The sequence below is a fragment of the Massilia consociata genome, assembly GCF_042432755.1.
GTDB lineage: Bacteria > Pseudomonadota > Gammaproteobacteria > Burkholderiales > Burkholderiaceae_D > Telluria > Telluria consociata.
The window spans coordinates 286372-342873 of record NZ_JBHLWP010000006.1 but is presented as its reverse complement, the minus strand read 5'-3'; the positions used below and the strand labels follow the sequence as shown (position 1 = coordinate 342873).

General features: G+C 65.5%; 50 protein-coding genes (1 of these 50 only partly in view). 26 read left to right on the top strand and 24 right to left on the bottom strand.

What is annotated here, in order from left to right; genetic code table 11:
• Window positions 1–337: 337 nt before the first annotated feature.
• Complete coding sequence (locus tag ACFFJK_RS05660) at window positions 338–1444, top strand: S-(hydroxymethyl)glutathione dehydrogenase/class III alcohol dehydrogenase (RefSeq protein ID WP_379678178.1); 1107 nt, start codon at window positions 338–340, stop codon at window positions 1442–1444.
• A 90-nt stretch (window positions 1445–1534) separates the two neighbouring features.
• Here the strand turns inward: ACFFJK_RS05660 and ACFFJK_RS05655 are convergent, their stop codons facing one another.
• Window positions 1535–2083 carry an SRPBCC family protein gene (locus tag ACFFJK_RS05655; RefSeq protein WP_379678176.1) on the bottom strand — a complete coding sequence of 183 codons (549 nt, stop codon included), beginning with the start codon at window positions 2081–2083 and terminating at the stop codon, window positions 1535–1537.
• A gap of 219 nt (window positions 2084–2302) precedes the next feature.
• Here ACFFJK_RS05655 and ACFFJK_RS05650 point away from each other — a divergent pair, with 219 nt between their 5' ends.
• A complete protein-coding gene (locus ACFFJK_RS05650; protein ID WP_446686047.1) occupies window positions 2303–2743 on the top strand; it encodes a GFA family protein in 441 nt (146 codons plus the stop codon).
• A gap of 40 nt (window positions 2744–2783) precedes the next feature.
• Here the strand turns inward: ACFFJK_RS05650 and ACFFJK_RS05645 are convergent, their stop codons facing one another.
• Complete coding sequence (locus ACFFJK_RS05645; RefSeq protein WP_379678174.1) at window positions 2784–3296, bottom strand: hemerythrin domain-containing protein; 513 nt, start codon at window positions 3294–3296, stop codon at window positions 2784–2786.
• A 300-nt stretch (window positions 3297–3596) separates the two neighbouring features.
• Between ACFFJK_RS05645 and ACFFJK_RS05640 the strand changes: the two genes are divergently transcribed.
• The gene (locus tag ACFFJK_RS05640) at window positions 3597–5915 is read left to right on the top strand and encodes a UvrD-helicase domain-containing protein (RefSeq protein WP_379678173.1); all 2319 of its coding nucleotides are present in this window, start codon (window positions 3597–3599) and stop codon (window positions 5913–5915) included.
• Window positions 5916–6079: 164 nt separating this feature from the next.
• Here ACFFJK_RS05640 and ACFFJK_RS05635 read toward each other — a convergent pair whose 3' ends face one another.
• From ACFFJK_RS05635 to ACFFJK_RS05625, 3 genes are read right to left on the bottom strand one after another with little or no spacing between them, the layout of a single operon-like run.
• On the bottom strand, window positions 6080–6865 hold the full coding sequence (locus tag ACFFJK_RS05635; protein ID WP_379678172.1) for a BPSS1780 family membrane protein: 786 nt from the start codon (window positions 6863–6865) through the stop codon (window positions 6080–6082).
• On the bottom strand, window positions 6862–7821 hold the full coding sequence (locus ACFFJK_RS05630) for a homoserine kinase (RefSeq protein WP_379678171.1): 960 nt from the start codon (window positions 7819–7821) through the stop codon (window positions 6862–6864). Before ACFFJK_RS05630 ends, ACFFJK_RS05635 begins: the two co-directional genes overlap by 4 nt.
• A 58-nt stretch (window positions 7822–7879) precedes the next feature.
• Window positions 7880–8392 carry a hypothetical protein gene (locus ACFFJK_RS05625; RefSeq protein WP_379678170.1) on the bottom strand — a complete coding sequence of 171 codons (513 nt, stop codon included), beginning with the start codon at window positions 8390–8392 and terminating at the stop codon, window positions 7880–7882.
• Window positions 8393–8631: 239 nt separating this feature from the next.
• On the opposite strand from ACFFJK_RS05625, the gene polA reads away from it, so the two are divergent.
• The 4 genes from polA to ACFFJK_RS05605 all read left to right on the top strand — a co-directional run bounded on the left by polA (window position 8632) and on the right by ACFFJK_RS05605 (window position 17863).
• Window positions 8632–11409: a DNA polymerase I gene (gene polA, locus ACFFJK_RS05620; RefSeq protein WP_379678169.1), complete on the top strand. Its 2778-nt coding sequence runs from the start codon at window positions 8632–8634 to the stop codon at window positions 11407–11409.
• A 551-nt stretch (window positions 11410–11960) separates the two neighbouring features.
• On the top strand, window positions 11961–12569 hold the full coding sequence (locus ACFFJK_RS05615; RefSeq protein ID WP_379678168.1) for a PEP-CTERM sorting domain-containing protein: 609 nt from the start codon (window positions 11961–11963) through the stop codon (window positions 12567–12569).
• A gap of 29 nt (window positions 12570–12598) precedes the next feature.
• A complete protein-coding gene (locus ACFFJK_RS05610) occupies window positions 12599–16153 on the top strand; it encodes a pectinesterase family protein (RefSeq protein WP_379678167.1) in 3555 nt (1184 codons plus the stop codon).
• A 495-nt stretch (window positions 16154–16648) separates the two neighbouring features.
• A complete protein-coding gene (locus tag ACFFJK_RS05605) occupies window positions 16649–17863 on the top strand; it encodes a DUF4382 domain-containing protein (RefSeq protein WP_379678166.1) in 1215 nt (404 codons plus the stop codon).
• On the opposite strand, the gene ACFFJK_RS05600 is transcribed toward ACFFJK_RS05605, so the two are convergent.
• A complete protein-coding gene (locus ACFFJK_RS05600) occupies window positions 17860–18621 on the bottom strand; it encodes a PEP-CTERM sorting domain-containing protein (RefSeq protein WP_379678165.1) in 762 nt (253 codons plus the stop codon). The two genes, ACFFJK_RS05605 and ACFFJK_RS05600, sit on opposite strands and share 4 nt — an antisense overlap.
• Window positions 18622–18786: 165 nt before the next feature.
• Here ACFFJK_RS05600 and ACFFJK_RS05595 point away from each other — a divergent pair, with 165 nt between their 5' ends.
• A complete protein-coding gene (locus tag ACFFJK_RS05595) occupies window positions 18787–19668 on the top strand; it encodes a dienelactone hydrolase family protein (protein ID WP_379678164.1) in 882 nt (293 codons plus the stop codon).
• An 87-nt stretch (window positions 19669–19755) separates the two neighbouring features.
• On the opposite strand, the gene ACFFJK_RS05590 is transcribed toward ACFFJK_RS05595, so the two are convergent.
• Window positions 19756–19896, bottom strand: coding sequence for a hypothetical protein (locus ACFFJK_RS05590; RefSeq protein ID WP_379678163.1), 141 nt, complete (start codon window positions 19894–19896; stop codon window positions 19756–19758).
• On the opposite strand from ACFFJK_RS05590, the gene ACFFJK_RS05585 reads away from it, so the two are divergent.
• The 3 genes from ACFFJK_RS05585 (at window position 19871) to ACFFJK_RS05575 (ending at window position 23182) form a co-directional block, all read left to right on the top strand.
• The gene (locus ACFFJK_RS05585; protein WP_379678162.1) at window positions 19871–20533 is read left to right on the top strand and encodes a ZIP family metal transporter; all 663 of its coding nucleotides are present in this window, start codon (window positions 19871–19873) and stop codon (window positions 20531–20533) included. The two genes, ACFFJK_RS05590 and ACFFJK_RS05585, sit on opposite strands and share 26 nt — an antisense overlap.
• Window positions 20534–20678: 145 nt before the next feature.
• Complete coding sequence (locus tag ACFFJK_RS05580) at window positions 20679–22799, top strand: TonB-dependent receptor domain-containing protein (protein WP_379678161.1); 2121 nt, start codon at window positions 20679–20681, stop codon at window positions 22797–22799.
• The gene (locus ACFFJK_RS05575; RefSeq protein WP_379678160.1) at window positions 22799–23182 is read left to right on the top strand and encodes a MerC domain-containing protein; all 384 of its coding nucleotides are present in this window, start codon (window positions 22799–22801) and stop codon (window positions 23180–23182) included. The genes ACFFJK_RS05580 and ACFFJK_RS05575 overlap by 1 nt, the downstream gene beginning before the upstream one ends.
• Before the next feature lie 87 nt (window positions 23183–23269).
• Here ACFFJK_RS05575 and ACFFJK_RS05570 read toward each other — a convergent pair whose 3' ends face one another.
• The 5 genes from ACFFJK_RS05570 to ACFFJK_RS05550 are packed head-to-tail and all read right to left on the bottom strand — an operon-like array spanning window position 23270 to window position 27157.
• Window positions 23270–23647 (bottom strand): Fur family transcriptional regulator, encoded by a 378-nt coding sequence (locus ACFFJK_RS05570; protein WP_379678159.1) that lies wholly within the window; start codon window positions 23645–23647, stop codon window positions 23270–23272.
• A 10-nt stretch (window positions 23648–23657) separates the two neighbouring features.
• Window positions 23658–24230, bottom strand: coding sequence for a hypothetical protein (locus tag ACFFJK_RS05565; protein WP_379678158.1), 573 nt, complete (start codon window positions 24228–24230; stop codon window positions 23658–23660).
• Window positions 24231–24246: 16 nt separating this feature from the next.
• Window positions 24247–25107 (bottom strand): sulfurtransferase, encoded by an 861-nt coding sequence (locus ACFFJK_RS05560; RefSeq protein ID WP_379678157.1) that lies wholly within the window; start codon window positions 25105–25107, stop codon window positions 24247–24249.
• A gap of 13 nt (window positions 25108–25120) precedes the next feature.
• Window positions 25121–26041: a DMT family transporter gene (locus ACFFJK_RS05555; protein WP_379678156.1), complete on the bottom strand. Its 921-nt coding sequence runs from the start codon at window positions 26039–26041 to the stop codon at window positions 25121–25123.
• Window positions 26042–26056: 15 nt separating this feature from the next.
• Window positions 26057–27157 carry an aromatic ring-hydroxylating oxygenase subunit alpha gene (locus tag ACFFJK_RS05550; RefSeq protein WP_379678154.1) on the bottom strand — a complete coding sequence of 367 codons (1101 nt, stop codon included), beginning with the start codon at window positions 27155–27157 and terminating at the stop codon, window positions 26057–26059.
• 336 nt (window positions 27158–27493) lie between these two features.
• On the opposite strand from ACFFJK_RS05550, the gene ACFFJK_RS05545 reads away from it, so the two are divergent.
• The 3 genes from ACFFJK_RS05545 to dxs are packed head-to-tail and all read left to right on the top strand — an operon-like array spanning window position 27494 to window position 30528.
• Entirely contained in the window at window positions 27494–27757 is a 264-nt protein-coding gene (locus tag ACFFJK_RS05545; RefSeq protein ID WP_379678153.1) for an exodeoxyribonuclease VII small subunit, read from the top strand.
• Window positions 27754–28656: a polyprenyl synthetase family protein gene (locus ACFFJK_RS05540; RefSeq protein WP_379678152.1), complete on the top strand. Its 903-nt coding sequence runs from the start codon at window positions 27754–27756 to the stop codon at window positions 28654–28656. Before ACFFJK_RS05545 ends, ACFFJK_RS05540 begins: the two co-directional genes overlap by 4 nt.
• A complete protein-coding gene (gene dxs / locus ACFFJK_RS05535) occupies window positions 28657–30528 on the top strand; it encodes a 1-deoxy-D-xylulose-5-phosphate synthase (protein ID WP_379678151.1) in 1872 nt (623 codons plus the stop codon).
• A 169-nt stretch (window positions 30529–30697) separates the two neighbouring features.
• Here dxs and ACFFJK_RS05530 read toward each other — a convergent pair whose 3' ends face one another.
• Both ACFFJK_RS05530 and ACFFJK_RS05525 read right to left on the bottom strand, forming a co-directional pair.
• Window positions 30698–31399, bottom strand: a complete 702-nt coding sequence (locus ACFFJK_RS05530; protein WP_379678150.1) for a 2OG-Fe(II) oxygenase — start codon at window positions 31397–31399, stop codon at window positions 30698–30700.
• 28 nt (window positions 31400–31427) lie between these two features.
• A complete protein-coding gene (locus ACFFJK_RS05525; protein WP_379678149.1) occupies window positions 31428–31985 on the bottom strand; it encodes a cob(I)yrinic acid a,c-diamide adenosyltransferase in 558 nt (185 codons plus the stop codon).
• 102 nt (window positions 31986–32087) lie between these two features.
• Between ACFFJK_RS05525 and ACFFJK_RS05520 the strand changes: the two genes are divergently transcribed.
• The 5 genes from ACFFJK_RS05520 to ACFFJK_RS05500 all read left to right on the top strand — a co-directional run bounded on the left by ACFFJK_RS05520 (window position 32088) and on the right by ACFFJK_RS05500 (window position 38391).
• Window positions 32088–33581, top strand: coding sequence for an FAD-linked oxidase C-terminal domain-containing protein (locus ACFFJK_RS05520; RefSeq protein ID WP_379678148.1), 1494 nt, complete (start codon window positions 32088–32090; stop codon window positions 33579–33581).
• 4 nt (window positions 33582–33585) lie between these two features.
• Window positions 33586–34632 (top strand): glycolate oxidase subunit GlcE, encoded by a 1047-nt coding sequence (gene glcE, locus ACFFJK_RS05515; RefSeq protein ID WP_379678147.1) that lies wholly within the window; start codon window positions 33586–33588, stop codon window positions 34630–34632.
• A 9-nt stretch (window positions 34633–34641) separates the two neighbouring features.
• Window positions 34642–35868, top strand: coding sequence for a glycolate oxidase subunit GlcF (glcF, locus tag ACFFJK_RS05510; protein WP_379678146.1), 1227 nt, complete (start codon window positions 34642–34644; stop codon window positions 35866–35868).
• 48 nt (window positions 35869–35916) lie between these two features.
• Entirely contained in the window at window positions 35917–36231 is a 315-nt protein-coding gene (locus tag ACFFJK_RS05505) for a hypothetical protein (protein ID WP_379678145.1), read from the top strand.
• Window positions 36232–36342: 111 nt separating this feature from the next.
• On the top strand, window positions 36343–38391 hold the full coding sequence (locus tag ACFFJK_RS05500; protein WP_379678144.1) for a glycoside hydrolase family 97 protein: 2049 nt from the start codon (window positions 36343–36345) through the stop codon (window positions 38389–38391).
• A gap of 12 nt (window positions 38392–38403) precedes the next feature.
• On the opposite strand, the gene ACFFJK_RS05495 is transcribed toward ACFFJK_RS05500, so the two are convergent.
• Window positions 38404–38883 (bottom strand): glutathione peroxidase, encoded by a 480-nt coding sequence (locus ACFFJK_RS05495; RefSeq protein WP_379678143.1) that lies wholly within the window; start codon window positions 38881–38883, stop codon window positions 38404–38406.
• Between the two features lie 181 nt (window positions 38884–39064).
• On the opposite strand from ACFFJK_RS05495, the gene ACFFJK_RS05490 reads away from it, so the two are divergent.
• Window positions 39065–41368 carry a TonB-dependent receptor domain-containing protein gene (locus tag ACFFJK_RS05490; protein WP_379678142.1) on the top strand — a complete coding sequence of 768 codons (2304 nt, stop codon included), beginning with the start codon at window positions 39065–39067 and terminating at the stop codon, window positions 41366–41368.
• A 79-nt stretch (window positions 41369–41447) separates the two neighbouring features.
• Here the strand turns inward: ACFFJK_RS05490 and ACFFJK_RS05485 are convergent, their stop codons facing one another.
• Together ACFFJK_RS05485 and ACFFJK_RS05480 are read right to left on the bottom strand one after the other, a co-directional pair.
• A complete protein-coding gene (locus ACFFJK_RS05485; protein ID WP_379678141.1) occupies window positions 41448–42584 on the bottom strand; it encodes a PilT/PilU family type 4a pilus ATPase in 1137 nt (378 codons plus the stop codon).
• Between the two features lie 9 nt (window positions 42585–42593).
• Window positions 42594–43643 (bottom strand): type IV pilus twitching motility protein PilT, encoded by a 1050-nt coding sequence (locus ACFFJK_RS05480; protein ID WP_446686046.1) that lies wholly within the window; start codon window positions 43641–43643, stop codon window positions 42594–42596.
• A gap of 74 nt (window positions 43644–43717) precedes the next feature.
• Here ACFFJK_RS05480 and ACFFJK_RS05475 point away from each other — a divergent pair, with 74 nt between their 5' ends.
• Both ACFFJK_RS05475 and proC read left to right on the top strand, forming a co-directional pair.
• Entirely contained in the window at window positions 43718–44419 is a 702-nt protein-coding gene (locus tag ACFFJK_RS05475) for a YggS family pyridoxal phosphate-dependent enzyme (protein WP_379678139.1), read from the top strand.
• 56 nt (window positions 44420–44475) lie between these two features.
• The gene (gene proC / locus ACFFJK_RS05470; protein WP_379678138.1) at window positions 44476–45294 is read left to right on the top strand and encodes a pyrroline-5-carboxylate reductase; all 819 of its coding nucleotides are present in this window, start codon (window positions 44476–44478) and stop codon (window positions 45292–45294) included.
• Window positions 45295–45430: 136 nt separating this feature from the next.
• Here proC and ACFFJK_RS05465 read toward each other — a convergent pair whose 3' ends face one another.
• From ACFFJK_RS05465 to ubiA, 5 genes are all read right to left on the bottom strand, one after another.
• Window positions 45431–47638: a S8 family serine peptidase gene (locus ACFFJK_RS05465; RefSeq protein ID WP_379678137.1), complete on the bottom strand. Its 2208-nt coding sequence runs from the start codon at window positions 47636–47638 to the stop codon at window positions 45431–45433.
• Between the two features lie 325 nt (window positions 47639–47963).
• Window positions 47964–48266, bottom strand: a complete 303-nt coding sequence (locus ACFFJK_RS05460) for a hypothetical protein (protein ID WP_379678136.1) — start codon at window positions 48264–48266, stop codon at window positions 47964–47966.
• Window positions 48256–48660, bottom strand: a complete 405-nt coding sequence (locus ACFFJK_RS05455) for a phage holin family protein (RefSeq protein ID WP_379678134.1) — start codon at window positions 48658–48660, stop codon at window positions 48256–48258. The genes ACFFJK_RS05460 and ACFFJK_RS05455 overlap by 11 nt, the downstream gene beginning before the upstream one ends.
• 3 nt (window positions 48661–48663) lie before the next feature.
• The gene (locus ACFFJK_RS05450; protein WP_379678132.1) at window positions 48664–48984 is read right to left on the bottom strand and encodes an ElaB/YgaM/YqjD family protein; all 321 of its coding nucleotides are present in this window, start codon (window positions 48982–48984) and stop codon (window positions 48664–48666) included.
• Between the two features lie 42 nt (window positions 48985–49026).
• Window positions 49027–49881 (bottom strand): 4-hydroxybenzoate octaprenyltransferase, encoded by an 855-nt coding sequence (gene ubiA, locus ACFFJK_RS05445; protein ID WP_379678130.1) that lies wholly within the window; start codon window positions 49879–49881, stop codon window positions 49027–49029.
• A 302-nt stretch (window positions 49882–50183) separates the two neighbouring features.
• Between ubiA and ACFFJK_RS05440 the strand changes: the two genes are divergently transcribed.
• From ACFFJK_RS05440 to ACFFJK_RS05430, 3 genes are all read left to right on the top strand, one after another.
• On the top strand, window positions 50184–51701 hold the full coding sequence (locus ACFFJK_RS05440) for a PhoX family protein (protein WP_379678128.1): 1518 nt from the start codon (window positions 50184–50186) through the stop codon (window positions 51699–51701).
• 29 nt (window positions 51702–51730) lie between these two features.
• Window positions 51731–52297: a PEP-CTERM sorting domain-containing protein gene (locus tag ACFFJK_RS05435; protein WP_379678127.1), complete on the top strand. Its 567-nt coding sequence runs from the start codon at window positions 51731–51733 to the stop codon at window positions 52295–52297.
• A gap of 225 nt (window positions 52298–52522) precedes the next feature.
• Entirely contained in the window at window positions 52523–52978 is a 456-nt protein-coding gene (locus ACFFJK_RS05430) for a YaiI/YqxD family protein (RefSeq protein ID WP_379678125.1), read from the top strand.
• Window positions 52979–53038: 60 nt separating this feature from the next.
• On the opposite strand, the gene ACFFJK_RS05425 is transcribed toward ACFFJK_RS05430, so the two are convergent.
• Window positions 53039–54028 (bottom strand): PEP-CTERM sorting domain-containing protein, encoded by a 990-nt coding sequence (locus ACFFJK_RS05425; protein WP_512700275.1) that lies wholly within the window; start codon window positions 54026–54028, stop codon window positions 53039–53041.
• Window positions 54029–54336: 308 nt separating this feature from the next.
• Window positions 54337–55278, bottom strand: coding sequence for a hydrogen peroxide-inducible genes activator (locus tag ACFFJK_RS05420; protein ID WP_379678123.1), 942 nt, complete (start codon window positions 55276–55278; stop codon window positions 54337–54339).
• Between the two features lie 189 nt (window positions 55279–55467).
• Between ACFFJK_RS05420 and ACFFJK_RS05415 the strand changes: the two genes are divergently transcribed.
• Window positions 55468–56502 carry the 5' portion of a PilT/PilU family type 4a pilus ATPase gene (locus ACFFJK_RS05415; protein ID WP_379678122.1) on the top strand. Its footprint extends 150 nt past the window's final position, so 1035 of the gene's 1185 nt are visible here — the first part of the coding sequence; it begins with the start codon at window positions 55468–55470; its stop codon lies off the right edge, out of view.

The following is a 56502-nucleotide window of genomic DNA, read 5'->3' as shown; positions in this document are numbered from 1 at the left end:
CTAACGCATTGCAGCATGAGTTTATGCATGAGACATATCAAAGCTTGTGTTATCGTTGATTCCAAACAGCCGTCATAACGCGCTCCGGTTTCGCCGCGGGGCCAGCTGGTTTCGCCTGTACGGAGCATCGCCTGCCCCTGTATTTGCGCGTCCCCCCAAACTTTCCCGCGCCGCTTTTCCCTTTCTTTTTTTCCGATTTTTTCCGCTTGAGCGCAGCGTCCGGCGCCGCCGAAAACAGGCTTTGCGCACGCGGATGCGCGCAGCTTGTTATCATTGCCAGGCTCATGCCACCGCTGGTGCGGGGGCTCCCACGATGCACATGGATTAGGAAGGAAACATGAAAACAAAGGCTGCAGTTGCATGGAAGGCGGGCCATCCGCTCACGATCGAAGAAGTCGAGCTCGAAGGCCCGAAGGCCGGCGAGGTGCTGGTCGAGGTCAAGGCGACCGGGATCTGCCACACCGACTACTACACGCTGTCGGGCGCCGACCCTGAAGGTCTGTTCCCGGCCATCCTGGGCCATGAGGGCGCCGGCGTGGTGGTGGATGTCGGCCCGGGCGTGACCAGCCTGCGCAAGGACGACCACGTGATTCCGCTGTACACGCCGGAATGCCGCCAGTGCAAGTTCTGCCTGTCGCAGAAGACCAACCTGTGCCAGGCGATCCGCTCCACGCAAGGCCGCGGCCTGATGCCTGACGCGACGTCCCGCTTTTCGCTCGACGGCAAGCCGCTCTACCACTACATGGGCACGTCGACCTTCTCGAACTACATCGTGGTGCCGGAAATTGCGCTGGCCAAGGTGCGCCCGGACGCGCCCTTCGACAAGATCTGTTACATCGGCTGCGGCGTCACCACCGGCATCGGCGCCGTGATCTTCACCGCCAAGGTGGAGGCGGGCGCCAACGTCGTCGTGTTCGGCCTGGGCGGCATCGGCCTGAACGTGATCCAGGCGGCCAAGATGGTCGGCGCCGACAAGATCATCGGCGTGGACCTGAACCCGGAGCGCGAAGCGATGGCGCGCAAGTTCGGCATGACCCACTTCATCAACCCGACCCAGGTCGAGAACGTGGTCGACACCATCGTCCAGCTGACCGACGGCGGCGCCGACTACAGCTTCGAATGCGTTGGCAACGTCACCACCATGCGCCAGGCGCTGGAGTGCTGCCACAAGGGCTGGGGCCAGTCGATCATCATCGGCGTGGCCGCGGCCGGCCAGGAAATCTCGACCCGTCCGTTCCAGCTGGTGACCGGGCGCGTGTGGAAGGGCTCGGCCTTCGGCGGCGCGCGCGGCCGCACCGACGTGCCGAAGATCGTCGACTGGTACATGGAAAACAAGATCAACATCGACGACCTGATCACCCATCACCTGCCGCTCGAGCGCATCAACGAAGGCTTCGACCTGATGAAGTCGGGCGAGTCGATCCGCTCGGTCGTCGTTTTCTAAGTCTGTCCGCAGGCGGGCCGTCCGGCTCGTCAGTGCCCTGGGCGAAAAAAAACGCCGCGCAAGGCGGCGTTTGCTGTCTTTATGCAGCGATCAGTGCTGTTCGATCTTGCCGCGCCATCCGCCGGTTTCCGAACCGCGCTTCTCGAGCATTTCCTTGAAGTTCTGCAGGTTGCCGCGCAGTTCCATGCGGACGGCGCCCAGGGCGTCGCCGACGGATTCGGCGGCGTTTTCCGGCTCATAGTCCATCTGGACCATGACGCGGCAGCAGGTGTCCGAGATCTTGTGGAAGGTTGCGACGCCGCCGTTCTTCACGCCGGTGACGCTGCGCCATGCGATGCGCTTGTCCGGGATCTGCTCGGTGATTTCGACATCCCATTCTTTCTCTTCGCCGGCCACGTTGGCGCGCCAGTGCAGGTGCTTGTCGTCGAGCTGGCGGATTTCCTTCACGCTCTTCATGAACTGTGGGAAATCTTCGAACTGGGTCCACTGGTTGTAGGCGGTCCTGACCGGGACGTTGATCTCGATCGATTCCGAGACCGACGAGCTGGCGCCATAGCCGCTACGGTTCTGCTTGAGTTTTTTCGACAGCATCATGCCGCCGACGGCGAGCGCGGCAACAGTAACAACACGATTCAGCATTTGTATTCTCCTTTGGGCTGGGAAGCCTTTCCGCATGGGTGATGACACTGGCCCGTACCGAGGACATGCGGACGACTTGGCTTCATGAATTACCTGGTGCTTGGTCCGACGGGCCCTGCGAATCTGTCGCGAATGTGTCGCGAATCTGTTGATAAGATAAGCGAAAAGATAATGATGCGGCGCGCGAAAGGATGGGGCATCGTAATCGCGCCGATACTGATGAGCACGTTGTTTCCGCGCGAAAAGGAGACGGGTATGCGCTTGGAGGGCGGTTGTTTCTGCGGAGCAGTTCGCTACGAGGTAAGGGGCAGGATTTTCAACAGTACATTGTGCCACTGCACGGATTGTCGCAAGGCGTCCGGCGCGCCGGCAGTCGCCTGGTTCAGCGCGCGGCGGGCCGATTTCCGCATCACGCAGGGACAGCCTGCGCGCTTCGCATCGAGCGAGCCGGTGCTGCGCAGTTTCTGTCCGCAATGCGGCACCACGCTCACTTTCGAGGACAGCCGCTGGCCCGAGGAACTCGACATCGCCACCGGTTCGCTCGACGATCCGGAGCAGGCCCCGCCGGGCGACCACACCTACGTGCGCAGTCGGCTCAGCTGGATGAAGCTGCACGACGGCCTGCCCGAATACGCCACCACGAGGTCGGCGGGACGCTAGCGTCCCGCCGGCCCGGCAGGTTCAGGCAGCGCCGCCTCCGTCAGCGCCGCATCGCGCCCTGGTCGCTCAGTTGGGCCTGCATGTGCACCATGTTGGCTTCAAAGGCCTGCATCTGCAGCCCGACCGGTGTCATGTCCACGCCCGACCCTTCGATACGCGGGAACAGGTCGTTTTCTTCTTCCTGGATATGGGTCGTGATGGCGCTGATGAGCTCGCGCATCAGCGGCTCGCTTTGGGCATTGTCGAGCGACATGCCGTCCAGCGTCGCCAGCAGGTCGTCCACGTGCTGGTGGTCCTGCTCGAAGTGGCCGATCAGCGACTCGTCGATGCAGCGCACCGCGGGGTAGAACACCGACTCCTCCAGCCGGGAATGCATGTGCAATGCCTGGAGGATCTGTTTCCCGGCCTGCATCTTCACTTCCTGGCTGTCGCTGTTGAGATATTTTTCAGACAGCTTGCGTACCATGTTGTGGTCGCGCAGCAGGGCCTCGGTCGGGCGATCGATCGGGAATGCGCCCGCTTCCTTCATGCCTGGGTCGTTTTCGGTTGCCATACCATCCTCCGTTCTGGAATTGTTTGGGTGGAAACGACAGTGTTGTCGTCACCATGGTCTTACAGGCTAGCCCAGATCGGGTGAAGGTCAATGGCGCATGGCACGCCGTCTTTTGCCTTTGCAAGGTATGCGGGTGCGCTCCAGAGGGGCCGGGCACCGGCTAGGAGTTGGCTGACAAAACCGGAAGCCCAAGCCTGATATCGACGCCGCTGCCGGCATCGGGGGAATGGCCGTGGTGATCGCGACAACTGTTGCGAAGCTGGATGGGCATACAGTAGATCACGGCGGTATAATGGCCGGATGCAGAATCTCCTCCATAACCTGAACCCCGAACAACTTGCCGCCGTTACCTTGCCGTCGCAGAGTGCGCTTATCCTCGCGGGCGCCGGCTCGGGCAAGACCCGCGTCCTGACCACGCGCATCGCCTGGCTGATCCAGACCGGCCAGGTGTCCCCGGCCGGCATCATGGCGGTGACGTTCACCAACAAGGCGGCAAAGGAGATGCTGACCCGCCTGTCCTCCATGCTGCCGATTAATACGCGCGGCATGTGGATCGGCACCTTCCACGGCCTATGCAACCGCCTGCTGCGCACGCACTTCAAGGATGCGGCGCTGCCGCAGGCGTTCCAGATCCTCGATTCGCAGGACCAGCTCTCGCTCATCAAGCGCATGCTGAAAGCGCACAACGTGGACGACGAGAAGTACCCGGCCAAGAACCTGATGTACTTCATCAACAACTCGAAAGAGCAGGGCCTGCGTGCCGGCCAGCTCGACGCCAACGACCCGATCGAGCGCCGCATGATCGAGCTGTACGAGCTGTACGACCAGCAGTGCCAGCGCGAAGGGGTGGTCGACTTCGCCGAGCTGCTGCTGCGCTCGTACGAACTGCTGTATCGCAACCAGCCGCTGCGCCACCACTACCAGATGCGCTTCCGCCACATCCTGGTGGACGAGTTCCAGGATACCAATGACCTGCAGTACAACCTGCTGAAACTGCTGGCCGGCCACGACGAGCACGGCGGCGGCGCCATCTTCGCCGTGGGCGACGACGACCAGAGCATCTACGCCTTCCGTGGCGCCAATGTCGGCAACATGCAGGCCTTCGAGCACGACTTCCGTGTGAAGAACCTGATCAAGCTGGAGCAGAATTACCGCTCCTTCGGCCACATCCTCGACAGCGCCAACTACCTGATCGCCAACAATGCCAAGCGGCTCGGCAAGAACCTGCGCACGGATGCGGGGCAGGGCGAGCCGGTGCGCGTGTACGAAGCCTCCTCCGACCTGGAGGAAGCGCAGTGGATCATCGAGGAAGCCAAGAGCCTGATGGCCGAGGGCGTGCCGCGCAGCGAGATCGCGGTCCTGTACCGTTCCAATGCGCAAAGCCGCGTCATCGAGCACGCGCTGTTCGCGGCCGGCCTGCCCTATACCGTGTACGGCGGCCTGCGCTACTTCCAGCGCGCCGAGGTCAAGCACGCCATCGCCTACCTGCAGCTGATGGACAACCCGCACAACGATTCGGCCTTCCTGCGGGTGGTGAATTTTCCCACGCGCGGCATCGGCGTGCGCTCGATCGAGCAGCTGCAGATGGCGGCGGACACCTACGGCATCTCGCTGTTCGCGGCGGTGCCCTACATGACCGGCAAGGCCGGCTCCTCGCTCGGCAACTTCGTCAAGATCATCGAGTCGGCGCGTTTCGAAACCCAGCAGCTGCCGCTGCCGGAGATGGTGCGCGTGGTGCTGGAACGCAGCGGCCTGCTGCAGCACTACCAGAACGAAAAGGAAGGCGCCGACCGCATCGAGAACCTCGAGCAGATGGTCAACGCGGCCACCCAGTTCGTGCAGGAAGAAGGCTTCGGCCAGGGCGCCCCGGCCCACCTGGGACCGAAGGCGCTGCCGCAGGCCGGCGATGCCATCCTGAACCAGGACGGCATCGAGCTGCTCGAGGCCGACGCGCCGCTGCCCTCCGTGATGTCGCCCCTGTCCGCCTTCCTCGCCCACGCGTCGCTGGAAGCGGGCGACGCCCAGGCCCAAGCCGGGCAGGACGCCATGCAGCTCATGACCGTGCACTCGGCCAAGGGCCTGGAATTCGACGCCGTGTTCATCACCGGCCTGGAAGAAGGCCTGTTCCCGCACGAGAGCAGCGCGCGCGAAGCCGAGGGCGTGGACGAAGAGCGCCGCCTGATGTATGTGGCGATCACGCGCGCGCGCCGCCGCCTGTACATGAGCTTTACCCAGCAGCGCATGCTGCACGGCCAGACCCGCTTCAACATGAAGTCGCGCTTCTTCGACGAACTGCCGGAAGAATCGCTCAAGTGGCTGTCGCCGCGCGTGCAGACCGCCTGGTTCGGCAACCGCAAGTCGCAGACGGCCTGGGACGATGCCGAGTTCCGTAACGGCACCGACAACCGCATCGCGCAGCAGATCACGCAGAAGTCGGCCGCCGGCAACGGCACCGGCTGGCGCGTGGGCGAGACGGTGGCGCACGCCAAGTTCGGCGAGGGCGTGATCGTGAATATCGAGGGCGGGGCGGGGGCGGCGCGCGCGCAGATCAATTTCGGCGCGGCGGGGATGAAGGTGCTGGACCTGTCGGTGGCGAAGCTGGAGCGGGTGGGGCGCTGATCCGCTGATTCGTTGATCGGTTGATTCTCCGCGTTTGCTTATGAACCGTCATGCGCGCCACCGGCGCCATGGCTTCCCGCGCAGGCGGGAATCCAAGTTTGTAAGCGCATCGATAGCGCCAGCAGAAATTGGGTTCCCGCCTTCGCGGGAACGACGTTTACACGTTATTTGCTGAGATTGACGCCGCCGGTCTGCGAACCTGCATCCGCCGGCTTCCCAAAGATCTGCCGGTACCCCACGAACATCGCGCACTGCAGCAGCAGGATGAACAGGAAGATCAGCCACATGATCACCACCCGCGTCATGTTCGAGGCGCCCAGCAGCAGCGTGACGACCATGCAGATCCCGAAGAAGATCGCGAACCACGCCATCAGGAGCACGACGAACACGCGCGCGCTGCGCACCACGGCGAAGAAGCTATAGAAGGTCGCCTTGCCTGGCGTCATCTTCTGCCAGTAGGTGAGCGGGGCGGCGAAGCACAGGGCCATCAGCGCGGCCACGTCCAGGCCGAAGATCGCGAACATGGCCAGGATGTCCGAGCCCGCCACCTGCGGCTGGCCGCCCTCGCGTCCCTGGCGCGCCACCTGCTCCCAGAAGCCCGGGTCGACCGCGAAGCGCGTGACCAGGGCCATCACCAGCGACACGCCCAGGTAGACCAGGCCTACCTTGCACAGCTCCTTGACCACCGGCTGGCGGAACCCCGTCAGCAGCACGGCCGGGGTGACGCGCTCGCCGTTCTCGATCATCAGGCAGGCCTTCATGAAGGCCATCGAGAACGATGGAATGAGGACGACCGCGATCATCGGCCCGAGCAGCGGCACGGCGCTGATGCCGATGCTGATCAGGATGTTTGCGAAGAGCAGGGTGGTCAGCGCGGCAGGCTGTTGGCGGAACAGGCCGGCGCCTTGCTTGAGCCAGTGCCAGCCGGTGATTGCAGGAATGTTGTTCATACGGGCAGCTCCGGCGCGGCAACGGCGATGCGTTCGCGCAGGATGCGTTCAAAATGGGTGGGGTCGTGGGGCGTGAGCAGTTCTGCCGCACGCGGTATGTGAAGGTCGTACAGGCGCGAGAGCCAGAAGCGCAGGGCGCCGGCGCGCAGCATCGGCTGCCACGCGCTGTGTTCTTCCTGCGTGAACGGCCGCGCCGCATGGTAGGCGTCGAGCAGGGCGCGCACGCGCGCCGTATCGAGCCTGCCGCTGGCCAGGTCCACGCACCAGTCGTTCACGGTGACGGCGACATCGAATAGCCAGGTGTCGACGCCGGCGAAGTAGAAGTCGAAGCAGCCGGTGAGCTTGTCGCCTTCGAACATCACGTTGTTGCGGAACAAATCCGCATGGACCGGGCCGCGGGACAGCGCCGCGTAGGTGGCGCCGGCGGCAAATTGCGCCTGGTAGGCCACCTCGGTGCGCAGCAGCGCGGCTTCGTCTTCGTGGAGGTGCGGCGCCACCACCGGCGCGGTGGCGGTGATCCAGTCGAGTCCGCGCAGGTTGGGCTGCGCCAGCGGGAAGTCGCGTCCGGCCAGGTGCATGCGCGCCAGCATCGCGCCGACTTCGGCGCAGTGCACCGGCTGCGGGTCCATCTGCGAGGCGCCGTTCAGGCGGCTGACGATGATGGCCGGCTTGCCATGCAGCGTGACGACCAGTTCTCCGTTTTCCGCCGGCACCGGCGCCGGCACAGGGATGCCGCGCTCGGCCAGGTGACGCATCAGCTGGACGTAGAACGGCAACTGCTCGAAGCGCAGGTTCTCGAAGATCGTCAGGACGTATTCCCCGCGCTCGGTAGTGAGGAAGAAATTGCTGTTGTCGATGCCGGAAGAAATGCCCTGGAGCGCGAGCGCGCGGCCGAGGGGGAACTGCTTGATCCACTGGGTAAGGTCATCCAGCGAGACCGCGGTAAAAACTGCCATGTGCTAGCGAGGAGGTAGAGGTCGGACGCCGCCATGTCGATCATGGCGGCATCAAGGATTATTTTTTCTCGACGGGTTCCAGCGCAGGAGGCGGCGGCGCATCGGCGCGCGCCGGCGTGCCCGGCTTGGCCGGAGCCGGCGACGGCGCCGCATTGGCCGACTGGCCGGCGGCGTCCTGCTTTTTCGGGTTGCCCCAGTCGAATTCCATGACCTGCCATTGTGGGGCGCGGATCGAATTGCTCTGGGCGTCGCCGGGTTGGGCGTTTCCTGGTGCAACGTTGGGCTTCATGATGTAGCGGCTGCGGCCGCTTTGCACTTCGACTTCGGTGACCGAGCCGTCGTTGCCCCGCTTTTCGGTAATGCGGGTGCGCTGGCGCGGCGGGATGGTGGTGGTCGGCTCATCGCTGCCCGGCTCGATACGCTCGAGCTGCGGCGGCGCGTCGGCCGGCCGCTGCTGCGCCGGGCGCTGTTGCTGTTGCTGCGGCTGCGCCTGCGCCTGGGCCGACGCCAGTCCGGCGGGGGCGAGGAGCAGCAGCGACAGGAGTTTCAGGCGGGAAGATGTGCGCAACATGATGGTCACCTTGTGTCGTTTGGTTCATTGTAACAAACCGACACGCTTCCCTGTGAAAAGCGTACGCATTTTCACGGCAGCGCCCGCCATCCCCCCGGGCACGGCGGTGAACGCGATTCTGCGATAATGCTCGACACGCCGGCGCGCTCCTGTCGCCCCTGACAAAACCTCCATGGCCGCGTTGTATCCCTTGCCCTGAAGATTTTGTCAGACGCTCTTACTCTTTTATTTGTCGCCCTATGGAAAATACCCTGCTGCTCGTTGACGGTTCCAGCTATCTCTACCGTGCCTATCATGCGCTGCCCGACCTGCGCAGCCCCGACGGCTTCCCGACCGGCGCCATGCACGGGATGGTCAACATGCTGCGCCGCCTGCGCGCCGATTATCCGGCGGCCTACATCGCCTGCGTGTTCGACGCCAAGGGCAAGACCTTCCGCGACGACCTCTACCCGGAATACAAGGCCACGCGCGCCTCGATGCCGGAAGACCTGGGCAAGCAGATCGAACCGATCCACGAAGTGGTGCGCCACCTCGGCTGGCCGATCCTGACGGTCGAAGGCGTCGAAGCCGACGACGTGATCGGCACCCTGGCGGTGCAGGCGGCCGCGCGCGGCATGAAGACCATCATCTCGACCGGCGACAAGGACCTGGCCCAGTTGGTCAACGACAAGGTCATGCTCGTCAATACGATGAGCAACGAGAAGCTGGATGAGGCCGGCGTGATCGCCAAGTTCGGCGTGCCGCCGAACCGCATCATCGACTACCTGACCCTGATCGGCGACACCGTCGACAACGTCCCCGGCGTGACCAAGTGCGGCCCGAAGACGGCCGTCAAGTGGCTGACGCTGCACGGCTCGCTCGACGGCGTGATCGAGAACGCCCACGGCATCACCGGCGCGGTCGGCGAGAACCTGCGCAAGGCCCTCGAATGGCTGCCGAAAGGCCGCGAACTCATTACCGTAAAGACCGACTGCGACCTGGTCAAGCACGTGGTCTCGTTCGAGGAAACCCTGGTCGGCCGGCCGGAAGACGCCGAGGCGCTGCGCGACTTCTTCCAGCGCTACGGCTTCAAGACCATGCTGCGCGAACTGGGTGGCGGCAATGGCCGCCAGGACGGTGCGGTAGCCCCGGCCCGCGGCCTTGGCGCCGGCGGCGCGCCCCTTAATTCCCCCGAAGGCGCGTCGGGCACGCTGCCCGGCATGGCCATCATCAAGGGCGAGTACGAGACGGTGCTCACCGACGAGCAGCTGGACAAGTGGCTGGCGCTGATCGACGCGGCCGAGCTGACCTCGGTCGACACCGAGACCACCTCGCTCGACCCATTGAGCGCGGAGATGGTGGGCATCTCGCTGTCGGTGGAGGCGGGCAAGGGCGCCTACATCCCGGTAGCGCATCGCTACGCCGGCGCGCCCGACCAGCTCGCGCGCGAGCACGTCCTCGAGCGCATGCGCCCCTGGCTGGAAAACCCGGCCAAGCCGAAACTCGGCCAGAACCTGAAGTACGACATGCACATCTTCGAGAACCACGGCATCAAGCTTGCCGGGATCGTGCACGACACCCTGCTGCAGTCCTACGTGTTCGAATCGCACAAGCCGCATGACATGGACACCATGGCGATGCGCCACCTCGGCTATACCACGATCCCGTTCGTGGATGTATGCGGCAAGGGTGCGAACATGATCTGCTTCGACCAGGTAGAACTGGGCCGCGCCACCGAGTACGCCGGCGAGGATTCGGACATCACCCTGCGCCTGCACCAGACCATGCTGCCGCACGTCGAATCCGACAAGGGCCTGACCTATATCTACCGGAACATCGAGATGCCGACCATGGAGGTGCTGCAGAAGATCGAGCGCAACGGCGTGCTGATCGACGCCGCGCTGCTGCAGGTGCAGTCGGGCGAGCTGGGCGCGCGCATGCAGGAGCTGGAGCAGCAGGCCTACGAGCTGGCCGGCGGCCCGTTCAACCTCGGTTCGCCCAAGCAGATCGGCGAGATCTTCTTCGGCAAGCTGCAGTTGCCGGTGATTAAGAAAACCGCTACCGGCGCCCCGTCCACCGACGAGGAGGTGCTGCAGAAGCTGGCCGAGGACTATCCGCTGCCGAAGATCCTGCTCGAGTACCGCGGCATGTCCAAGCTGAAGTCCACCTATACCGACAAGCTGCCGAAGATGGTCAACCCGAAGACCGGCCGCGTGCACACCAATTATGCGCAGGCAGTCGCCATCACCGGCCGCCTGTCGTCGAACGAGCCGAACCTGCAGAACATCCCGGTGCGCACCGCCGAGGGCCGCCGCATCCGCGAAGCCTTCGTCGCGCCGGCGGGAAGCGTGATCGTCTCGGCCGACTATTCGCAGATCGAACTGCGCATCATGGCGCACATCTCGGGCGACCCGGCCATGCTGAAAGCCTTTGCGGAAGGGGAGGACATCCACCGCGCCACCGCCGCCGAAATCTTCGGGATCTCTCCGGAAGAAGTGCAGAGCGAGCAGCGCCGCTATGCGAAGGTGATCAACTTCGGCCTGATCTACGGCATGAGCGCCTTCGGCCTGGCCCAGAACCTCGGCATCGAGCGCGGGGCCGCGGCGAATTACATCGACCGTTACTTTGCCCGCTTCGCCGGCGTGAAGCAGTACATGGACGAGACTAGATTGCAGGCCAAGGCGCGCGGCTACGTGGAAACCGTGTTCGGGCGCCGCCTGTGGCTGCCCGAGATCAACTCCGGCAACGGCCCGCGCCGCGCCGGCGCCGAACGCGCGGCGATCAACGCGCCGATGCAGGGCACGGCGGCGGACCTGATCAAGCTGGCCATGATCGCGGTGCAGGACTGGATCGAGACCGACAAGCTGGGCACCCGCATGATCATGCAGGTGCACGACGAACTGGTGCTCGAGGTGCCGGAAGCGGAACTGGAGCTGGTGCGCGTGAAGCTGCCGGAACTGATGGCGGGCGTGGCCAAGCTCAATGTGCCGCTGGTGGCCGAGACCGGCGTGGGTCCGAACTGGGAAAAAGCGCACTAATTGCCTTCAGGAACCAGCGACAGTTCCTTTATTTCCTTGACGCCGGTCGGCCACCATGTGCCACCGGCTTTTTTCTTGCCCCGCACAGGCGGGAGTGTGTATATCTACAACAAATTCGGTCAGACCAAATTCAAAATGGTCTGACCAAATTCGATTCATTTATGCTAACCTGACTGCTCCACTGCCGAGTTCGGCAGGTGGAGCTGAAGCGCTACCATCACGATCGCTCGATGTACGACACCCGAGACTGGGCGATGCCTTGCATCGCCTGTCGGGACGGCGCAGGGCAGGCATTTGCCCTGCCCAGGCCAGTCCACGAGGCCGGCAAGACCGTGCAACGGGCATTCTCCAGGCGAGGGCTTCACGCGTACGAAACACCGACGCTCCGGCACTGGCAAAGGCCATGCACGGGCCGGAGGCGGTGTCGATTCTCCAAGCGACAGGCAATAGCGAACAGTGCGCGCCAGGCAAGGGCAGGCCATGCTCCCAGCGAGGCGCCGGGCTGGCGCTCGCCTGTCCACACCATCACATCGACCAATCAGGACCAAGAAATGAAAACAACAATCATATTGGAGCCACTGGTATTGGCTGCAGCGCTCACGGCAACCCAGGTTGGCGCCGCACCGATTTCCCTGCAAGGCAGCACGATTACCGGCACCTACAACGATTCCGCCGATGGCATGCTGGGGCTGGACCACCTGTTTGAGGCGGTGCCGGGCAGCAACACCACCGCCATCGATCCGGACGACCAACTGTTCAACAACGAATTCCTGACCGGCGACTACCGGTTCGCCTTCGACTTCACGACCACCGGCCAACTGGTCGTCACCCTCAACCTCGACCCGGCGGACCTCCCCGCCGGCGACTACCGCATGCGCTTCGATTTCGGCACCAGCCTCTCGCAGCGGATCGGCAGCTTCACGCTGCTGGACACCAGCGGCATCGGCAGCCTGCCTGCCTTGTCCGTGGTGAATGACCACACCATTGCGATCGACCTTTCGTCCGTTACCTGGAACAGCGAGTACAGCCAGTTTTCCACGCAGATCGGCGCCGCTACCGCAGCGGTGCCCGAGCCGGGAAGCATCGGCCTGGCGCTGGCCGGCATGGCCGGCCTCGCCCTGACCCGGCGCCGCAGCGGCACTCCGGGCGCACAACGCTAAAACCATCCATCCTGTTCCAGGAGAATTCCATGAACCATCCAGGTTTCAAGGCATCGGCATGCGCCGCCGTCCTGCTGGCGAGCGTGTTCGGCCTGCCCGCCACCGCGGCCGCCGAGCCGGCACGGCAGACGGCCCCGGCGGACGGCTGGGCCAGCCAGGCCGGCGGCACCAGCGGCGGCGCCGCCGCCAGCACCGAACATATCTACACCGTCACCAAGCGCGCCGAACTGCTGGCGGCGCTCGCCAATGGCGGCGACAACCCGAAGATCATCAAGCTGGTCGGCACCATCGACATGAGCGAGGGCAAGCCCTACACCTCGACCGCCGACCAGGCCGCGCGCGGGGCGATCCGCCTGAAGAGCAATACCACGCTGATCGGCGCCGACGCCAACGCCGGCATCGTCAACGGCACCGTGCTGGTGTCGAACATTGCGCAGGTCATCATTCGCAACCTCAAGATCGTCGCGCCCTGCGACGTCGAGCCGGTCTGGGACCCGACGGACGGCGCCACCGGCAACTGGAATGCGGCCTACGACGCCATCGGCGTCTCCGGTTCGCACCACGTCTGGATCGATCGCGTGACCTTCACCGACGTGCCGCTGACCGACGACTTCCTGCCGGTCGAGAACGGCAAGAAGAAGCAATGCCACGACGGTGCGCTCGACATCACCAATGGCTCGGACTACGTGACGGTGTCGTACAACGTCTTCGGCCAGCACGACAAGAACACGCTCGTCGGCGGCAGCGATTCGGCGACAAGCGACGAAGGCAAGCTGCGCGTCACGTTCAGCAACAACGTGTACCGCGACATCGCCCAGCGCGCTCCGCGCGTGCGCTTCGGCCAGGTTCACCTGTTCAATAACTATTTTGTCGGCAGCAAGTCCGCCTCGCCGTATGCGCACAGCTACAGTATCGGCGCCGGCAAGAACGCCAAGATCTTATCGAACAACAACGTGTTCGAGATCGCCGGCGCGCAGCGGTGCGACCAGGTCGTCACCAACATGAGCAGCGCCAATCCCGGGGCCGTCAAGGACAGCGGTTCGCTGCTCAATGGCAAAGCGCTGGGCGACTGCTCGGTCTCGAACGCGGTGACCTGGACCCCGCCGTATGCCTTCTCCCCGCGTCCGGTATCGCTGGTGAAGACCAACGCCCTGGCCCAGGCGGGCGTGGGCAAGATCACGACGGCGATCAGCGGCAGCGGCAAGGTCACCGTGGACCAGAGCGCGACCCTGGCGTGCCCGGCCACCGGGCTGTACTTCTGCGACGACTTCCAGGACGGCACCAGCGCCAAATGGGACCTGCTGCCGCTGGCGGGCCCCAACGGCAGCTTCAGCGTCCGGTCCGAAATCGACGGCGGCACCAACAAGGTGTTGCAGTACACGGCCGCGAGCACCGGCGGCGTGCTCGCGCTGGTCAAGCCCAGTGCCTTCAGCGGCGTGCCGTCGGGCGATTATTTTGTCGAAGCGCGCATCCGTCCGATGACGAACGGCACGACCGGCAACAAATTCCTGTATCTCATCACGCGCTACGTGAATCCGTCCAACTGGTACGCCGCCGGCCTGAACGTGCAGAACAGCACTACCAGCACGCAGGTGGAAATCGCCAGGATGCTGAACAATTCGCTGAGCCGGCCGCGCCAGGTGCGGGCACCGATCGCGATGGACGCGCAGTTCTACACGGTGCGCTTCGAGATGATCGGCAGCACGCTGACGGTGTACCTCGACGGCAGGAACCTCGGCTCGGTCACGGACACCTCGTTCGCGGCGCGCGGCCTGATCGGCCTGTACACGGCCAACAAGTCGTTCATGATCGATGACGTGCGCGTCGGCGATCCGCGCCTGAAGCCGGTCCAGCTGAATGTCGATCCCGCCGGCCTGGCCTGGTCTGCGGAAGTCGGCGACGCGCCCTACCAGGTGACGGTCAGTGCCGTTGCCAGCGACAACCAGCCGGACAGCTTCGATGTCGAATCGAGCAACCCGGCCGTGGTGACGGTGGCCACCGGCGGCAACAAGGTGACCTTGATGCCGGTGGGCGCGGGCAGGGCGGACATCGTGTTCCGCAGCGGCTCCGAACCATCGATCACCCGCACGATCGCCGCCACCATCGCACCGCAGTTCGTGCAGCCGACCCAGGTGTACGCGATGCACGGGGCCAGCTACCCGGCGCCGTTGGCGCCGGCAGCGAACGTCGATACCCCGCTCCGGCTGGTGTTCGACAAGCCGCCGCTCCTCGGCACCGGCGGCAGCATCCGCATCTTCCGCAAGGTCGACGATGCGCTGGTCGACGTCATCCGCATCAAGGATGAAACCGACACGCTGGGCTACGAGGGCCAGGCGCTGGTGCGCAAGGTCAGGACGGCGCCGATCAAGATTGTCGGCAACACCGTGACGATCAGGCCGCACACCGGCAAGCTGGCCTATGGCACCGAGTACTACGTGGCGATTGCCGATGGCGTCTTCACCAATACCAGCCTGGGCGGCACGCCGTTTGTCGGCCTGGGCAAGGCGGCGGGCTGGACGTTCAGCACCAAGGCCAGCATGCCGGCAGGTAGCAGCCTGACGGTGGACGACGACGGCGATGCCGACTTCCGCACCGTGCAGGGCGCGCTCAACCATGCGATGCAGCATTTCGCCAAGGCGGACCCGGTCACGATCACCATCCGGAACGGCAGCTACGAGGAATTGCTGTACCTGAATGGCAAGGACAACGTCACCATCAAGGGGGAAAGCCGCGACGGGGTGATGATCTCGTACACCAACCACGAGACGATGAATCCGGGAACCGGCAGCAGCCAGTCGAGCACGGCGCCGGGTTCGCCTTCCGGCGGGCGTGCGGTGATGCTGGTCGAGGCCTCCGACATGCTCGTCCTCGATACCCTGAGCCTGAAGAACACCACGATCCGCTCCAGCAGCATCTCGGGCCAGGCCGAGACCATCTACTTCAACAGCGACGGCCGCCTGGTGGCGAAGAACGCCAGCTTCTACAGCGAACAGGACACCCTCAACCTGAAGGGCTGGTCCTGGTTCTACCGCACGCTGGTGGAGGGCAACGTCGACTTCATCTGGGGCAGCAGCCGCGCGGCGCTGTTCGAGGAAAGCGAGATCCGCTCGGTGGGCGACAGCGCCAACGCCAACAGCGGCGGCTATGTGCTGCAGGCGCGGGTGCCTTCGAGCAGCGATGTCGGCTACGTGTTCCTCAACAGTTCGCTGACCCATGGCCCCGGCCCGGGCCCGCTGCGGGGCGACGTGCCAACCGGCGCCACCTACCTGGCGCGCAGCCCGGGCGGCACCGCCACCTGGGACAACATCGCCTTCATCAACTGCAAGATGGACAAGCACGTTGCGGCGGTCGGCTGGGCAGGGCAGGGTGTGAACGGCCAGCCGGCACCGAACCCGACGGTTGCCCGCGCCGATGCGGGCTGGCGCGAGTACGGCAGCACCGACATGGCCGGCAACCCACTGAACCTGGCCGCGCGGGTCGGCGGCTACATCCTGAGCGATACCGACGTGGCAAACAACTTCGCCTCGCGCGACAAGGTGTTTGCACGCTACGGCAACGGGGCGGGGTGGAATCCGCAGCCGTGACCTGAACGGGCGAAATCGCCTTTGCCAGGCATCACCGGTGTTCCCGCGCAGGCGGGAGCACCGGTGTGCCTGCTTCTCGGCGTGCTCGTTTTTCGTATCGCTGTGCTTGTTACGCATTGGTGGGGAAGAAACTTCCGACACCCTGGGGGAGTGGGGCTGAGGTTAGCCTTGGACTGGGTCGGCCCTTCACGACACATGCGGCTTTCTTACCTTGGCAGCATGTTATGCTGACCAACGGCCGAGCTTGACAGGGAATTCAACTGGTTAACGCAACGGTCACGCACCCCGAATCCGTTCGAAAGGCAGCGTCCTCATCGTCTTCAGCACCACTGATCAAGATTTTTCCTGTTGCGTTCCCGGTCACCTGATCCTGCACATCTGTAAAGACTGTAAGCAACTGTTTCAATGTGCGTTCAGCCCTATAAAAGTTACTTTTTTGAATGCTAGGATGCTGTCGACCGCCTTGATTGGCGAACCGAAACAGGTACTCCCGACATGCTCCAGACCCGAATCCGCTTCGCCCTGCTGGGCGCCACCGCCCTGAGCGCCGTCGTCCTGTCCGCCTGCGGTAGCGGCAACGCCAGTGAGGCAGTATCCGCCACGCCGGTCAGTACCGTCGGCATTCTGTCCGTGTCGATGACCGACGCTCCGGCCTGCGGTTTCGATGCCGTCAACGTCACCGTGACCAAGCTGCGCGTGCACCGCAGCGAAGGCGCGGCTGAAGGCGACGCGGGCTGGACCGACATCACCTTGAACCCGGCGAAGAAGATCAACCTGCTGGACCTGCACAACGGCGTGCTCGAAGCGCTGGGCCAGACCGCGCTGGAAGCGGGGCGCTACACCCAACTGCGCCTGGTCCTGGACAGCAACGCCGGCGGCAGCGCCAATACCGTCGTGCCGAGCGCCGGCAGGGCCGAGCAGCCGCTCGAGACGCCAAGCAGCGTCCAGAGCGGCATCAAGCTGACCGGGAACTTCGACGTGAGCGCGGGCCAGAAGACCGACGTCGTGCTCGATTTCGACGCGTGCAAGTCGGTCGTTACCCGCGGGCGCGGCCGCTATGCGCTCAGGCCGGTCGTGAAGGTGGTGCCGGCGGCCATGAACGGCATCTCGGGTTACGTCAGCACGGCGCTGCTGGGCCGCAGCGTGCAGGTGTCGGCGCAGCAGGACGGGCAGATCGTCACGTCGACCACGCCGCATCCCGGCACCGGCGAATTCCGCCTGGCGCGCCTGGCGCCGGGGAACTACGACGTCGTCATCACCGCCAACGATAGCGCGGCCAGCGTGGTGGCCGGCGTGCCGGTGGCATCCAGCACCAGCACCACGGTCCTGAGCACTTCGGCGTCACCGATCCTGCTCGCGCCGGGCAACACCGGTTCGATCGGCGGCACCGTGACATTGAGCCCCGCCAGCGGGGAGGCAGCCTACGTCTCGGCCAAACAGACCTTCGCCGCCGGCCCGACGGTCACCATCAGGTACCAGGGCGCGGACCTGGCCAGCGGCGCCTACGCGATCGCCAACCTGCCGGTGGCCGCAGCGCAGTTCGCGACCTACAGCAGCGCGCTGCCGCTGGTCTTCGGCGCCGGCAGCGCGGCACCGGGCGGAAAGTACCATGTCGAGGCGGCTGCCACCGGCTACGCCACCAAGTCGGTCGAGGAGGTGGACATCGGCACGGCGAACCGGTCGAACCTCCATTTCGCACTGACCCGCTAGCGCCCGGCGCGGCGCAAGCCTGACGGAGCACCGAACCGCCGGCGCCACAGGGCGGCGCCCACCAGGGCCAGGCCGCCCAGCAACATCGTGCCATGGGCCGGCTCCGGTACCGGCGATACCCCTGCCCACGCGGAGGAGTTCGCGAAGATGTAGAGCTGGCCCATGCCTTGCTGCCCGCTCGTCCGGGCGCCGATCGTGACCGTGCCGACCACGCTGTCGGTCCCGCCGGCGTATAGATACGTGTGCAGCGATTGCACCCCCAGCACCTGGTCCCGGAATTCCCCAGAAAAGCCTGCCGCTGCCGATGCACTTTCGTCGTTCCCATCCTGCGCAGCAACGATGCTCACGTCAGCCCAGAACCGGACTTCGGTGTGGGGCGCGAGCACGAACTGGAGGTCGCTCGAGATATAGGCCAAAGACGAGCGGTCGGTGGCGCTGACACGGGAACTGACCTCGGTCGGGCCAGCCTCGCCCCAGGCAAGGTTGTCTCCGATGCGCAATTCCAGTTCCTTGAAGCCGCGCGTGTTCTTCTGTTCCGAGTCATAGGGCGGTATGCGCATGGAGATCGCAGTGGTCATCCCGGATTGGCGCTCGGTGAAGCTGATCCACGGTGCCGACCCGTCATCCGGCGTCAGGTCGATTAGCTCATAACGGAAATTGCTGGTCGAAGCTGTCACTGTGGACGGGGCGGCAATGGCGCCATGGCAGGCCATGACACAGGCGGCCAGGACCAGCTGGCGCAGGGGCGAAGGGTGCATGATGGACTCCCGACAAAGGATGGGACTGTCAATATGCGCCGATCGACCGCCCTGGGGCGCAGCGGACGCTACCGGTGTGGTTTTTATGCTGGCTCCCGTGCTCAACCGTGCACTGCAAGGTCTTTGCTAAGATAGCAAGCCTGTCCAACTGATAAGGGGGAACACATGAAGGATCTCGTCAACGATGCGCGCAGCCTGATCGGCGCCAGCGCATTTGCCGAAGGCGTCGACCGCCGCGTCTTCCTGAAAGCTGCCGTCGGTACCGGCTTTGCCGCCGCCGCGCTGCCGGTCGTGGCGCACACCCAGATCCAGACCAGTACCGAAGGCCTCGACGCCGCCGACCACATCGTCGTCATCAACGGCCAGGACGTGCCGGTCTACCGCGCCCAGCCCAAGGACCGCACCAACCTGCCGGTCATCCTCGTGATCTCGGAGATCTTCGGCGTGCACGAGCACATCAAGGACGTGGTGCGCCGCTTCGCCAAGGCCGGCTACCTGGCCGTGGCGCCGGACCTGTTCGTGCGCCAGGGCGACGCCACCAGGACCCCCATGCCCGAGCTGATGACGAACATCGTCGCCAAGACCCCCGACGCCCAGGTCATGCTCGATCTCGACACCATCGTCAAATGGACGAAGCAGCGCGGCGGGAATACCGACAAGCTGGGCATCACCGGCTTCTGCTGGGGCGGACGCATCACCTGGCTGTACGCGGCGCACAACCCGGATGTGAAGGCAGGCGTGGCCTGGTACGGCCGCCTGGTGGGGGAGGCCACCGCCAATTCGCCGAAACACCCGATCGACGTCGCCCAGAACCTGAAGGTGCCCGTGCTCGGCCTGTACGGCGCCAAGGACACCGGCATTCCGCTGGAATCCGTGGAACGCATGCGCAAGGCCCTCGCCTCGGGCAACAGCCGTTCGATGATCCATGTGTACCCGAACTCCGGTCACGCCTTCCATGCCGACTACCGGGCGATGTACAACGCCGAGGATGCCAAGGACGGCTGGAGCCGCGCGCTGAACTGGTTCTCCAAACACGGCGTCGCCTGATCTTGCACGACCGCAAACCGGGCAGGTTACAATGCCCGGTTTGCAGCCCGGGTTGGGACTGTAATACAAGATCAGAACACGAGGCTTTCAAATCGATCCCATCCTTTCTTCCATCCTGCTGGCGACCGTCATCGCCGGCGTCGTCAGCATCACAGGCGCTGCCGTATTCTCGTTCGCGCTGCTGTCGAAGGTGGTGGAGCGGATGGTCAGCCTGTCGGTCGGCATCATGCTGGCCACCTCGTTGCTGCATGCGCTGCCGGAAGCCTTCAGCACGGGGGCGGACACGCGCAGCCTGTTCGCCACGCTGCTGGGCGGCCTGCTGGCCTTCTTCGTGCTGGAAAAGCTCGCCATCCTGCGCCACTCGCACCACCACGAAGGCGACGGGCACCACCACGCGCACGGACATGACGCGCACCAGGCGGGCAAGTCGGGCTGGATGATCCTGATCGGCGACGGGATGCACAACTTCACCGACGGCATCCTGATCGCCGCGGCCTTCCTCGCCAACCCGGAGCTGGGCATCGTCACCGCACTGGCCATCGTGGCGCACGAGATCCCGCAGGAGATCGGCGACTTCATCGTGCTGCTCAATGCCGGCTTCTCGCGCCTGCGCGCCTACGTCTTCAACCTGCTGTGCAGCCTGATGTCGGTGCTGGGGGGGCTGCTCGGTTACTTCACCCTGGAAAACGCCAGCGGCCTGATTCCCTACGTGCTGGTGTTCGCCTCCTCGGGCTTCATCTACATCGCCGTGAGCGACCTGATGCCGCAAATGCAACGCCGCGCCACCGTGCGCGAGTCGGTGCCGCAGGTGGTGCTGATCGCGCTGGGTGTGGCGATCGTGTTGGCGCTGAACCACAGCGCCTGATCTTCCTGCAGGAATGAACGGCCTCGCGCAGGCCGCACACGCAACTGCCTGTTGAGACTTTAATGATAATGGCTTATCATTACCAAGTCAGCCGGCAGGATGCCGCCGTCTGCGCACGTTCACTCATCCGAAAGGAAGCCGTCCCGTGTCCGTCTCGACCCTCCAACGCACGCCGCTCGCACTGGCGATCCTGTTCGCTTTCGGCGCACTCGCACATCCGGCCCACGCCCAGTCCGGCAGCAGCCGCCTGCAGTCCGACCCGGACACCGTGCCGACCGTGGTGGTGTCCGCCAGCGCGCTCGGCGTGCTGGAAGACGACATGATCACGCCCGTGACCTCGCTTTCGGGCGGGGCCCTGGTGCGCGCACGCGAATCGACGCTGGGCGAGACCCTGGCCAACCAGCCGGGCATCAACTCGAGCCACTTCGGCGCCGGCGCCAGCCGCCCGGTCATCCGCGGCATGGACGGCCCGCGCGTGAAGATCCTGTCCGACGGCTCGGAAGTGCAGGACGCGTCGACCATCAGCCCTGACCACGCGGTCGGTTTCGAACCTGTCCTGGCCGAGCGCATCGAAGTGCTGCGCGGCCCGTCGGCGCTGGCCTACGGCGGCGGGGCGGTAGGCGGCGTGGTCAACATCCTCGACCGCAAGATCCCGACCGAGATCCCGGCCAAGGGCATCGAAGGCAGCGCCGAAGTGCGCGCCAACTCGGCCGCGCGCGAGAAGACCGGCGCGTTCGAGGTGACGGGCGGCTCCGGCAACATCGCCGTCCACGCCGAAGGCGTCAAGCGCGACGCCGGCGAGTACCGTGTCGGCAAGGGCTGGGACGAGGGCAAGCGCGTGCACGGCAGCTACAAGGACACCGAGAGCGGCACCGTCGGCCTGTCGTGGGTGGGCGAACGCGGCTACCTGGGCGCGGCCTACACCAAGGAGCGCACCGATTACGGCGTCCCGGGCCATGGGCACGAGTTCGAGAGCTGCCATCCGCACGGCGACCACCTGCATTGCGGCGGCCATGGCCATGGCGGCCACGACGACCATGACGACCACGGCCACGGCCACGGCCACGAGCACGGCGCGCATGAAGTCCCGGTCGTGAAGCTGGACAGCGACCGCTGGGACATCCGCGGCGAATACCGCAACCCGCTGCCGGGCTTCGCCAAGGCACGCCTGCGCGCCTCGTTCACCGACTACCGCCACGACGAGCTGGAAGAGGGCGCGGTCGCCACCAGCTTCATGAACAAGTCGCACGATGCCCGTTTCGAGCTCGAGCACGTGCCGGTGAAAGGCTGGCGCGGCGTCATCGGCGCCCAGACCACGCGCCGCGACTTCAATACCGAAGGCGCTGAAGCCTACGTGCCGCCGACGGTCACCAAGCGCCATGCGGTCTTCGTCACCGAAGAGTACAAGCTCGACAACTGGCGCTTCGAGGCCGGCGCCCGCCACGAGTGGCAGGACATCGCTGTCGACAGCGCGAAGTTCGGTACCGATGCGCGCAATACCGACGCGCGCGGCACCTCGGTGGCGGTCGGCGCGGTGTGGAAGTTCCAGCCCCAGTATTCGCTGCGGGCAGGGGCCTCGCGCACCCACCGCCTGCCGACCGCCGAGGAGCTGTACGCGCAGGGCGTGCACCTGGCCACCAGCACTTACGAGCTCGGCAACCAGAACCTGGGCAAGGAAACCTCGAACAACATCGACCTGACCCTGCGCAAGTTCGAAGGCAATACGACCTTCTCGCTGAGCGCTTTCCGCAACCACGTCGACAATTACATCTACGCGCACACCCTGGACAACCATGAAGGCTTCCAGCTGGTCGAGTACGCGCAGCGCGATGCGACCTTCGTCGGGCTGGAAGGGGAAGTGCGGCACAAGTTCTCGAAGGTCGTGGAAGGCACGCTGTTCGGCGACTATGTGCGCGCCCGCTTCGAGCACGGCAGCGCCGGCGAAAGCCGCAACATCCCGCGCATCCCGGCACACCGCATCGGTGCGCGCCTGAATGCGGACTGGCAGGCATGGCACGGCATGGTCGAGCTGGTCCGCGTCGGCAAGCAGGACAAGACGGCGGACTTCGAAAGCAGCACCGGCGGCCACAACATGCTCAACCTGGGCGGGCACTACACCACCCGTATCGGCGGCGTGCCGGCGCAGATCTACGCCCGCATCAACAACCTGACCGACGAGCTGGCGTTCAGCCACACCTCGTTCATCAAGGCCGCGGCGCCGCTCCCGGGCCGTAACTTCACGGCGGGGCTGCGCCTGGTCTTCTGATGAAAACCCTGATCCGGTTCGCCGACTACGCCGGCATCGCAGCGTCGGCGCTGTGCCTGCTGCACTGCCTGGCCATGCCGCTGCTGCTGGTGGCCTTCCCGCTGCTCGGCCTGAAGGGCGACCACCACGCCTGGCACGACGCCTTGCTGCTGGCGATCACGGCGCCGGTCCTGCTGGCGCTGGTGCCGGGCTACATCAGGCACCGCGACCCGGTTGCGCTGTCGCTGGGCCTGACGGGGCTGGGCGCCTTCCTGGTGGCGGTGTTCGTGATCGGCCCGCAGTGGGGAGAGATGGCGGAAACGGTATCGGCGGTGGCCAGCAGCGTGCTGCTGATGGCGGCGCACTGGCGCAACCACCGTTATTGCAAGGAGTGCCGTACGTAGGGTGGTCGGCTATGCCGACCGCGCGTTCAGCCAGCGGTCGAATAGCCGATACGTCTCTTCATGCCACGCTACGAAAGAGCATGGCCGTCAGCCGGCCGACCGGCAGGCGCTGCACAGGCCGTACAGCGTCAGCTCGTGCGTTTCGAGGACGAAGCCGTCCGGCGTGAGCTTCTGCATGTCGCCGGGGCAGGCGTGCACTTCGTAGACCTTGTCGCAGGAGCGGCAATGGAAGTGGTGATGGTGGCCGTGGCCGGCGAGTTCGTAGCGGTCGCCGCCGCCGGGCAGGGAGACGGTGGTGATTTCGCCGGCTTCCAGCATCGACTTGATGTTGCGGTACACCGTGGCCAGGCCCATGCCCGGCACGGCGCTTTGCGCCTGTTCGAGGATCTCCTGCGGGCCCAGCGGGCGCCCGGCATCCGCGATGCACTGGTGGATCGCCTTGCGCTGTCGCGTGTTTCTTTCCATTCGGTCGGCCTTATTTCTTGCGTAGCGATTCCAGCTCGGCGCGCAGGGCGCTGCGCTCGGCGTAGGATTTGTCGAGCTGCGCGCGCAGGGTCTTCACCTCCTGCTCGAAATTGTCGCGCGCAGTGGTGGCGCCGACCAGCTCCATCTCGGCCGCCAGGCGCGCGTCGGATTCGGCCGCCTGCGCCGCGACGTTGCGTTCCAGCTGCGCGCGCAGGTCCGCCAGCTGGCGGTCCTTGCCGTCGATGGCCAGCTGGTCCTTGGCCTTGCTGACCAGCGCCTCGGTGGCTACCTTGCGCGCGTCGCGCAGTTCGATCGTCAGGCGCTCGATTTCCGCCGCGTGTTCGGCCGACGCGGCCAGTGCCTGGTCGCGCGCGGCTTCCAGTTGGGCGCCGGTTTCGCGCAGTTCGGCCGCATCGGTTTCCAGTTGCGCCAGCGCCTCGCGCACCGGCGCAGCGGTCTGCTCGGCGACTTGCTGCACCCAGCCGCTCAGGGCGGCGGCGACTGCGTCGGGGATGTCCAGCCGGGGTACGGCTGCGTCGGGAGTATGATCGTTCACGTTGTCGGTCGCTGCTGTTTTCTTCATCTGTCAAACCTTTCGTTCAGGCCTCGCCCGTCGCCACCGGGCGCGCGGCATCGGCCACCCATTCGCTCCACGAACCCGGATACAGCGCCGCACCCGGCATGCCGGCCACTTCCAGTGCCAGCAGGTTGTGGCAGGCCGTCACGCCCGAGCCGCACTGCATGATGGCCCGCTGCGGGTCGTCCACCAGGGGCGCGAACTCGCTGCGCAGGGTGGCCGCATCCTTGAAGCGGCCGTCCGGCTGCAGGTTGTCCTTGAAGAAGCGGTTCTTCGCCCCCGGAATATGGCCGCCGACCGGGTCGATGGTTTCGTTCTCGCCGCGGAAGCGGTCGCTTGCTCTCGCGTCGATGACGATGCGCTCGCCATTTTCCAGGTTATCCATGACCTCCGCCACCGTCACGGTCGGCACGAAAGGCGCGCGCACCGTGAAGCTGCCGTGCGGCCTGGACGGAATGTCGGTCACGAGCGGCTTGCCCAGCGCCTGCCAGGCCGCCATGCCGCCGTCGAGCACCGCGACCGCCTCGTGGCCGAGCCAGCGCAGCAGCCACCACAGGCGCGCCGCGAACATGCCGCCGTGCGCGTCATAGGCGACGACTTGCGAGTCGTCGTCCACGCCCCAGCTGCGCAGGGTCTCGGCCAGCGCTTCCTTTTCCGGCAGCGGGTGGCGGCCGCGGAACGCGCCGTCCGGGCCATGCCTGGCGCCCGACAGCTCGGTCTCGATGTCGCCGAACACCGCGCCCGGCAAGTGGCCGATGGCGTAGCCGTCGCGGCCGGCCGCCAGGTTCATCAGGTCGTGGCGGCAATCGACCACGACCCACTTCGGGTCGTCGATGTGCGCGGCCAGGTCTTGCGCCGAAATCAGTGTCGTGTAGTTGCTCATCCTATGCGGCTCCTCAGGTTTCGCTGGCGATGGGATCGGTGTCCTTGACCACGGCGCCCTTGGCCGTGCTGCGCGTATTGTAGAACGTTGCGGCGATACCGGAGGCGAGGATCACGCCGATGCCCAGCCAGACGTGCCAGTCGAAGGCGTCGCCCCACAGCATCAGGCCCCACAGGCTGGAGAACACGATGCCGGTGTACTGCAGGTTGGCCACCACCAGCACCTTGCCGACGCGGTAGGCGCGCGTCATCGCGATCTGGGCGAGCAGGGCGGAGACGCCGACCGCCAGCAGCAGCGCGCCGCTGTACGGGGTATGGCTCCGGAACACGGCATCCGAGGGGCCGTCGCCGGCCAGGGTGCCGGCCAGGCCGACCAGGGTCGTGGTGAGCGAGAAGTAGAACACCACGCGGTATTCCGGTTCGCCCATCTGGCCGAGCCTGCGCACCTGCATGTAGGCCATCGCCGAGATCACCGACGAGCACACGCCGGCCAGGCCGCCCAGCCACTGGTTGCTCTCGACCGCGGGCTGCAGCACCAGCGTCACGCCGAAGAAGCTCATGGCGATGGCCAGCACCAGCGGCCATTCGGCGACCTTGGTGCCGGTCCACCAGCCGGTGGCGAACATCCAGGCCGCGATCCAGATCGGCGCCATGTAGTTGAGCGTGACGGCGGTGGCCAGCGGCAGGCGTCCGATGGCGAAGAACCACAGCCACAACGAGACGACGCCGACGAAGCTGCGCCAGAGGTGGGCCTTGGGGAAGGGGGTCTTGAAGGTGCCGCCGCGGTGGCGGACGACCATCAGCAGCACGAGAGTGCCGATGAGGCCGCGGTACATCAGGAGTTCGGAGGTCGAGTAGAACTCGGAGGCCAGCTTCACGCCCGCGCCCATGGCGGCGAACGCGAAGCTGGCAAACAGCATCCAGAGGGAAGGCATCAGGGCCCTATACGATCAGAGTTCAAGTTTGCTTCGGTACCACTCGTGGAAATGCTGCATCCCGTCTTCCATCGGCGACTGGTAGGGGCCGACCTCGTTGACGCCGCGCGCGAGCAGGATCTTGCGGCCGGCATCCATGCGCAGCGCGATCTCGTCGTCCTCGACCGCGGTCTCCATGTAGGCGGCGCGCTCGGCCTCGACGAATTCGCGCTCGAACAGCACGAACTCTTCGGGGTAGTAGAACTCGACCACGTTGCGCGTCTTCTGCGGGCCGATCGGCCACAGGGTCGACACCACCAGCACGTTCGGGTACCACTCGACCATGATGTTCGGGTACAGGGTCAGCCAGATGGCGCCATACTTCGGCGGCTGGCCGTTGTTGAACTTCAGGACCTGTTCCTGCCACTTCTTGTAGGCAGGCGAGCCGGCCTTCTGCAGCGCGCGGTTCACGCCCACGGTCTGGACGCTGTAGTCGCGGCCGAATTCCCACTTCAGGTCGTCGCACGAGACGAAGTTGCCCAGGCCCGGGTGGAAGGGCTCGACGTGGTAATCCTCCAGGTAGACCTCGATGAAGGTCTTCCAGTTGTAGTCGCACTCGTGGATCTCGACGTGGTCGAACATGTAGCCGGTGAAGTCGAGGTCTTTCGTGACCTCCATGTTCTTCAGCTTGTCCATGACGTCGTAGCCGTTCTGTTCGAACAGCAGGCCGTTCCAGTTCTGCAGCGGTGTCCTGGACAGGTTCAGGCACGGCGTCTCCGGGAAGTGCGGAGCGCCGATCAGCTGGCCCTTCAGGTCGTAGGTCCAGCGGTGCAGCGGACACACGATGGTGTTCGCATTGCCGCGGCCATTGAACATCAGCGCCTGGCGATGACGGCAGACGTTGGACAGCACTTCGATGCCGCCCGCATTGCGAACCAGCATGCGGCCGTCGTTTTCGGATGCAAGTGTCGCGAAATCGCCTACCTCAGGCACCATCAATTCGTGGCCGACGTAGCGTGGGCCCTTGTGAAACAGCTCTTGCTGCTCGCGCTGCATCAGCGCGTTGTCAAAATAGACGTTTACCGGAAGCTGTGCACACGAGCGCGCCAGCTTGGCGTGGGTAGCCAGATCGGACATCCCAACCCCCCTTTAATCAAGTACTACCAAAGAAGAGAAAGAATCCAAAGACCAGTATTATTGGACGAGGAATACGGTATTTCGGACAGAACCGTCGATTATACCGTGGATCGAGCTCTACAGTCTCGGTCCGTCGCGCGCCTGTGGCGAGACCGCGCAAACAAGTTGTTGGTAAATCAAGGATTTCATGGGGGGAGGGGCCATTGCGCTAGAATGTGGACAGACGGACAAGTTGCGGCTGGTGCAATGTGCACCCCTTGTGGGGAAGGATTGATCTAAAATACGCGATTGGACTGACCCATGGCGCACCCTTGCGCCTTCCCACGCTAAATTGCTATGTCAAACAATACTAACGCCGCCCCAGGCCGGGCGTCCCCTCCCGAGTCGTTCGAGGGCGCGATGGCCGAGCTGGCCCAACTCGTGACGCAGATGGAATCCGGCCAGTTGCCGCTCGAAGCGTCGGTGGCCGCCTATGCGCGCGGCTCCGAACTGGTGAAGTACTGCGCGGCCCAGCTCGAGAAGGTCGAGTCCCAGGTGAAAGTGCTTGAAGGCGAGATGCTCAAGCCCTTCTCGGCCGAAGGCGACGAGGGCGCGCAATGACGGCGCCCGCAGCACAGCCATTCGATGCCTGGGTGCAGGATGTCCAGGCGCAGGTCGAGCGCGCGCTCGAGACCTTGCTGCCGGCAGCCGCCACCATCCCGCACAAGCTGCACGAAGCGATGCGCTACACCACGCTGGGCGGCGGCAAGCGAATCCGTCCGCTGCTGGCCTACGGCAGCGGGGCGCTGTTCGGCGGCGAGCCGGCGGCGCTGGCCCGCGTGGCCGGCGCGGTCGAGATGATCCACGTGTATTCGCTGGTGCACGACGACATGCCGTGCATGGACGACGACGACCTGCGCCGCGGCAAGCCGACGGTGCATGTGGCGTATGACGAAGCCACCGCGCTGCTGGTCGGCGATGCGCTGCAGGCCCAGGCCTTTCAGGTGCTGGCCGACATCGACACGCTGCCGCCCGCGCGCCAGGTCGCCATGCTGCGCCTGCTGGCGCAGGCCGCGGGTTCGGGCGGCATGTGCGGCGGCCAGGCGATCGACCTGGACAGCGTCGGCCTGTCGCTCACGCGCGACGAGCTGGAACGCATGCACCAGCTGAAAACCGGCGCCATGCTGCGCGTCTCGGTGATCCTCGGCGCGCTGGCCGGCCGTGACGTGTCGCCACCCGAAATGGAAGCCCTGGATGCCTATTCCAAGGCGATCGGCCTGGCCTTCCAGGTGGTGGACGACGTGCTCGACGCGACGGCCGATTCGGCCACGCTCGGCAAGACCGCGGGCAAGGACGCGGCCGACAACAAGCCGACCTATGTGTCGATCCTTGGGCTGGAACAATCGAAAGAACTGGCCGAGCAATTGCGGCGTGAAGCGCACGAAGCGCTGGCGCCATTCGGAGAACAAGCACAGCGGCTGCGCGAACTCGCAGACCTGATCGTGCAGCGGAAGGCATAAATGAACCTGCTAGAGACCATCAACGACCCCGCGGACCTGCGCCAGCTTCCGCGCACCCAGCTGACCCCGCTCGCCACCGAGCTGCGCCAGTTCCTGCTCGATTCGGTGTCGAAGACCGGCGGCCACCTGTCGTCGAACCTGGGCACGGTCGAACTGACCATCGCGCTGCACTACGTGTTCAACACCCCGCACGACCGCATCGTGTGGGATGTCGGTCACCAGACCTATTCGCACAAGATCCTCACCGGGCGCCGCAAGCGCATGCCGACCTTGCGCCAGCTGAACGGCCTGTCGGGCTTCCCGAAGCGTGACGAGAGCATCTACGACACCTTCGGCACCGCGCACTCGTCGACCTCGATCTCGGCCGCCCTGGGCATGGCCCAGGCCGCCAAGCTCAAGGGCGAGGACCGCCACGCCATCGCCGTGATCGGCGACGGCTCCATGACCGCCGGCATGGCCTTCGAGGCCCTGAACAACGCGGGCGTGGAGGAAGACTGCAACCTGCTGGTGGTCCTGAACGACAACGACATGTCGATCTCGCCGCCGGTGGGCGCGCTGAACCGCTACCTGGCGCGCCTGATGAGCGGCCAGTTCTACGCGGCCGCCAAGTCGGTCGGCAAGACCGTGCTGCCGGGCCCCGTGCTGGACCTGGCGCGCAAGCTGGAAGAACATGCCAAGGGCATGGTGGTGCCGGCCACGATGTTCGAGGAATTCGGCTTCAACTACATCGGGCCGATCGACGGCCACGACCTGGATTCCCTGATCCCGACGCTGGAAAACATCAAGAAGCTCAAGGGCCCGCAGTTCCTGCACGTGGTGACCAAGAAGGGGCAGGGCTACAAGCTGGCCGAGGCCGAGCCGATCCTGTACCACGGCACCGGCAAGTTCAACCCGCTCGAGGGCATCAAGCCGGCCGGCGCGCCGAGCAAGATCACCTACACCGAAGTGTTCGGCAACTGGCTGTGCGACATGGCCGCTCTTGATTCCCGCCTGGTCGGCATCACGCCGGCGATGCGCGAAGGCTCGGGCATGGTGCGCTTCCACCAGCAGTACCCGGAGCGCTACTTCGACGTAGGCATCGCCGAGCAGCATGCGGTGACCTTCGGCGCGGGCATCGCCACCGAAGGCATGAAACCCGTCGTGGCGATCTACTCCACTTTCCTGCAGCGTGCCTACGACCAGCTGATCCACGACGTGGCGCTGCAGAACCTGGACGTGACCTTTGCGCTCGACCGCGCGGGCCTGGTGGGCGCCGACGGCGCCACCCACGCCGGCAACTACGACCTGGCCTACCTGCGCTGCATCCCGAACATGGTCGTCATGGCGCCGTCGGACGAAAACGAGTGCCGCCAGATGCTGACCACGGCCTATCACTATCCGGGCCCGGCGGCGGTGCGCTATCCGCGCGGCGCCGGCGTCGGCGCGGCGATCCACCCGGAGCTGAGCTCGATCGAGATCGGCAAGGGTGAGGTACGCCGCGAAGGCAAGGGCATCGCGATCCTGGCCTTCGGTTCGATGGTGGCGCCGAGCATCGCCGCCGGCGAGGAACTGGACGCGACGGTCGCCAACATGCGCTTCGTCAAGCCGCTCGACGTGGAACTGGTCAAGCGCCTGGCAAACGAGCACGACCAGATCGTGACGGTCGAAGAGGGCTGCGTGATGGGCGGCGCCGGCGCCGCGGTGATGGAAGCGCTGGCGGCGGCGGGCATCGCCAAGCCGGTGCTGAACCTGGGCCTGCCGGACAAGTTCATCGACCAGGGCGATCCGGCGGCGCTGCTGGCCTCTGTCGGCCTGGATGCGAAGGGGATTGCGGCGTCGATTCGCCAGCGCTTCGGTGTGGGTGAGCCGCGGCTGGTGGTCAATAACACCTGATGTGTTGGCGGCGCTGCGCGGTGTGAAGCTTGCGTAGCGTCTGCAAAATTGGATCCCCGCCTGCGCGGGGATGACGTGCAGGTGTTAACGCTGTTTCGAACGCTGACTCATGCACGTCGTTCCCGCGCAGGCGGGAACCCAATTTCCCTACCGAAGTGGCAGCGGCCGCTCAGCCGCCATTCCCAAACAACACCTCCGCCCTCTGGAACAGAATCCACGAGGTCGCAATGTACTTGTCCCCGCTCCTCGCCACATGCCCCTTGTGGGTATGCGTGAACCCGGCCGGCGCGATGATCAGGCGCCCCTTGCGCGCCTCGACCTTGCGGTTCTGGTACAGGAACTCGGTCTCCCCGCCGTCTTCCACGTCGTTCAGGTAGAACTGCCACAGCAGCACCCGGTGCAGCGTCTCGCAGCTGGCGTTCTGCGGGTAGATCTCGGAATGCCAGTGGTGGTAGCCGCCCGAGTCCTGCAGGTACTTCTGCAGGTTGATGTGCCCCACGCGGTACATCGACTGCAGCAGCGCCATGACGTTCGGCGTGCCGAATTCGTCGAAATTCGACAGCGACAGCGTCACCGCCTCGCCGGTCTGCGGATGCGCCACCTGCGGCGACAGCGCGCCGATCAGGAGCATGCGGTATTTGTCCATGTACTGCGCCATGTGCCTGGCCATGGCCGTCGTCAGGAGGCGGCCGACGTCGTCCCATTCCGCGTGCCCGTTGATGGTGAGGTCGTAGCTGTCCTTCTTGCTGACGTCGACCCCGTTGCCGGTGCGGCCGCGCATCACCTTGTTGCTCTCGTTGAAGCGCGCCACGATCGCGTCGCATTGTTCGGCGCTCAGGGCGTTGTCATAGATGCCGATGAAGTCTTCCACGCAGTTCTCCCGCCGTTTTTATCGTTGATCAGCCGCGTTGGCGTTCGTGGTTCCACAGCACGTCGCTGCCGCCGGCAAAGCGGTTCAGCACGCGCGCCAGCACGAACATCAGGTCCGACAGGCGGTTGACGTACTGGCGCGGGTGGGGGCGGACGTTTTCCTCCGACTGCGACAGCGCCACGATGCTGCGCTCGGCGCGGCGGCACACGGTGCGGCACACATGGGCGGTCGAGGCGGCGCGCGAGCCGGCCGGCAGGATGAATTCCTTCAGGATCGGCAGGTCGGCGTTGTACTTCTCGAGCAGGCCGTCCAGGCGCGCCACGTGCTCGTCCTTGATCATCTCGTAGCCGGGAATGCACAGCTCGCCGCCCAGGTCGAACAGGTCGTGCTGGATCGAGACCAGTTCTTCGCGCAGGTCCGGCGGCATGTCCTCGCACAGCAGCAGGCCGACGAAGGAGTTGAGCTCGTCCACCTCGCCCAGGGCGTGGATGCGTGCGCTGTCCTTGCGGGTGCGGCTGCCGTCGCCCAGGCCGGTGGTGCCGTCGTCGCCGGTGCGGGTGGCGATCTTGGAAAGTCGGTTGCCCATGATGTTGCCTTATGCAATATGTTAAAAAAACGATAGGTCGAGCATACGATAAAACGCGGCGCTTGTGCCCCGCTCGCACCCAAATATGCCTACAATTCGGGAATGTCTACCACCGTGCCCGTCGCCACTTCCACCTTCGCCGGACGGCGTGAACAGGTCGCCGCCGCGCTGCGCGCGCGCCTGCCCGAAGGCGCCGTCCTGTCCGACCCCGAAGATACCCGTCCCTACGAGTGCGACGGCCTGGCGGCCTACCGCCAGCTGCCGATGGTCGTCACGCTGCCCACGACCGAAGAACAGGTGCTGGCCGTCCTGGCGGTCTGCCGCGAACTGCAGGTGCCGATCGTGCCGCGCGGCGCCGGCACCGGCTTGTCCGGCGGCGCGCTGCCCATCGCCGACGGCGTGGTCCTGTCGACGGCGCGCCTGAACCGCATCGTGCGGGTGGATGCCTACGCGCGCACCGCGGTCGTGCAACCCGGTGTGCGCAACCTGGCGATCTCGGAAGCGGCCAGCCAGCACGGCCTGTACTACGCGCCGGACCCGTCCTCGCAGATCGCCTGCACCATCGGCGGCAACGTGGCCGAGAACTCGGGCGGCGTACACTGCCTCAAGTACGGCCTGACGGTGCACAACGTGCTGCGCGTGCGCGTGGCCACGATCGACGGCGAGATCATCGAACTGGGCGGCGCAGCGCTCGACGCCCCCGGGCTGGACCTGCTGGCCGTGTTCATCGGCTCGGAAGGCATGCTCGGCATCGTCACGGAAGTGACGGTCAAGCTCGTTCCGAAGCCCGCGGTGGCGCAGGTGGTCATGGCCTCGTTCGGCGACGTGATCACGGCCGGCAACGCGGTGGCCAGCGTCATCGCCGCCGGCATCATCCCGGCCGGGCTGGAAATGATGGACCGCACCTCGGTGCGCATGGTCGAGCCTTTCGTGCGTGCGGGCTACGACACCGATGCCGCCGCCATCCTGCTGTGCGAGGCCGACGGCACCGCGCTGGAAGTGGCGGAAGAAATCGCGCGCATGAAGGCGGTATTCGAAGGCGCCGGGGCGACGGCCATCGCCGTGTCGCAGAGCGAGGCCGAGCGCATGCGCTTCTGGTCGGGGCGCAAGAACGCCTTCCCGGCCGCGGGACGCATCTCGCCGGATTACTACTGCATGGACGGCACCATCCCGCGCAAGCAGCTGGCGCGCGTACTGAAGGGGATCGAGGAAATGGAAACGACCTTCGGCCTGCGCTGCTCGAACGTGTTCCATGCGGGCGACGGCAACATGCACCCCCTGATCCTGTTCGATGCCAACCAGCCGGGCGAATTCGAGCGCGCCGAGGCCTTCGGGGCGGCGATCCTGGCGCTGTGCGTCGAAGTGGGCGGCACCATCACCGGCGAGCACGGCGTGGGCATGGAAAAGATCAACTCGATGTGCGTGCAGTTCGGGCGCAAGGAGCTCGACGCCTTCTTCGCGGTCAAGCGCGCTTTCGACGGCTTGAGCCTGCTCAACCCGGACAAGGCGATCCCGACGCCGCATCGCTGCGCCGAGTTCGGCAAGATGCACGTGCACGGCGGCGAGCTGCCGTTCCCCGACCTTCCTCGTTTTTGACACCATGCAGTCCATCGAACAATTCCAGGAACGGGTGCGCGCCGCGGCCGCCGACAAGACGCCCCTGCGCATCCGCGGCGGCGGCGGCAAGGACTGGTACGGCCAGCGCCTGGAGGGGGAAATCCTCGACACGCGCGGTTACAGCGGCGTGGTCGACTACGAGCCGACCGAACTGGTGATCACGGCGCGCTGCGGCACGCCGCTGGCCGAGATCGAGGCCGTGCTCGCCGAGCGCAACCAGATGCTGGCCTTCGAGCCGCCGCATTTCGGGACGGGGGCGACGCTGGGCGGGACGATTGCCGCCGGCCTGTCCGGCCCGCGCCGCGCCACCAGCGGCGCCGTGCGCGACTTCGTGCTGGGCGCCAGGCTGCTGGACGGGAAGGGCGATGTACTGTCCTTCGGCGGCCAGGTGATGAAGAACGTGGCCGGCTACGACGTCTCGCGCATGCTCGCCGGTTCGCTCGGCACGCTGGGCCTGCTGCTGGAAGTGTCGGTCAAGGTGCTGCCGCGGCCGTTTGCGGAAACCACCCTGCGTCTTGAAACCGGCGAGATCGATGCCATCCGCAAGCTGAACGAGTGGGGCGGCCAGCCGCTGCCCTTATCCGGCAGTTGCTGGCACGATGGCGTATTGTCGCTGCGCCTGTCCGGGGCCCAGGCCGCGGTCGATGCTGCGGTGCGCCTGATCGGCGGCGAGACCGTGCCGGATGCCGGGCATTTCTGGGCGGGCCTGCGCGAGCAGCGCCACCCGTTCTTCGCGGGCGCGGGCGCGTTGTGGCGCTTGTCCGTGCCGTCGACGACGGGCGCGGTCATTCTCGGCGGCGCGCAGCTGATCGAGTGGGGCGGCGCCCAGCGCTGGCTGCGCACCGGACTCGATGCCGCCACCATCCGCCGGACGGTGTCGAGCGCCGGCGGGCACGCGACCCTGTTCCGCGGCGGCGACAAGTCAAGCGGTGTGTTCCAGCCGCTGCCCCCTGCAATCGCCCGCATCCACGAACGCCTGAAGGCGTCCTTCGATCCGGCGCACGTCTTCAATCCGGGACGGATGTACTGAGATACTGACATGCAAACCAACCTGGCCGATTTCATCAAGGGCACCCCGGAGGGGGACGAGGCGGAAGCGATCCTGCGCGCCTGCGTGCATTGCGGCTTCTGCACCGCCACCTGCCCGACTTACCAGCTGCTGGGCGACGAGCTCGACGGACCGCGCGGCCGCATCTACCTGATCAAGCAGGTGCTCGAAGGCGCCCAGCCCACCCGCAAGACCCAGCTGCACCTGGACCGCTGCCTCACCTGCCGCAACTGCGAAACCACCTGCCCCTCGGGCGTCAAGTACGGCCGCCTGGTGGACATCGGCCGCCGCGTGGTCGAGGAACGCGTGCCGCGTCCCCTGAAAGACCGGGTGAAACGCACGACCCTCAAGGAATTCCTGCCGCGCACCGCGCTGTTCAAGCCGGCGTTCAGGGCAGGGCAGCTGGCGCGTCCGGTACTGTCGAAGGCGCTGCAGGACAAGCTGCAGCCGGCGCGTCGGGCGGGCAACTGGCCCACGCGTACCCATGCGCGCAAGATGCTGGTGCTGGAGGGCTGCGTGCAGCCGGCGATGGCGCCGAACATCAACGCCGCCACCGCGCGCGTGCTCGACGCCTTCGGGGTGCAGCTGATGGCGGCGCCGAAGGCCGGCTGCTGCGGCGCCGTGCGCTACCACCTGAACGATCAACAGGGTGGCCTGATCGATGCGCGCCGCAACATCGACGCCTGGTGGCCTTGGGTGGAACGCGGAGAGATCGAGGCGATCGTCATGACGGCATCCGGCTGCGGCGTCACGGTCAAGGAGTATGGCCACCTGCTGGCGCACGACCAGGCCTATGCCGCGAAGGCCGCGCGCATCTCGCTGCTCACGCGCGACTTGTCCGAGGTCATGCCGGAGTTCGAAGAGGAACTCGCTGCGAAGCTGAAAGGGAAGGTCGCCAAACGCGTCGCCTGGCACCCGCCATGCACGCTGCAGCACGGCCAGCAGATCCGCGGCAAGGTCGAAGGCCTGCTGCGCGCCGCCGGCGTGGACGTGACCCTGTGCGCCGACAGCCACCTGTGCTGCGGCTCGGCCGGCACCTATTCGGTGCTGCACCCCGAGATCGCCCATGAACTGCGCGACCGCAAGCTGGCCAGCCTGGCGGCAACCGGAGCGGATGAAATCGTCTCGGCGAACATCGGCTGCATGACGCACCTGCAGTCGGGAACCGCGATGCCCGTCACGCACTGGATCGAGTTGATCGACCGGGCGCTGGCATAAGGCGGGCGAGGCTATACTGACGCCCTGCAACAACCTGGAGATGCAATCTTGAGCTTCATTTTTCAGCTCATCCGTGAAGACGAGGGCATGCCGCCGGCCGTCGTGTTCGAAGATTCCACCAGCCCCGGCCTGGTGCCGCTGTGGGAAGAGGTGGGCGTCTACGATGCGCTCTACAACAGCGACGGCAGGCTGGCGCGCGACGTCTCGCGCGCCATCGCCTATGGCCTGGACCGCGTCAGCGAAGAAGCGGTACTGGCCCGCCTGATGCCGCCCGGCCTGTCGCAGGGCGAGGCTGTCCGCTTCCTGGAAAACGTCAACCGTGCCTGCGTCACCCATGGCGCGGCATGGATCCAGACCCGCTAGGCGCTACCCTGAGCAGTGCTTGTAGTCGAGTTACACCTTTTGTCTTATTATCGATGGGGTTCGCACCCATGAGAGGTAGTTTTTCTACCCATGTAAAGACAAGGAGACTCCATGCACGTCCGTCGCTTCGCTGCCGTCATCGCCGCATCCTGCCTGCTCGGCCTGCTCAGTTCACCTGCCTGGGCGCAGCAGCGCATCGCCAGCGCAGCATCACCGGGCAACGTCATCGAGGTCGAGGTGCAGCTCGACGGCATGGGCAAGCTCGCCTATGGCGTCAAGCGCAACGGCGCGCCCATCATTGCGCCGTCGCGCCTCGGCTTCAACCTTGCCAATGCGAGGAAGCTCGACGGCAGCTTCAGCCTGCGCCGGCAAAGCACGAGCGAGCATGACAGCACCTGGGAGCAGCCCTGGGGCGAGCGCCGGTTCGTACGCAACCGCTATCGCGAACTGCGCGTGGACCTCGAGCAGAAGAAGCATCAAGGCCGCCAGCTCAGCGTGGTGTTTCGCATCTACGACGACGGCGTGGGCTTTCGCTACGAGTTTCCGGCGCAGCCGCAGCTGCGCACTGCCGAGATCATCGACGAGCTGACTGAATTCACGGTAAGCCAGCCGGCCACTGCCTGGTGGATCCCCGCTGGCGAGCTGCCTGGGCTGGAGGAAGAAATCCGCAAGGCGCCGCTCAAGGAGATCGGCATCGCCAACACGCCGCTCACGGTGCGCCTGGAGGACGGCACCCACCTTGCCTTCCACGAGGCGGCGCTGGTCGACTACGCCAGCATGTGGCTGCGCAAGGTCGACGGGCAGAAGCTGCGCGCCATGCTCGCGCCCTCGCCGAGCGGTCCGGCCGTGGTACGCAAGGGGGCGTTCACGACACCGTGGCGCACGCTGCAGATCGCGGACAACGCCGCCGGCCTGCTCATGTCGGACCTGATCCTCAACCTGAACGAACCGAACAGGCTGGGCGACGTATCGTGGGTCAAGCCCTCGAAGTTCATCGGCGTCTGGTGGCAGATGCACCTCCAGAGCGGCACCTGGAACGCCGGCCCGAAGCACGCCGCCACGACTGCCAACACGAAGAAATACATCGACTTCGCCGCGAAGCACGGCTTCCGCGGTGTGCTGGTGGAAGGCTGGAACAAGGGCTGGGAAAGCGATTGGGGCCACGGCGGCGCCGACTTCAGCTTTACCGAGCCGTATCCGGACTTCGATTTGCCGGGCCTGGCGAGCTACGCAAAATCGAAGGGCGTGCGCCTGGTCGGCCACCACGAGACCGGCGCCGACATCGTCGCCTACGAGAAGCAGATGGACGCCGCCTACCGGCTGTATGCGAAGCTGGGCGTGGACAGCATCAAGTCCGGCTACGTGCACGAGGCGGGCAGCGCGCTGTTCCCGGGCCGGGACGGCAAACCGCGCTACGGCCATTACGATTCGCAGGATGGGGTGCGCCACTTCCTCAAGGCCGTCACGCAAGCCGCCAAGTACAAGCTCGCGATCAATACCCACGAGCCGGTGAAGGACACCGGCCTGCGCCGCACCTATCCGAACTGGCTGACGCGTGAAGGCGCGCGCGGCGTCGAGTACAACGCCTGGGGCAATCCACCCAACAGCGTGGACCACGAGGCCAAGCTGGTCTTCACGCGCATGCTGAGCGGTCCGATGGACTACACCCCGGGCGTCCTGAGCCTGGTCGGCGCGGACGGCAAGACCTTCAACTCGACCCAGGCCAAGCAGCTGGCGAACTTCGTCGTGATCTATTCGCCGCTCCAGATGGCGGCCGACCTGCCGGAGAATTACGAGAAGTATCCGGCCGCCTTCAAGTTCATCAAGGACGTGCCGGCCGACTGGGCCGATACCCGTGTCGTCAATGGCGCCGTGGGCGAATACGTGACCATCGCCCGCAAGGATCGTGCCGGCGCCGACTGGTACGTGGGCGCCGTCACCGACGGCCAGGCACGCACGCTGCCGCTGCCCCTCGGCTTCCTCGACGAGGGCAAGCGCTACACGGCCGAAATCTACCGCGACGGCGACCAGGCCGACTACCGCACCGAACGCCGTTTCGACTTGGTGACGGAGACGAAGACCGTCACCGCGGCGGACACGCTGCAGCTGCGCCTGGCCCCCGGCGGCGGGCAGGCAATCCGCCTCACGCCGCAGCCTTGATCGTGGAACACCCTACCCCAGCAGCTTCTCGATATCGCCCGCGATCTCGCCCGGCACCGTCTGCGGCGCGTAGCGCTTGACGACTTCGCCGTTGCGGTCGACCAGGAACTTGGTGAAGTTCCATTTGATGGCTTCCGTGCCGAGCACGCCCGGTTTTTCACCTTTTAGGTGCTTGTAGAGCGGATGCGCGTTGTCGCCGTTGACGTCGATCTTGGCGAACATCGGGAAGGTGACGCCGTAGTTCTTTTCGCAGAAGGCGCCGATCTCCGCTTCGGTGCCCGGTTCCTGCTTGCCGAACTGGTTGCACGGGAAGCCCAGCACGGCCAGGCCGCGCTCGCTGAACTGGCGGTGCAGCTCTTCCAGTCCCTTGTATTGCGGCGTGAAGCCGCAGGCGCTGGCGGTGTTGACGATGAGGAGGACCTTGCCGCGGAAGCGGTCGAGGTTCACGGGCTGGCCGTCCAGGGCGTTCGCGCTGAAATCGAAGACGTTCATGGTTGCTGCCTCTTGTAGGGAAAACGTGAAGTGTATGCCAAGGCGGCGAAGCGCACCGGCGCGCATTGAGGTGGCTCCGGTTGGCATGCATCGATCAAGCTGTCGATTGTTATCTTTTGTTACAAACATAAAGATGCGTGCGTGCGACAATCGCCGTCGCCCAAACTGTCGAGCAGTCTCCATGACCATCACACGCCACGCCGTACGCCCCCCCCGATCGACCCTGATCGCCCACCTCGTCGCTGGTGCCTTCCTCGCACCGCTTGCCCCGCTCGCAGCGGCACAACAGGCCCCGGCAGCGCCGGCCGGCCAGCCCGTGCCGGCCGCCGACGTGCCGCCGGCCGCCGCGGCGCCGGTCGCGTCCACCGTCACCGTCACCGCCACCAAGACGACCAACCGCATCGACCGCCAGTCCTACGACGTCAAGGCCGACCCGGCCACGTCGAACGACACCGTGGCCGACACGCTGAACAAGGTGCCGTCGGTCGGCGTCGACGCGGACGGCAACGTGACGCTGCGCGGCAGGAACAACGTGCAGATCCTGGTGGACGGCAAGCCGTCCGCGATGATGCAGGGCGAGAACCGCGCGGCCGCGCTCAATGCGCTGCCGGCGGCCGACCTCGAATCGGTGGAAGTCATCAACAACCCGGGCGCGCAGTTCGGCAACGAGGGCGGTGGCGGGCCGATCATCAACCTGGTGATGCGGCGCGAGCGCACTCCCGGCGGCTTCGGGGTGGTGAACGCTAACGTCGGTGCCGAGGGACGCTACAACAGCTCCGCTTTCGGCAGCTATACGACCGGCCGCTACAGCATGCAAGGCAGTGTCTTCCGCCGCGAAGACAAGCGCGAAACGAGCGGCGAGACCCGGCGCGAGCGGATCGACCCGGCCACCGACGCCATCGCGCGCAGCACCCAGGTCTCCAGCGGCGAGAACCGCAACGAATCGACCGGCTTCAACGGCGGCCTGACCTATAACCTGGGCGACAAGGACGTGGTCGGCGTCACCGCCAGCTTCTCCCAGCACCAGAACGAATCGGCGTCGGGCGAGCAGTACCGCAGCACGAACGCCGCCGGCATCGTCGACAACGAATACCTGCGCACCAGCCTGCGCGAGGGGAAGAACCGCAACTACAGCCTGGGCGGCCGCCTGGAGCACAAGGGCGAGCAGCCGGGCGAAGTCTTCAAGATGGACCTGCGCCTGTCGGGCTCGGAAGGCGACAGCGATGCGCGCCTCGCCAATGCCTACACGGTGCGCCCGGCATTTGCCACGGCGCCCAACAGCCGGCAGGAAAACCGCAACGAAACCCGGGTCGCAGACTTTACCGGCGACTACGAGCTGCCGGGCGAGCACGGCGTATTCAAGGCGGGCTACAAGGTGGCGCGCAACCGCAACGTGTTCGACAACGCCTACTTCGACATCGATTTGGGCACGGGAGGCGAACGCGTGAACACGGCGCGCACCAACCTGTTCGAGCTGACAGACACCACCTATGCGCTGTACGGCAGCTACCAGTGGCGCGTCAACGAGAAGTGGGGCGTGCTGGGCGGCCTGCGCGCCGAGTATGCGGACCTCGACATGAACCAGGTCACCACCGGCCAGCGCGCCAGCAACCATTACTTCGATGCGATCCCGAGCGCCTTCGTTACCTATGGCCTGTCGGACGACACCACGCTGCGCCTGAGCTACGCGCACCGCATCCGCCGCCCGAATGCCGGCGACCTGAACCCCTTCGTGGTGTACCGCGACGAGCTGAATCTCTCGTCGGGCAACCCGAACTTGCAGCCGACCAATTCCGATTCGCTCGAGCTGGGCATCGAGACCAAGCTGGGCAAGGTGGACACCAACGTGCGCCTGTACGCGCGCCGCGATTCCGACCTGATCTCCGAGCGCCGCTTCCTGCTGGCCAACGACGTGGTGCTGACCACCCGCGAGAACGCCGGCAGCAGCCGCTCGGGCGGCCTGGAATTCAACTTCAGCGGCCGCGCCACGCCGAAGCTGATGCTCAACGTGAACGGCAACATCGGCTACGCGGAACAGACCGTGCTGGGTAGCGCGATCGCCGACAAGCGCTCGGCGACCTCGGTCAGCGGCCGTGCGCGCGTGAGCTACCAGATGGACGCCGCCAACACCTTCCAGCTGATGCTCAACGCGCAGGGCAAGACCCTGTTCGGCGAGGGCTACCGCGAGCCGCAGCGCACGGCCGACGCCAGCTACCGCCGCAACCTGACCCAGGCCCTGACCCTGGTCGTCAACGTCAACGACCTGTTCGATTCGCAGAAGATGGAGATGGTCACCGAGACCGACCGCCTGCGCGAGTACAGCATCCGCCGCTTCGGCGGCCGCATGGCCTACGTGGGGCTGTCGTACCGCTTCGGCAGTTTCGGCGGCGCCGGCGGACAGCGCCGGCCGATGTTCATGGGGCCGGGCGGTCCCGGCGGCCCCGGCGGTCCGGGCGGTCCGGTCTTCATCGGCCCCGGCCGCTGATACGCCGGTTAGAGAATGACAAAGGGCGCCGCGGCGCCCTTTGTCATTCCTGCCTCTTTACTGCTTCATTACTGCCGCCTCAGACGATCCCGAGGTGATCCATCCCGGTCGAAAAATCGCGGTTCTTCGCGTGCTTGCTGTTGAGCTTGATGTTCAGGCGCAGGTCGTTGACCGAATCCGCGTTGCGCAGCGCGTCTTCATACGAGATCTTGTCGGCCTCGTACAGGTCGAACAGGGCCTGGTCGAAAGTCTGCATGCCCAGCTCGCGCGACTTCTTCATGATCTCCTTGATCTCGTGGACTTCGCCCTTGAAGATCAGGTCGGAGATGAGCGGGGAGTTCAGCAGGATCTCCATCGCCACCACGCGGCCCTTGGCTTCCTTTTTCGGGATCAGGCGCTGCGAGATCAGGCCCTTCAGGTTGAGCGACAGGTCCATCAGCAGCTGCTGGCGGCGCTCCTCGGGGAAGAAGTTGATGATGCGGTCCAGCGCCTGGTTGGCGCTGTTGGCGTGCAGCGTGGCCAGGCACAGGTGGCCGGTTTCGGCAAACGCAATCGCGTGCTCCATCGTCTCGCGGTCGCGGATCTCGCCGATCTGGATCACGTCCGGCGCCTGGCGCAGGGAGTTCTTCAGCGCCGCCTCGAAGCTGTCGGTGTCCACGCCCACTTCGCGCTGGGTGATGACGCAGTTGCGGTGCGGGTGGACGAATTCGACCGGGTCCTCGATGGTGATGATGTGGCCGTGGCTGTTCTCGTTGCGGTAGCCGACCATCGCGGCCAGCGTCGTCGATTTACCGGAGCCGGTGGCGCCGACCATGATGACCAGGCCGCGCTTGGTCATGATCACGTCCTTCAGCGTCTCGGGCAGGTCGAGGTCCTCGAACTTCGGGATGGTGGTGGTGATCACGCGCAGCACCATGCCCACGCAGCCCATCTGCATGAAGGCCGAGACGCGGAAGCGTCCCAGGTCGCCCGGGCTGATCGCGAAGTTCGCTTCCTTGGTCAGTTCGAAGCCGGCGGCCTGCTTGTCGTTCATGATGGCGCGCGCCAGGTCGGCCGTGTGGTTGCCGGTGAGGGCCTGGCTCGACACCGGCGTCATCTTGCCGTCGATCTTGATCGCCGGCGGGAAGCCGGCGGTGATGAACAGGTCCGACCCGCCCTTGCTGGTCATGAGGCGCAGCAGGTCGAACATGAACTTGGATGCCTGGTCGCGTTCCATTGCTGCTCCTTAGCCGGGGAAGTTTTCGGGGATCTTTGCGGCCGAGCGGGCGGCGGCGCTGGAGATGATGTTGCGGCGTACCAGGTCGGTCAGGTTCTGGTCGAGCGTCTGCATGCCGACGCTGCTGCCGGTCTGGATCGCCGAATACATCTGCGCGATCTTCGCTTCGCGGATCAGGTTGCGGATCGCCGGGGTGCCGATCATGATCTCGTGCGCCGCCACGCGGCCCGAGCCGTCCTTGGTTTTCAGGAGGGTCTGCGAGATGACGGCCTGCAGCGACTCCGACAGCATCGCGCGCACCATCTCCTTTTCTTCGGCCGGGAACACGTCGACGATACGGTCGATGGTCTTGGCCGCCGACGAGGTGTGCAGGGTGCCGAACACCAGGTGGCCGGTTTCCGCCGCCGACAGGGCCAGGCGGATGGTTTCCAGGTCGCGCAGTTCGCCGACCAGGATGCAGTCCGGGTCTTCGCGCAGCGCCGAGCGCAGCGCGTTGTTGAAGGACAGCGTGTGCGGGCCGACTTCGCGCTGGTTGATCAGGCACTTCTTGGAGTCGTGCACGAATTCGATCGGGTCCTCGATGGTGAGGATGTGACCGTACTCGTTTTCGTTGAGGTGGTTCACCATCGCCGCCAGGGTGGTCGACTTGCCCGAGCCGGTCGGGCCGGTGACGAGCACCAGGCCGCGCGGCTTGAGGGCGAGCTCGCTGAAGATCCTGGGCGCGTTCAGCTCTTCCAGCGACAGGATCTTGGACGGGATGGTGCGCAGCACGGCGGAGGCGCCGCGCTCCTGGTTGAAGGCGTTGACGCGGAAGCGCGCCAGGCCGGGGATCGCGAACGAGAAGTCGCACTCCAGCACTTCCTCGTACTGCTTGCGCTGGCCGTCGTTCATGATGTCATAGATCATCCCGTGCACGTCCTTGTGCTCGAGCGGCGGCAGGTTGATGCGGCGTACGTCGCCATGCACGCGGATCATCGGCGGCAGGCCGGCCGAGAGGTGCAGGTCCGAGGCCTTGTTCTTGACCGAGAAGGCAAGTAATTCCGAAATGTCCATTGTTATAATCCCTGTGCCGTGAGTGGAGCCAGGCAAAGGACCTCGTCTCGACTCAAAAATATTTCCTATAGAAAACCATTATGTCCACAATCGCTGCCAACTTGCAAGCTGTCGAAGCGACAATCGGAGCCGCTTGTACCTCTGCCGGAAGGGCGAGAAACGAAGTGCAATTACTGGCTGTTTCGAAGACTTTCCCAGCGGAGGCCGTAGTCGAGGCGATGGCGGCGGGGCAGCGCGCGTTTGGCGAAAACTATCTGCAGGAAGCGCTCGACAAGATGCAGGAAGTGGCGCGCCTGCAACCTGCCACGCCGGTCGAATGGCATTTCATCGGGCCGATCCAGAGCAACAAGACGCGGCCGATCGCCGCCCACTTCGACTGGGTACACACGGTGGAGCGCCTGAAGATCGCGCAGCGCCTGTCGGAGCAGCGTCCGCCGGAGCTTGGCCCGCTCGACATCTGCCTGCAGGTGAACATCAGCGGCGAGGCCAGCAAGAGCGGCGCCGGCGAAGACGAACTGCCCGAGCTGGCGCGCCAGGTCGCGGCCTTGCCGAACCTGCGACTGCGCGGCCTGATGGCCATTCCCGAACGCGCCAACGACGAGGCGCAGCAGCGCGCCGCGTTCGCGCGCCTGCGCGCCTTGTTCGACGCCCTGCGTGCGCAAGGCATGGCACTCGATACGCTGTCGATGGGCATGTCGGGCGACCTTGGCGCGGCCATTGCGGAAGGCGCGACCATCGTGCGTGTCGGCAGTGCCATCTTTGGTGCGCGGAACTATGAATAATACTCACGAATAATAACTATCTTTAATGAATGGGAATCACGAATGAAGGTGGCCGAATGAAGATCGCATTTATCGGTGGCGGCAACATGGCCACGGCCCTGATCGCCGGCCTGGCCGGCCAGCTCACCGGCGCCGGCAGCCTGCATGTGGTCGATCCCAACACCGAGGCGCTCGAGCGCCTGGCCAGCCAGTACGGCGTGAGCACGGCAGCGTCCATCGACGTGCAGGTGGGGAGCGCCGATGTCGTCGTGCTGGCGGTGAAGCCGCAGCAGATGCGCGAGGTTGCCGCCAGCCTGGCGCCGCAGCTCGGCAACCAGCCGCTGGTGCTGTCGATCGCGGCCGGCATCCGCATCGCCGACCTGGGGCGCTGGCTGGGAGGCTACACCCGTATCGTACGCGCGATGCCGAATACGCCGGCGCTGATCGCCATGGGCATCACCGGCATGGTGGCGGGCCCGGACGTCGACGCCGCGCAGCGCCAGGCCGCCGACAACGTGATGCGCGCGGTCGGCCAGACCGTGTGGCTCGCCGACGAGAGCCTGATCGACCCGGTGACGGCAGTGTCGGGCAGCGGCCCGGCCTACGTCTTCTACTTCCTGGAAGCGATGCAGCAGGCGGCCGTCGAGATGGGACTGGATGCGGAGCAGGGGAAGGCACTGGCGCTGGCCACGTTCACCGGCGCGGCCCAGCTGGCGGCGCAATCCGGCGACCCGGTGGAGGTGCTGCGCCAGCGCGTGACCTCGAAGGGCGGCACCACGCATGCGGCGATTTCCAGCATGGAGGCGGCGGGGGTGAAGGACGCGATCGTCGCGGCGATGAAGGCCGCTGCGGACCGGGGGCGCGAGCTGGGGGACGAGCTCGGGAAAGACTGGTAGGGTGGTCGGCTCCGCCGACCGCGCGTTCAACTAATGCCGGAATGGATGCGAAGTGTCCAAGCACGCACTGCTTGAACGCGCGGCCGGCAAAGCGTGATCTGGTCCACTGGACCAGATCACGCCTACGGGTTCGTGCTTATTTACGGCCGATGGTCAGCTGCTTGATCGCCTGCTGCTGGCCGTCGTCGACCGCACGCACTTCCACGGTCCACGGGCCCTTGCCCGACATCGATACCGCCTTCGAGAACACCAGCGCCTCGCCCTGCTGGACGAAGGCCGACCTGTCGAAGCTGTGGATCACCTTGCCGTTGCTGGCGAGGACCCGCAGGTCCGCCGCGGTCACGCTGGCAATGCCGTTGCCGTCGGCGACTTTCGCATTGATCGTCACCGGCTGGTCGCCGCTGACTTTCATCGCGCTGGCGCTCAGTTCCGCGGTCGGCGGGACGTTGTTCGGCACCGTCACCTCGTACTTGCCCGTGTAGTTGGTCGACAACAGGTTCACGCGCCCGTCGATCCGCACATGCCACTCGCCGGCGACCGGGAACTTGACGTCGACCGAGCGGTAGTTCTGCAGCGTCGTCAGGCCGGCCGACTGGGCCGCGAAACCGGTGCCGGTGCGCGGGTCGACGCCCGGCGGGTACAGGGTGATGTAGAGGTTGTTCACCTCGAGATCCCATTTGGCATCGGCGAACAGTTTCTGTGCACCCGGCTCGACCGTGATCTTGTGCAGGCCATAACCCGTGTTGGTCTGGAACGAATTCAATGCCGCCGCGCCGGAATAGGTGCCGTCGATCACGCGTACCGGGCCCGGGTTGTATTTCACCAAGTCGCCCGCCGTGACCGCGGCCGGGATGTTGCCGGCATTGACGGCGTCGACCGCCTTGCGGGTATCGACGAAGCCCGCGCCCGCATCATGGGTGTCGTAGCCGGCCATGATCTCCTTGTTGGCGGTGACTTCGAGCAGGCGGATCACGTCCAGCGGCGACAGGCGCGGCCCGCCTTTCGCGTCCTGCGCCTGGTGCACCAGCGCCGCGATGCCGCTCACGTGCGGCGTCGCCATCGAGGTGCCCGAGGCCGCGCCGTAGTTGGTGCCGCTGGCGGTCATCGGGTGCAGCGGGTTCTGGCTTGATACGATGTTCTCGCCCGGCGCCACGATGCTTGGGCGGTCGATGCCGAGCGGACGCGCGGCGTGGTCCCAGGTGGCCTGTTCCTCGGCGCTGGCGGCGAGGAAGAGCTGCAGGTTGGCCAGGGCCAGTTCGCGGTCGTGGTTGCCGTCCGGCCGGCCGCGCGACGAGAAGCCGGTTACACCATAGGCCTTGTTGGTGGCGCCGATGCCCAGGCCGTAGGGGGCGTTCGAATACGGGTTCATCGTGTTCGGACCCGCGCCGTCGTTGCCGGCCGCGAAGATCGACAGGATGCCCTGCTCGTAGGCCAGGCGCGAGGCGACGTTGGTCGAGCGGTTGGGGTTGAAGGGCTCGTAGGTGGAGCTGCCCCAGGAATTGCTGAGGATGCGGATGTCGGCGACGCCGTCGCGCTTGCTGGCGATCACGTGGTCGTAGGCTTCCAGCGTGAACGGCAGGTTGATGCCGGCGCTGGCGCCGTAGCTGATGATGGTCGCCTTGGGCGCCATGCCGCGCAGGTTGCCGTCGGAATCCACCCCGGTGCCGGCGATGGTGCCGATGCAGTGGGTGCCGTGGCCGTACTCGTCGGTGTTCCAGTGGGTGCCGAGGCCGCCGATGTGGCGTTCGACGATCGAGGTCTCGACGTCGATGCCGTCCGGCGTCAGCGACACGTACACCTGGGTCGGGTCGATGCCCAGCGCACCTGCCACCGCATAGTTTTTCTTCACGTTGCCGAGGTCCGGATGCAGGCCGTCGGCGCCGGTGTCGATGACCGCCACCGTCACGCCCGCGCCGTCCAGGCCCAGCACGCGCTGCACTTCCTCGGCGCGGGTCAGGGCGCGCCCCTCGGCGTTGAACAGGCGCTGGGTGCGGCTCGGCTCGATGAAGCGGGTCTCGGCCCAGCCGGCGACCTTGCTGATCTCGTCCTTGGTCAGCAGCATGCGCGCCATCGGCAGCACCTTGTAGGTCTTGAACTTGCGCCCGAGGACGGACAGGCGCGATGCGCTTTCCTTCTTGTCGAACACGACGATGACGTCGTAGTAGACGTTGGCGAGCTGCTTGTTCAGTTCCTGGACGAACAGCGAATCGATCTTGGCGGTGAGGGGCACGGCGGAGGTGCCTGGCAGGATGCCGGTGATGGCAGCGTTGGCGACCGGGCCTTGTGCGCCCAGGGCCATGACGAGTGCTGCGACGAGTGCGAAACGACGACGGGATGTACTCACGAATTGCTCCTCTTGATCTGGTTTCAGTCTCCGGGATGCTTCAGGGTGCTACGCGGCATTTCCGTGTGCCGCTTGATGAGTATTCCGTCGGAAATGTCAATACGTCAAAGGTGCATACATACGTTTCGCAATATTTTTTCGATAGCGCGTAAAGCGTTGCTTTCCCGCCAATATTCAACCGTGCGCGAGGGTGCTTGTGCTAGATATTGATGAGCTTGCTGGAGGCGGGCGAACGGCGGGAAAAAAGGGCGAGCGGCGGGAGGGACGCTCCGGCGGGAGCGTCCAGGAAAGGAGAGCCGGGCAGGATGCCCGGCGGCAAGGTGGATCAGTGGACTTCGAAGCCCTTCCAGCGCAGCACCGGAAGGAGCTTCTGGGCGAACTTGTAGGCCGAGACGGCCGCCGTCGCGGTGCCCACCGCCCACTTGGGCCGGACGATGAACAGGCCGGCGGCAATGCCGGCAACGATCAGCGCTGTCTTCTGGTGGCGCACGGCGTAGGCGGGAATCGCCCCCAGGGTGGCGGGCGAGGCCAGGGTGGCCACTTCCTGCGCCACCAGGGCGCGCTGGTCGGCGCAGCGGGCCACCAGCGCCTCGCGGCGGGCGGCCAGTTCCAGGGATTTAGTGCCCATCCGGGTGTTCTCCTTCCGCGTGCACGTCCATGTGCCCGCCCTTGAGCGCCGCCGCGTCCTTGCGCAGTTCCGCCAGGGTGGCGGGCAGCAGCGGCGGACGCGAGGCCAGGCCGGCACGCAGCTTCATGGCCGCGAACGCGGCGCCCAACCCGAACAGGACGGCCATGCCGCCTACCGCCGCCAGGCGATGGGTGTCCCAGAACAGCACCAGCACGAACAGCACGACGAGGCCCAGGAAAAACAGCGCCATGACGGCCGCCGCCGCCGCCCACGCAAGGTAGCCGAGCAGGCGCTGCGTGCTTTCCTGGAGCTCGATGGCTGCCAGTTCCAGGCGCGTGCGCGCCAGGTCCAGCATGGTGGCGCCAAACTGCCGGATGCCGGCCGCGATCGTCATGGCTTAGCGCCGGGCGATCAGCATGCCGATCACGATGCCGACCGCGGCACCCAGGCCCACCGACTTCCATGGGTGGTCGTGCACGTATTCGTCGGTCACGCGCGCGGCTTCCCTGGTCTTCTCGACCACCGTGTGCTGGTAATCGGCCAGGCCTTCCTTGGCGGCCGACAGGGTCTGCTCGAACTTTTCCTTGGCTGCCAGCAGCTCGTCACCGGTGAGCTGCCCGCCGTTGCGCAGCCACGCTTCGGCGTCCTGGATCACGTTCTTCAGGTCCGACAGCAGTTGTTCGCGGGTGCCGGTTTGGGTAGGAATTTTCTCCATCATGCTGAACCTCTTTAGGTGTGAATGAATGCCTTTCGTGCAATATTACCTGAATGCATAGTCTAGTGCGACACCGCTGAACAATGCTGCGCCAAGCCAGTTGTTGTGACGGAAAGCCTTGAAGCAATCCATGCGGTCGCGGTGGCGGATCAGGGTGTAGTGGTACAGGGCGATTCCCGCCGCGACCACGATGCCGGCCACGAACCACCAGCGCAGCCCCAGGTACCAGCCGCACACCAGGTCGATGGCCAGCGCCGCGCCATAGCACAGCATCACGGCGGCCACGTCGAAGCGGCCGAAGGTGATGGCAGAGGTGCGGATGCCGATCTTCAGGTCGTCGTCGCGGTCGACCATGGCGTATTCGGTGTCGTAGGCCACGGCCCAGAACACGTTCGCCACCAGCAGCCACCAGGCCACCGCCGGTACCTCGTTCTGCACCGCGGCGAAAGCCATCGGGATGCCGAAGCCGAACGCGATGCCCAGGTAGGCCTGCGGAATCGCGAAGAAGCGCTTGAAGTAGGGGTAGGTGCCGGCCACGATCAGCGCCAGCACCGACAGCTGCTTGGTCAGCGTGTTCAGGGGCAGGATCAGGAGAAAGGACACCAGCGACAGCACGGCCGCCACCATCACGGCTTCCCAGCCGCGGATCTTGCCGCTGGTGAGCGGGCGGTCCACGGTGCGTTTCACGTGCTTGTCGAAGTCGCGATCGGCGTAGTCGTTGATGGCGCAGCCTGCCGAGCGCATCAGGGCCGTGCCGAGCACGAAGATCGCCAGCACCGTCATGCTTGGTGTCCCGCCGGAGGCCATCCACAGCGCCCACAGGGTAGGCCACAGCAGCAGGAGGATGCCGATCGGCTTGTCGGCACGGACCAGGCGGAAATAGAGCGCCAACTTGTTCATGAATCGCGTTGTCTTGGCTAGCAAGAATTGTTGAGCAGAAGACAGGGATTCTAAAGCTTTTGGCGGATCGGCGCGGCATGCACTTCCAAGGCGGCCATGCATTCCGCCCTGGCGCCCATGTTTCCGGAAATGTTGCCATTTTGTTGTCATGGAGCCGACATGTTCGTTTGTTTTAATGCATCGGCTTGCCCGGTTACGGATGAGCAGCCAGCCCGGCAACGCTCCGGGTGGCGCAACCAGATCAAGCTGCAGGGGGGAATCGGCTCCATGCCCGCGGCTCCACACTCACATGGAGAATCACAATGACTGACAAGGACATCTCGCCACAGGACGTCTCGCCAACCAGGCGCAACCTGCTCAAGGGCCTCGCCGGCTCGACCGCGTTGCCCTTCATCGGCGCCTTCGCCGCGCTGCAGGCCCAGCAGGCCATGGCCGCCAACGGCGCCACCGCCCTGGTGGACAGCCCGTACGGTCCGATCGCCCCGGTGAACGACCTCACCACCGGCCTGCCGCTGCTGCAGCTGCCGGCCGGCTTCACCTACAAGAGCTTCGGCTGGCGCGGCGACCTGATGACCGACGGCAAAGCTTGCCCGGGCGGCCACGACGGCATGGGCGTGGTCCTGTCGCGCAAGGTCGGCCGCAGCACCGAGCTGGTCCTCATCCGCAACCACGAGATCGGCGGCAGCGCGCCAAGCAACTTCCTGAACGCGATCGGCGTGTACGACAGTGGCGCCGTCAGCGCGACTTCGGGCAACCGCTTCGGCGGCGGCACCACCAACCTGCTGTTCCGCGACGGTAACTGGGTCAGCATGACCCCGAGCCTGGGCGGCACCCAGACCAACTGCGCGGGCGGCATCACCCCGTGGGGCACCTGGCTGACCTGCGAGGAAGTCGGTTCGGACGCCGTCAGCGCGTCGGGCAAGAAGCACGGCTACGTGTTCGAAGTGCATTCGGACCCGGCGCGCACCACCGGCCAGCCGATCGTCGGCATGGGCCGTTTCGCGCACGAAGCCGCCGCCGTCGACCCGGCCACCTGCATCGTGTACCAGACCGAGGATTCGTCCGGCAAGTCGGGCTTCTACCGCTACATCCCGGACATCACGACGGGCGCGCCGGGCACGCTGGCAATGGGCGGCGTGCTGCAGATGGCCAAGGTCAAGGGCATCAACAACGTCAACCTGGCCACCATGCCGGTCGACGCGAAGTACGAACTGGAATGGGTGAACATCGCCAATCCGGACGCCAACCGCGGCGACGCCGTCGGCCTGAGCGGCGTGCGCATCACCAATGCCGCCGGCCCCTTCGTGCAGGGCTGGGTGCAGGGCGCGGCGCGCATGAACCGCGGCGAAGGCATCTGGTATGCGCAAGGCAAGGTGTACGTGATGGACACGGCGGGCGGCCCCGTCCAGCGCGGCACCATCTGGGAGCTCGACCTGGCCACGCAGGTGCTTAAGTGCATCTACGCGAGCCCGAGCCCGCTGGTCGGCAACATGGGCGACAACCTGACCGTCAGCCCGCGCAACGCGATCCTGATCTGCGAAGACGCCTCGACCGCCGCGACCGACAGCTTCGGCTTCGGCCAGCGCCTGATGGGCCTCACCGGCCTGGGCGACGCCTACATCTTCGCCAAGAACAACATCGTCCTGACCGCCGCCCAGCTGCAGGGCGCAGGCAAGCTGGCCTCGCTTGCGGGCGACCAGCGCGGCAACGAGTTCGCCGGCGCCTGCTTCGACCCGACCGGCCGCTACCTGTTCGTCAACATCCAGACCCCGGGCGTGACCTTCGCCATCACCGGCCCCTGGGCCAAAGGGCCGCTGTAAGCCATCTTCCGACCATTTTTGGAGCATCCATGAACATCGCCAAACTGCTTTCCTTCGCTGCCGCGCTGACCCTGTCCTGCGCCGCCAATGCAGCCGTGCTGACCAGCACCACCGGCAGCAACACCGTTGACGACTACAGCGCACCGGGCCTGGTCTCGTTCGACCTCGACCTGCAGAACTTCAGCACCACCACGCTGAACTTCGTGCTGGAGGCCGACGACCTGCAAGGGCCGCTGAGCTTCAACGCCCTGGTGCGCAACCTGACGGGCGCCGACCTGAGCCGCTTTACCTTCAGCCTGCAGGGCATCCGTTTCGGCGCCGCCGGCAGCGTGGCCTCGGACTTCACCACCGTGCGCGCGGTGAACGCCGGCGCCCTTGCCGCCGCCATCGACTTCAGCACGCCGGTCTATACCGAGTTCCAGTTCGGTAATGTCCTGGGCAATGGCCGGGACTGGCTGCTGGACACCGCCGGCCTGCGCGCGGGCGACCGCTTCACCATCACCGCCGCCGTGCCCGAACCGTCGTCGGCCGCGCTGGTGCTGCCGATGCTGTGCATGGCCGGCCTGATGGCCGCGCGCCGCCGCAGGAAGGACTGAGCGCTGAACAGGCTTGGCTGCCCCGCGCAGCCAGGCCTGCCACGGCCGCGCCGGCCTGCGCGAGGGGCATCGACAGGAGGGCAAGGCCGGCAGCGAGGAGGGGTCTCAGGATCATATCGGTCCGTGAATGTGATGAGCCGGACAGCATACCGCATTGCCGGGCGCCGCCGTGGACCGTCGGCGGATCCGGCTACAATGGACGCTTACCTGACTGAAGACTGAATCATGCACATCTGGGTCGATGCCGACGCCTGTCCTGCGGTGATCAAGGACATCCTGTTCCGCGTGGCGGAGCGCCTGCAACTGAACGTCACGTTGGTGGCCAACCAGTTGGTCCGGGTGCCCGGCTCGCGCTTCATCCGCGCCCTGCAGGTGCCGGCGGGCGCCGACGCGGCCGATGCCGAGATCGTCGCACGCGTACACAGCGGCGACATCGTCGTCACCGGCGACATCCCGCTGGCGGCGTTGGTGCTGGACAAGGGCGGGCTGCCGCTCAACCCGCGCGGCGAGTGGTACACGAAGGACACCATCGCCCAGCAGCTGAGCATGCGCGCCTTCATGGAAGAGCTGCGCGGCAGCGGCGTCGATACCGGCGGGCCGGCGGCTTTCAGCCAGGCCGACAGCCGGAACTTCGCCAATGCGCTCGACCGGCAACTGGCGCGCCAGCGCACCGGACGCTGAGCGCTGCGCAGCATGAAAAAAGGAGCCTTGCGGCTCCTTTCCATGTCTGCAAAGCGCGCTTCAGTGCTGCTTGCGCGACTTGCGGGCCATCGCCCCGGCTGCCATGAAGCCCAGCAGCATGAGCGGCAGCGTGGCCGGCTCCGGCACCTGGCCCGGCGGCGTGCCGGCGACGGTGCAATCGCTGCAGATCCACAGCTGCTCGGCGCCGGCATTGTTGCCGGTATAGCGCACGTCCACCGACAGGAAGTAGTTGCCTGCAATGAGGTTCTGGACGGCGTTGCTCAGGGTCTGGTTGTAGGCTGCGAACTCGGCATTGTTGGTCCCGAGGTTGTTTTCCACGAAGTAGCCGTTGGTGCCGCAAGATGTGGCGTTCCGGGCCGTGCCCACGTTGTAGGAAGCGCCCGTCGTCTTGTCGACGCAGAAATTGCCCACGACAGGAACATAGGCGCTCGGGACAGGCGCACTGCAGCCGCTGCCGGTGCTCAGTTCAAAGCACAGGCCGTTGACCGTGTTGCCGGACCCGTCGATGATGCGTGCCTGGCCCCAGACATTGATCCACTGGTTGGCGCCGGAACCCTGTTGGTTATTGTCGAACAGGAAGACCAGATCATTGCCATTGAGGTAGTTGCGCAGCAGATCGAGCGATATCTCCCAGGTGTTGGCGCGGTCGCCCGCGAACTGGCCGCCCGGGTCGCTCATCGTATAGGATGCGCCCTGGTTGCCGCGCGGGGTGAGGAACACCTCATCGACCGCGGCGCCGTTCGGGAACGGGCTGTTGCGGAAGTTCGTCATGCCGTTCGACCCACCGAGGATGACGGCCTGGTCGGCAATCTGGCCCGGTGAAGACTGCACCGGCAGGCCGGAACTCGGCAGGCAACGTGCATCGCCCGCTTGCGCGCATTGCTTGAGCAGGTCGAGCGAATAGATGTTGAAGCCGTTGTAGGTGCCAACGGACATTTCATTTGCTGCGGGCAAGGTCAACTGCGTTGCCTGAGCAGCCCCTGCCAGGAACAACAGGCCAGCAAAGACCTGTGTTTTAAACAGTTTCATGGATTACCCCTGTAGTTTGGTTAAAAATCGTAAATACGATATGCAATAAGCGTGCCTTCACGCTAATACCTCATATATTCAAGGACTTAAGGCGGGCAGGGGTATTGGGCGGGACCCAGATGTAAGGTATACCGACAGTTACTTATTAATTATAAGTAATTGTATTGCATTTTGGAAGCATTTGAGAGCAGATTGCAGTTATTTGCGGTAAGAAATAACGCATGAGGCAGGGCCGGTATCGTGAAGGGCCGTCGGGATGCGGTGCCGGAGGCGCCGAGCAGGCAGGCGTTGACAGCCTGCCGCGATCCTCAAGCGGCCGCTTCGAGCGCCGCCATGTCCACGCCGGGCAGCTTGCACTCGCCGACCGCCTGCGCCACCGCATCGATCGCGGCGCGCCGCGTGAAGCTCTTGCGCCAGAGGATGACCACGCGGCGCGACGGCGCCGGATGCGCGAACGGGACGTAGGTCAGCAGGCCGTTCGGGTCGTTCATGTCGGCCACCGAGGCGCGCGGCAGCACGGTCAGGCCGATGCCGCTGGCCACCATGTGGCGGATCGTCTCGAGCGACGAGCCTTCGAAGGTGCGCTGCATGCCGTTGCCGGGAGAAGAGTAGCGCGCCATTTCCGGGCACACTTCCAGCACCTGGTCGCGGAAGCAGTGGCCCGCGCCCAGCAGCAGCATGGTCTCCAGCTTCAGGTCGTCCGCCGGAATTTCCTTGCGGCCTGCCCAGGGATGCGAGCGGGGCATGGCGACGACAAACGGTTCGTCGTACAGCGTCTGCATCGACATGCCGTGATCCGGCAGCGGCAGCGCCACGATGGCGGCGTCGAGCTCACCCTGGCGCAGCAGTTCGAGCAGCTTGTGGGTGTAGTTTTCCTGCAGTACCAGCGGCATCTGCGGCACGGTGTCGATCAGGCGTTTCACCAATGGCGGAAGCAGGTAGGGGCCGATCGTATAGATCACGCCAAGCCGGAGGGGGCCGGCCAGCGGGTCCTTGTTCTGCTTTGCCAGTTCCTTAATGGCGGCGGTCTGTTCCAGCACGCGCTCGGCCTGGGCCACGATCTGCGCGCCCAGCGGCGTGACGGAAACCTCGGAGCCGCCGCGTTCGAACAGCGTCACCCCGAGTTCGTCCTCGAGCTTCTTGATGGCGACGGAGAGGGTGGGCTGGGCCACGAAGCAGGCTTCGGCGGCATGGCCGAAGTGTTTGGCGCGCGCGACGGCGACGATGTATTTCAGCTCGGTCAGTGTCATAGGTTCTCTTGCCCAGGATGTCACGGCTGCATTGACGCTCATCCTGACACAATGTTGGCTTTTAGTCAGCCAGGATTTCATATTCTATCGAAATCAGCGGCGGTGCATCCCGGCAGGCGCTTCTTCATCGACACTTCCTCGATATAATTGCCATGCAGGATTTTTCTCCTGCGCTCTCGAGAGGTTCCCATGTCATCGACGTTCGGCCCGGCGGAAGCCCAGGCCTACATCCACAAGCTGCTCACGGTGATGCACCACCAGGGCGGCTCCGACCTGTTCATCTCCAGCGATTTCCCGCCCAGCATGAAACACCAGGGCGCCATGAAGCCCTTGAGCCAGCAGCGCCTGTCCGGCGAGGTCACGCGCGCGCTTGCCCTGTCGCTCATGAACGAGCGCCAGCGCCTTGAATTCGAAGCCGAGATGGAGTGCAATTTCGCGATCTCGCTGCCCGGCGTGTGCCGCTTCCGCGTGAATGTCTTCGTGCAGCAGCAGAGCGTGGGCATGGTGGTGCGCACCATCGCTTCCGAGATCCCGAATTTCGAGAAGCTCGACCTGCCCGAAGTGCTCAAGGATGTCGTCATGACCAAGCGCGGCCTGGTGCTGGTGGTGGGCGGCACCGGTTCCGGCAAGTCGACCACGCTGGCGGCGATGATCGACTACCGCAACAGCAACTCGGCCGGCCACATCATCACGGTCGAAGACCCGGTCGAGTACGTCCACAAGAACAAGAACTGCCTGGTCACGCACCGCGAAGTGGGCGTGGACACGCATTCCTGGCACAACGCCCTGAAAAACACGCTGCGCCAGGCGCCGGACGTGATCCTGATCGGCGAGATTCGCGATACCGAGACCATGGAACACGCGATCGCCTTTGCCGAGACCGGCCACCTGTGCCTGGGTACCCTGCACGCGAACAACGCCAACCAGACCCTGGATCGCATCATCAACTTCTTCCCGGAAGAGCGCCGCAACCAGCTCCTGATGGACCTGTCGTCCAATTTGCGCGCGGTGGTCTCGCAGCGCCTGATCCGCCTTGAAGACGGCAAGGGCCGCAAGGCCGCCATCGAGATCCTGCTGAACACGCCGACCATCGGCGAGATGATCCTGAAGGGGAACTTCCAGAACATCAAGGAGATCATGCACAAGTCGCGCGAACTGGGCATGTGCACCTTCGACCAGGCCTTGTACGAACTCTATAACAAGGGTTATATCGGCTACGACGAG

Coding starts and splice junctions, on each gene's coding strand:
- ACFFJK_RS05440 (WP_379678128.1), top strand. CDS start 50,184: ATGACTGACAAGGACATCTCGCCACAGGACGTCTCGCCAACCAGGCGC.
- ACFFJK_RS05455 (WP_379678134.1), bottom strand. CDS start 48,660: ATGACGATCGCGGCCGGCATCCGGCAGTTTGGCGCCACCATGCTGGAC.
- ACFFJK_RS05420 (WP_379678123.1), bottom strand. CDS start 55,278: ATGACACTGACCGAGCTGAAATACATCGTCGCCGTCGCGCGCGCCAAA.
- ACFFJK_RS05625 (WP_379678170.1), bottom strand. CDS start 8,392: ATGTTGCGCACATCTTCCCGCCTGAAACTCCTGTCGCTGCTGCTCCTC.
- ACFFJK_RS05450 (WP_379678132.1), bottom strand. CDS start 48,984: ATGATGGAGAAAATTCCTACCCAAACCGGCACCCGCGAACAACTGCTG.
- ACFFJK_RS05490 (WP_379678142.1), top strand. CDS start 39,065: ATGACCATCACACGCCACGCCGTACGCCCCCCCCGATCGACCCTGATC.
- ACFFJK_RS05585 (WP_379678162.1), top strand. CDS start 19,871: ATGGTCAGCCTGTCGGTCGGCATCATGCTGGCCACCTCGTTGCTGCAT.
- ACFFJK_RS05600 (WP_379678165.1), bottom strand. CDS start 18,621: ATGCACCCTTCGCCCCTGCGCCAGCTGGTCCTGGCCGCCTGTGTCATG.
- ACFFJK_RS05525 (WP_379678149.1), bottom strand. CDS start 31,985: ATGGGCAACCGACTTTCCAAGATCGCCACCCGCACCGGCGACGACGGC.
- polA (WP_379678169.1), top strand. CDS start 8,632: ATGGAAAATACCCTGCTGCTCGTTGACGGTTCCAGCTATCTCTACCGT.
- ACFFJK_RS05550 (WP_379678154.1), bottom strand. CDS start 27,157: ATGTCCGATCTGGCTACCCACGCCAAGCTGGCGCGCTCGTGTGCACAG.
- ACFFJK_RS05570 (WP_379678159.1), bottom strand. CDS start 23,647: ATGGAAAGAAACACGCGACAGCGCAAGGCGATCCACCAGTGCATCGCG.
- ACFFJK_RS05660 (WP_379678178.1), top strand. CDS start 338: ATGAAAACAAAGGCTGCAGTTGCATGGAAGGCGGGCCATCCGCTCACG.
- ACFFJK_RS05475 (WP_379678139.1), top strand. CDS start 43,718: ATGTCCACAATCGCTGCCAACTTGCAAGCTGTCGAAGCGACAATCGGA.
- ACFFJK_RS05645 (WP_379678174.1), bottom strand. CDS start 3,296: ATGGCAACCGAAAACGACCCAGGCATGAAGGAAGCGGGCGCATTCCCG.
- glcE (WP_379678147.1), top strand. CDS start 33,586: ATGCAGTCCATCGAACAATTCCAGGAACGGGTGCGCGCCGCGGCCGCC.
- ACFFJK_RS05575 (WP_379678160.1), top strand. CDS start 22,799: ATGAAAACCCTGATCCGGTTCGCCGACTACGCCGGCATCGCAGCGTCG.
- ACFFJK_RS05435 (WP_379678127.1), top strand. CDS start 51,731: ATGAACATCGCCAAACTGCTTTCCTTCGCTGCCGCGCTGACCCTGTCC.
- ACFFJK_RS05555 (WP_379678156.1), bottom strand. CDS start 26,041: ATGCCTTCCCTCTGGATGCTGTTTGCCAGCTTCGCGTTCGCCGCCATG.
- ACFFJK_RS05565 (WP_379678158.1), bottom strand. CDS start 24,230: ATGAAGAAAACAGCAGCGACCGACAACGTGAACGATCATACTCCCGAC.
- ACFFJK_RS05495 (WP_379678143.1), bottom strand. CDS start 38,883: ATGAACGTCTTCGATTTCAGCGCGAACGCCCTGGACGGCCAGCCCGTG.
- ACFFJK_RS05485 (WP_379678141.1), bottom strand. CDS start 42,584: ATGGAACGCGACCAGGCATCCAAGTTCATGTTCGACCTGCTGCGCCTC.
- ACFFJK_RS05540 (WP_379678152.1), top strand. CDS start 27,754: ATGACGGCGCCCGCAGCACAGCCATTCGATGCCTGGGTGCAGGATGTC.
- ACFFJK_RS05610 (WP_379678167.1), top strand. CDS start 12,599: ATGAACCATCCAGGTTTCAAGGCATCGGCATGCGCCGCCGTCCTGCTG.
- glcF (WP_379678146.1), top strand. CDS start 34,642: ATGCAAACCAACCTGGCCGATTTCATCAAGGGCACCCCGGAGGGGGAC.
- ACFFJK_RS05650 (WP_446686047.1), top strand. CDS start 2,303: ATGAGCACGTTGTTTCCGCGCGAAAAGGAGACGGGTATGCGCTTGGAG.
- ACFFJK_RS05545 (WP_379678153.1), top strand. CDS start 27,494: ATGTCAAACAATACTAACGCCGCCCCAGGCCGGGCGTCCCCTCCCGAG.
- ACFFJK_RS05595 (WP_379678164.1), top strand. CDS start 18,787: ATGAAGGATCTCGTCAACGATGCGCGCAGCCTGATCGGCGCCAGCGCA.
- proC (WP_379678138.1), top strand. CDS start 44,476: ATGAAGATCGCATTTATCGGTGGCGGCAACATGGCCACGGCCCTGATC.
- ACFFJK_RS05425 (WP_512700275.1), bottom strand. CDS start 54,028: ATGAAACTGTTTAAAACACAGGTCTTTGCTGGCCTGTTGTTCCTGGCA.
- ACFFJK_RS05640 (WP_379678173.1), top strand. CDS start 3,597: ATGCAGAATCTCCTCCATAACCTGAACCCCGAACAACTTGCCGCCGTT.
- ubiA (WP_379678130.1), bottom strand. CDS start 49,881: ATGAACAAGTTGGCGCTCTATTTCCGCCTGGTCCGTGCCGACAAGCCG.
- ACFFJK_RS05590 (WP_379678163.1), bottom strand. CDS start 19,896: ATGATGCCGACCGACAGGCTGACCATCCGCTCCACCACCTTCGACAGC.
- dxs (WP_379678151.1), top strand. CDS start 28,657: ATGAACCTGCTAGAGACCATCAACGACCCCGCGGACCTGCGCCAGCTT.
- ACFFJK_RS05460 (WP_379678136.1), bottom strand. CDS start 48,266: ATGGGCACTAAATCCCTGGAACTGGCCGCCCGCCGCGAGGCGCTGGTG.
- ACFFJK_RS05635 (WP_379678172.1), bottom strand. CDS start 6,865: ATGAACAACATTCCTGCAATCACCGGCTGGCACTGGCTCAAGCAAGGC.
- ACFFJK_RS05615 (WP_379678168.1), top strand. CDS start 11,961: ATGAAAACAACAATCATATTGGAGCCACTGGTATTGGCTGCAGCGCTC.
- ACFFJK_RS05655 (WP_379678176.1), bottom strand. CDS start 2,083: ATGCTGAATCGTGTTGTTACTGTTGCCGCGCTCGCCGTCGGCGGCATG.
- ACFFJK_RS05430 (WP_379678125.1), top strand. CDS start 52,523: ATGCACATCTGGGTCGATGCCGACGCCTGTCCTGCGGTGATCAAGGAC.
- ACFFJK_RS05630 (WP_379678171.1), bottom strand. CDS start 7,821: ATGGCAGTTTTTACCGCGGTCTCGCTGGATGACCTTACCCAGTGGATC.
- ACFFJK_RS05605 (WP_379678166.1), top strand. CDS start 16,649: ATGCTCCAGACCCGAATCCGCTTCGCCCTGCTGGGCGCCACCGCCCTG.
- ACFFJK_RS05560 (WP_379678157.1), bottom strand. CDS start 25,107: ATGAGCAACTACACGACACTGATTTCGGCGCAAGACCTGGCCGCGCAC.
- ACFFJK_RS05520 (WP_379678148.1), top strand. CDS start 32,088: ATGTCTACCACCGTGCCCGTCGCCACTTCCACCTTCGCCGGACGGCGT.
- ACFFJK_RS05500 (WP_379678144.1), top strand. CDS start 36,343: ATGCACGTCCGTCGCTTCGCTGCCGTCATCGCCGCATCCTGCCTGCTC.